Source organism: Hymenobacter elongatus, assembly GCF_004745955.1.
Lineage (GTDB): Bacteria > Bacteroidota > Bacteroidia > Cytophagales > Hymenobacteraceae > Hymenobacter > Hymenobacter elongatus.
The window spans coordinates 57,672-100,841 of the sequence record NZ_SRLD01000018.1; the positions used below are offsets into that span (position 1 = coordinate 57,672).

Genomic DNA, 43,170 nt, shown 5'->3' on the forward strand with positions numbered 1-43,170 from the left:
CCGACTTTTCGCAGTGGCCCAGCGAGTTTCGGACCCCGCAGCGCCTCGATGAGCTGACGGCCGAAACCCAGGCTGACTTCGATGAGTTTGGCCTGCACTTCTTCACGCAGTTTCACCTCGATAAGCAGCTGCGCGATGCCGTGGACTACGCCCGCCAAAGCGGAGTGGTCATGAAGGGCGACCTGCCCATCGGCATCTACCGCCACTCGGCCGATGCCTGGACCCAGCCCGAGCTCTACCACATGGACCAGCAGGCCGGTGCTCCCCCGGACGACTTCTCGACCACGGGCCAGAACTGGCGCTTCCCGACTTACAACTGGGAGCGGATGGCCGAGGACGGCTACACGTGGTGGAAGCAGCGCATGAGCCACCTGGCGCGCTATTTCGACGCCCTGCGCATCGACCATATTCTGGGCTTTTTCCGAATCTGGGAAATGCCCGGCCATTCGGTAGAGGGCTTGCTGGGGCATTTCTCCCCGGCGTTGCCGCTTCACCGCCACGAAATCGAGCAGCGCATCGGCTGGTTCGACCACGGCCGCTTGTGCGAGCCCTACATCCGCTGGCACATCCTGAACGATATTTTCAAGGAGCAGGCCGAGGCTGTGCGCCAGGAGTTTCTGGATGAAACCACCCCTGGTATTTTCCGTCTGAAGGAGCACTTGCGCACGCAGCGGCAGATTGAGGAAGTGTTCGGGAAGAAAATTGCCGCTGAGCCCAGCAATGCCGAGCATTACAGCTGGCTGCGCACGGGTTTGTATCAGTTGGTCAACGAAGTACTTTTTGTGCCTGCCGCCGAGGCTGACTTTTACCACCCGCGCATCACGCTGCCCAAGACGTATGCTTTCCGCGAGCTGGATGACCATACCCGCCACCGCCTCCACGACCTCTACAACGACTTTTTCTACCGTCGCCACGAGGATTTCTGGCGCGACCAAGGCATGGTGAAGCTGCCGGCCGTGCGCTACGCCACCAACATGCTCATCTGTGGTGAAGACCTGGGCATGGTGCCCGAATCGGTGCCCGGCGTTATGAAGGCGCTGGGTATTCTGGGCCTCAACATCCAGCGCATGCCCGCCGACCCCAAGGTGGAGTTTGGCCACCCTGGCGTGGCCCCTTACTTATCAGTCGTCAGCCCGGGCTCCCACGACATGAGCACCGTACGCGGCTGGTGGGAAGAAGACCCGGCCCGTACCCAGCGTTTCTTCGAGAATACGCTGGGCCACTGGGGCGAGGGCGCGCCCTACCACTGTGAGCCCTGGGTGGCCCGCGAAGTGACGGTGCAGCACTTGCACTCTCCCGCCATGTGGGCCGTGTTCCCGCTGCAGGATTTGCTGGCTATGAGCCCAGCCCTACGCCGGGCCAACCCGCTGGACGAACAAATAAACGTGCCCAGCAACCCCACCCACTTCTGGAAATACCGCCTGCATCTGAATCTGGAGGACCTAGTGCAGGAAATAGGCTTCAACCACGACGTGCAGCAGCTGCTCATCAGTAGTGGCCGCCAGCGGGTATACTAATTCAGCAAACAACGATACCGGAATTTGAAGGCTGGAGTACACTTGCTGTACTTCAGCCTTATTCGTTTCATCACCCCTCGCAATCCACACTTTAGTACAAATCGTATCGATACATAACAAGATCATAACCAACCAGGCGATGGTCATGCGGTGCGGTTCTGATACTTTAGCCCAGCCAAAGGCTGGTAGTTCTGAGTCAGCACCACTGTTTGGTCAAACAAGGCGCGGAAGCCAGATTATTCGAAGAGAATGTGTCCGTTAGGCGCAATCAAATTCTGCGAGCGTTCAGACAAAATTAGCTGTCGTTCAGCGAGAACCGGTAAATGTTCAGCGAAAAAATAACGCATAATTAAGTTATGCGGAGTAAGTTTGCATATTGATTAGTATGCGCAAGCCGCACTTCACCCCCTTTTAGAATTTTTTCTGCTCTTTTCATAACATTTCCTATGTCAACAGTTCTACGCCTGACAGCTCTGCTGTTACTCTGGCTGACCTTCCTCCCCAACAGGGCTCAAGCCCAAGCGGAAGGACCGGCTTTCTCCTGTGACGGCACTTTCTACCAGATTCGCCAGATCGGAACTGGTCCCACGGCTTTCTCGGCGCTGTACGTAGTAAACCGCAGCACTGCGGTGTACACTACTAATGTTTTCACGTTTGGGGGCACCAATACCACCGGCAACTTGGGTGTAGTGCTGAACGCCTTGGCCTACAACCCCCAGGATAGTTACCTCTACGCCCTGTCGTATCCTGCTGATAACGGTACTCCTGACCCAGCTGGTATACGGCTGTACCGTATTGGCAGAAGCGGCATTCGGGAGTTGGGTATCACCAACTTACCTGTAGCGCAGTACAACTCGGGTACTATCGACAGGCAAGGAAACTTTTACCTGACCACTCGCCAGAGTGCCGGCCAGTTTCTGAACACCTTCTTCCGGTTGAAGCTGTCCAACTTCGCCACCGTACTTACTTCGCACGACGAGCTGCCAGTGGTTGATACCAACGGCGCTACTGTAGGCGTAGATTTCACGGACATTGCCTACAGCCCCATCAACGACACTTTCTACGGATCCAGCTTCTTGGAAGATCTGTTCAAGATTAATGTTGTCACCAATGCTCAGGGGGTTGAGCGAGCCGTATTCTCCACTGTAAAATCGGGTGCAAACACTACCGTAGTAGGCTCCAACTTCTTCGATGTCGCGGGCAACCTGTATACTTATTCCAATGCGGGCGGTATCTACTCCATTGATATCGCTACGGGCGACGCTACGCTGATCAGCACCGTTGACGCCGCTCCTAACAGCGACGGTGCCAGTTGCATTAACCCCAGCGAGCGAATTGATGTGGTGAAAGATCTAACCAGTGTAACAGCAACTGGGACGGCCCGGCAGTTTGACGTACGGTTTGCCATCCGGGTAAAAAATACGGGCACTTCCACTGCCACCAACGTGCAGGTATCTGACTTCCTGCGCGGCAACGCCGTCAATACTACCTTCCCAACCTCTTCGACCGTTACACTGGTGTCGGGCGTTGTTACCAACTTCGCTGCCAATGTCGGAGTTCCACCAACGCTGGCCTTCAGCAACGCCTTCACCGGCCAGGGCGTCAATGCTGATTTGCTAACCACTAACCAGTCGTTGACGGCGGGCCAGAGTGCCCTGATCGACCTCACGGTGCGGGTAACATTCCCTAATAACCCAGGTACTCCAACTGCGGCGAGCCTTAACAACGCGTATGCCTCTACTACCAGCGGCACTAGCAACCAGGGCCACATTCAGCTTACCAACGGTGATGTTATTCCTCCCGGCAACCTGTTAGCCGCTGACCAATCGACCAACTCTGCGGCGCTGCCGCTTTCGCCCAATGCCGACACGCCTTCCGGTACACCAATACGCTTCAGCGTTGCTATTCAGGGGACTGTGTTTGAAGACATGAACTACGGCGGTGACCTTGGCCGCAGCCAGGCTACCAGCAACGGCCAAGGCTTACCCAGTGCGCGCGTAGAGCTCTACGGTGGTGGTGGTGGTTTTCTAAACTCTACTACTACTGATGCCAGTGGCAACTATGAGTTCACCACTGGTGCAGGTGGTGCAGCTTTAGGAACGGGAACCACTTATCAGGTGCGGGTAGTCAATAGCCTTGTTTTCAGTGCTCGTCCCAACCCATTCGCGGGTGGCGTATTAGGCGTTCAAACCTTCATCAACGGTAACACCAACCAAGTTGGAGGTGCCAACCCTAACCAAGTCGATATAGGACCAAACAACAGCAATGCATCAGTTGCCACGTTGCAGGCGCAGTCAACAACCACTATCCTTCAGTCCTTGACTACAGTTACCACCCCTGCCTCGGGGGCGCTGATAAACGTTGATTTTGGCTATAACTTTGACTTGGTTACCAATACCAACGCGACCGGCCAAGGCTCCTTGAGGCAATTTATTCTAAACAGCAGTTCCCTGGCAAATACCAACCTCGCGCAGGAAGGATTAACGGCTGGCAAGGAACACGCCATCTTCATGATGAATGATGGTGTAACGGCTACCAATGGGTTGCGGGGCATTGGTTTTGCCGCCACCGGCTACAGCGCCATAACGGGTGTGTTTACTATCACTCTCAATGCTCCCTTCACTCCAATATTTGACGATAATACCGTCATCGACGGCAAGCTGCAATCAAACCGTACAGGCGAAGATGCCCTCGTATCGGCCACGAGCACAGGCGCCGAGGTTGCCATTGACTTCAACCGCTACGCTGGCTTAATTTCTTTCGGTGCCAACACACGTATTGCTTCGGTTGCGCTCAGCAACGCGTTGGGTAACAGCCTCAACACGCCTGCTAACGCCGCTGGCCCGGCAGTGGCCGCCGATGGGGCCGCAGTTACGTTCAGCGGTGCCAATATTACTGGCTCTGTTGTAACGGACATCACTGCTACGGCTAACTTCGCCGCTGGCGTACGTCTGCAGGATAACGCCACAGGGGTTACGGTGAGCAACAACATTCTGCGCACGGCCCTGACCAACGGGGCTAACTTCAACTTCATCAACTCGGACGGGGCTGGCGTTATTTTGGCCGATGCGTCTACGAATACCATCACGGGCAACACTATTGGCAGCAATGCCGGCTACGGCATCGTGCTGCTTTCGGGTGCCAACAGCACCAATACCATCAGCGGTAACACCATTATGGACAACGGTGCGGGTACCGTCACTACCAACGATGCGGGCATTGCCATCATCACGGGTAATAATAACCTGATCAGCGACAACACCGTCACCGGCAACTCCGGCGACGGCATCGTGGCCATGTCGGGTACTTCGGGCAACCGCCTGACCCAGAACAATACCGGCAGCAACAACGGCAGCGGTGTAACCGGCAACCTGGGCATCGACCTTTCGTCGAACGGCACGGCTACCGGCGACGGGGTTTCGCTGAACGCCGATGGCAAGACGGCTGCTTCCGGCGCCAACAGCATGCTCAACTTCCCCGTCTTCACGCAGGCCACCATCACGGCCGGCGGCAACCTGGTGGTGTCGGGCTTTGCTAAGGCCGGGGTACTCATCGAGTTCTTCGTCGCCAGCGCCGACCCAACCAGCTTCGGCGAAGGAGCTACCTACCTCTTCAATGCTACCGAAGGCTCGGCGGGTGACACCGACACGCGCTTGTCTAGCTATACCGGGGGCCGCACCGATCTGAACCATGGCTCGGAAACCGGGGTCAACCGCTTCGTTTTCTCTATCCCAGTCAACGCTACACAGCGTGCGGCACTCGTAGCCAACCGCCTAACGGCCACGGCTACCGTGCCCGCTACCGTCAATGGCCTGGCAGTAGGAAATACTTCGGAGTTCTCGGGTATTATTGCCGTCATCAACAACCAGCCGCTACCCGTGGAGCTGGTGACGTTTGAAGCCCGCGCCGTGGGCCAGAACGGTCAGCTCACCTGGGCTACTGCTTCGGAGAAAAACAACGACCGCTTCGTATTGGAGCGCTCTACCGGCGAACAGGCTTTCACCCAGATTGCCACCATAAAAGGTGCGGGCACGAGTGCCCAGGGTCGTACCTACGGTTTCACCGATGCTGGTATCGGCGCGAAGCACACCGGCACCGTGTACTACCGGTTGAAGCAGATTGACACCGACGGCACCGTAAACGAAGCCGGCCCAGTGCGGACGCTGCTCTTCACGGGTGAGAAAGTAGCTGACGCTACGCTTTATCCGAACCCAACCGTAGCCGATACCGACACTAAGCTCGACCTGACGACGTTGCCAGTTGGCAGCTACCAGGTATCGATTGTGGATATGATGGGCCGCACCTTGCGCACGGACACGTACGCTGGCGGTGTGCCGCACTCTCTTAACGTGCAGACGCTGGCTTCAGGCTCTTACTTGGTAGTAGTTCGCGGTAGCAACGTGAAAATCACGAAGCGCCTGGTGAAAAACTAAGGAGCTCCTACTTCCTGCAAAAAAGCCTCTCCTGAACGGGAGAGGCTTTTTTTATTACCCGATAGTCAGTGAAGATGTTCAAAAAGTCAAAAGAGCGTCAGGCTGCGCAAGGTCGAAGCATCGCTACCGCCTCGTAGAACAGCGCTGACGGAGCAGTAGCGATGCTTCGACCTTACGCAGCCTGACCGTCTGGTAGGTTCTGAACGACTTCCTGGGGCAGCTTCAGTAGAAGGAATGCTAAAGGGCTAACCGTAGCGCTCATTTTGAGGTATAGATGTTCCTACCCTGCTTCCGTTATGCCACACGCATCTATCCCCCGCCACCGGGCCTGCACTCAGCCCACCACCGAGTATGACGTCGTCATCATTGGCGCCGGAAGCGCGGGCCTCAGTGCCGCTTTGACGCTGGGGCGGTGTTTGCGCCGGGTGCTGGTGTGCGCCGGTGGCCCGCCGCGCAATGCCCCTTCGCCCGCCGTGCAGAGCTTTTTCACCCGCGACGGCGTGAAGCCAGCCGAACTACTCCGACTCGGGCATGAGCAGCTCCGGCCCTACGACACGGTAGAAGTGCGCGTAGCCCAAGTAACCCAGATAGTGGCTGAGGGCAACTTTTTCGAGCTGGAGGCGGAAGGAGAATCGGGGCGCACGTTCACTACCACGGCCCGCAAAGTGCTGCTGGCCACGGGTGTGGAAGATGAGCTGCCACCGGTGCCCGGCATGCGCGACTTATGGGGCCGAGGCGTATTACACTGCCCCTACTGCCATGGCTGGGAAGTCCGGAACCAGGCCCTGGCCGTGTATGGGCGCGGCAAGATTGTGACGGGTCTGGCGCTACTGATCAGCCGCTGGACCACCGATGTGGTGGTCTGTACCGACGGTCCCGGCAACCTCAGCGCTAACGCTCGGCGGCGCCTGCGCCAGCAAAAAGTACGCATCTATGAAGAGCCCGTGAGCCACCTGGAGGGCAAGCCCAATGGGGAGTTGCGTCATATCGTGTTTGAGAACGGAGAAAAGCTGGCGCGTCACGCGCTATTCGTTCACCCGCACCAGCACCAGCGCTCCTCGCTGGCCGAACAACTCGGCTGTCGCCTCACCAGCAAAGGTGCAGTCTGGATAAACAAGCAAGCCCAGACCAGCGTCGGCGGTGTATATGCGGCCGGCGACACTACCCCGGGCCCCCAGAAAGCCCTGTTGGCCGCCGCCGAGGGAACCCAGGCCGCTATTGCCATTCACGAAACGCTCACGCGGGAGGAGTGCCCTAAGTAGAAACCCTGGTGCGCTTCAGGAGCTCCCATGCCTTGCGTACAGGCTACCCTACCAGGCGGGTGTAGCCACTGGCGCGGTACCAGCAAGTTTCCGTGTCATGGAACTGTCTGCTGGCTTGTCCGGTCTTACTTAAAGTAGCGCCACTCACCAATTTGGTCTGGACGTAAGCTGCGGAATCCTTATCTTAAGCACAGGTTTTGACAAAGACTCGCTTTCAGATTTCGTGAGCCAGCAGTTTGTCGCTAACTAGTACTACTGGGCGTTTTCTGGGCTGCACTGTATCGTGCCGACTCTCCGGGTGCTCCAAACATCTTATTTCTTACGGCCGCAGAGTACCCTATGAAGAACACTTACGCGCTGCTAATCTTGTTGTTAGCCGTAGTCTTGCCGTCTCAGGCGCAGCGTATGGTGTTTACGGGCCGGATTACCGAAGCCGGTACGGGCCAGCCGGTGCCTTTTGCCTCGTTGTTCGTGCCGGGCACCACCATCGGCATCACCGCCGACGCCGAGGGCCGTTACCAGCTTTCCCTTGCCCAACCCATCGATACGCTGGCCGCTTCGGCGTTGGGATTTAGCGCGCTCAAGAAAGTGGTTGGCAAGCAGCCGGCGCAGGTTGTGAACTTCGCGCTGCGCTCCGGGGCCGTGTCGCTGGGCGAAGTGGTGGTCAGGCCCGTCGAGAATCCGGCCTACGTTATTCTGCGGCGGGTACAAACCCACAAACCCCAGAACGACAAACGGACGCTGAAGGCTTTCGAATTTGACAGCTATAACCGCATCCAGACGACGCTCACCGATTTACCGGAGCGCCTGGCTAAACGCAAAATGGTGCGCGACATGCTGGCCCTGGCCGACACGATGAGCAAGGGTACTTCGGCCAGCAGCGCCAAAGCCTTGCCCATTTTTGCCTCCGAAATACTTTCCCGGTTCTACGTACAAAACCAGCCGGTGCGGCGGCGCGAAGAAATCAGCCGCCGCCAGATGCGGGGCCTGGGACCGCGCGAAGGCTCCGTGCTTTCCCAGATTCTAGGCTCTTCGTTTCAGGATTACAACTTCTACACCAACTGGCAGAATATTCTGGGCAAAGACTTCGTTTCGCCCATTGCCGATGGCTGGCGGCTGGCCTACGACTACGAGCTACAGGATTCCCTGTATATCGGCACAGACTGGTGCTACCAACTGGCCGTGACGCCGCGCCGCGCCCAGGATCTGGCCTTCGTGGGCACCATCTGGATTACGGCTGATACCTATGCGTTGCGCAAGCTGGACCTCACCAAGAGTCCGGAGGCCAATATCAACTTTGTCAGCGAGCTGCACATATTTCAGGAAATGACGCCCCCGGAGCAGGGGCCGGGGCTGCCAACCCGCGTGCGGGTAGCTATTGGGGTGAAGCCCGCCGACAAGCAGGCCGGAATGGTGGTACGCTTCAACACCGTCAACTCCAACTTTGAGCGCAACCACCTGCGGGACCCGGCTTTTTATGACCGCCCGGTGGAAACGGCCCTCAATGCCAATCAGATTCCGAAAGACTTTTTCGATAAAAACCGGCCTGACTCGCTCAGCGCGGCCGACCAGGTTACGCTGGCCGTGCTCGACTCGGTGCGGGAGCTGCCCAGCGTGCGGTCGGTGCTCGATCTGGCCGAGATTCTCATCAACGGCTACAAGCGGGTCGGCCCCGTCGATCTGGGGCCTATTCTGGCTACGTATGGCTTCAATGATATTGAGGGACACCGCCTGCGTTTCGGCTTTCGGACTACGCCGGAATTGAGCCGCGATTGGCTCATCAGAACGTATGTGGCCTATGGCTTCCGCGACGGACGCTTTAAGTACGGGGCGCGGGTAAACCGCATTCTGGAGCGGCAGCACTGGACGGTAGCGAGCATGGAGTATCGCCACGACCTGGACCAGGTAGCCTTGCTCGACAACGATTTTGGGCAGGAAAATCCGTTGTTCGACGCGGCGGCCCGGATTGGCCGCATCCGCCGCAGCCGGCCCCTGATGCGGGACGTTTCGGGCTTGTCGTTGCAGACCGACATCGTGCGCGGATTCACCCAAAAGATTACGCTGCGGCACCAGCGCTTTACGCCGCTCTATAACTTCGCGTATTACAACACTGAGCGTCAGTCGCCCGGCGCGCCTACGGCCGCCAACTTCACGCTTTCCGAGCTGATTCTGGAGTCGCGCTACGCCCACGATGAAGTGCTGGTAGAAGCCGAAAACCGGCGACGCGCTATCGGACTAATGCGGTGGCCGGTGTTCGTATTTCGCTACACGCTGGGTGCCAACCATCTGTTTGGCAGTGATTTTAAGTATCACAAGTTTGCCTTCATCTCTACTCAGAGTGTGCAGATGGGCATCTTCGGGCGCACCGACTACCGCTTCGAAGCCGGCTATATTCCAAGCACGGTGCCCTACCCCATCCTGAAGACCCACATGGGCAATCAGTCGCCATTTTATAATGGCTCGGCTTTTAACTTAATGCGCTACTTTGAATTTGTCAGCGACCGGTATGTGTCGTTGCGGCTGGAAGACCATTTTGAAGGCTTGCTGTTGAACAGCGTGCCGCTGCTGCGCAAGCTCAACTGGCGTTTGCTGGCTACCGGCAATATTCTGTATGGCGGCGTGAGCAGCGCCAACCGCCACCTGACGCCGCCCACCGACCCCACTACCGGCGAGCCACTCCCCTCCTTCCAGGCCCTGGATCATGGTCCGTACACGGAGGTTGGGTACGGAGTAGAAAACATCTTTAAAGTGGCTCGGGTAGATTTTCTGCACCGGCTCACCTACCGCGACGCTCCTGAGGCCCGTAACTTCGGCGTAAAGCTTAGCCTGCAATTCAAACTCTAACTCCCCCATCAAGCAGAATCCCCGGCAACATTTCGCTGCCGGGGATTCTGCTTCATGGGGGAGTATTATAATGGTTACTGCTACCGCTTATTGCGCAACGAAAAGTGATTGAAGGCTACTGTATACGCCGAATTGCCTTGCGCAAGCAGAGCCACCCGAATGCCCCGGTCCCAGGGCGGCAGGTAAGTGCCGTTGATGGCAAAGGTTTCGGTGGGCATTGGTAGCCAGCTGCTGCCATTGGTGCTGTAGCAGAAGCGGTAGCGCTGACCACCCCATACCTCCAGGCGCAGCCAAAGCTGTGGGCTGTCGGGCAGTGCTACCTTGGTGAGGCACTGCTGCACCCCGCCTTTCACGTGCCAGAGTTGCAGGCTTTGGGTACCGGCTAGTAGTGCCAGGGCATTCGCCTGGTCGCCGATAGCGCCGATGCCGGCTAGCGTACCGGGTGGAAGACGGGCAAAATCCAGAACCGTAGTGGCGGTGTAGGTCGCCGCGAAGGTGCGTTGGGCCACCATGGCTCCTAGCCCTGCCGCCGCCGCCGTAAGCAGCAGTTGGCCGTCGCTCACCCCCACTTCGGGCTGCTCGCCCACCGGCCACTGCCAGGTAGCAGCCAACTGACTACCCGTGAAATTATCGGTTACATTCAGCACGCTCAGATTGGGCAGCGGGGCTGCCTGGGGGCTTTTACCCGGAAATTCGGGCCAGCCTTCCGCATTCCAGGTGAACTCGCTCAGGATGCCCTGGCGGCCCACGAACTCGTGGCTGTCAGTATAGTAGGCGTGGTGCAGCAAAAACCACCGGCCCTCATATTCGGCTACGGTGCCGTGGCCGGGGCATTTCCAGGTTTTGTTTTTGTCCAAAACCGGGTTTTGTGGGCACTTCTCCCACGTACCAAGCAAGCTGCTGGCCCGAGCGACGCCAGTAGCATAGTTGCAGCATTTGCCACAGCAGCCATTGCCCGCGTAGAACATGTAGAAATAGCCGTTGTGCCGGACGATGGCCGAGCCTTCGACCAGGCAGCCTTCCCACTTCTCAGTGTTGCGGAACAGCTCTACCGGCGCATCCACCAAAGCGAGACGCTCTTCATCGATGCGCTGGGCCCAGATGGGCGTGGGCAGGTTGCGGCTGTTGCCATCCTCTTTCCAGACCAAATACAAGTCGCCGTGCTCATCGCGCACCGGAAAGCCGTCGATGGAGCCTAGCGGCTGGCCTACCAGCGGCCCGTGGTCGAGGTAAGGGCCGGCGGGGTCGTCGGCGCTGGCCACGGCTACGCACAGTGGGCCGCCCTTTTGGCGGGCCGTGTAATAGATGAAGGTTTTTCCGTTCTCATGGAAGATTTCCGGAGCCCAGAAATTGGCGTCGGCCCAACCGGGGAGCTGCGCGGGAAACACGTGGCTCACCAGTTCCCAGTCCACTAGGTTGTCGGACTTGAATAGCGGAAACACCGGTCCCCACTCCGCCGAGGTGGCACTGGCCCAGTACGTGTCGCCTATTTTGGCAATGGTAGGGTCGGGGAAGTCGCCGGGCAACACAATATTAGCGTAGTGGCGCGCTGGCGCAGTTTCTACCAGCGGGGCCACGGTCGGCAGAGCCGTGACCGGCGTGGCGCTACTGCCAGCAGACGAGGAATCGGGCGTGGGGACCAACGCGTGCGAAAGTCCGCTTTCGAAGTCGAACGACACAATAGGAGGAAAAATGGTGGGAAGCGTACGGAGGTTTTCAGCGGCTGAAAGCAGGACCACTACTAAAATTTGGCGCGAGCTATTAGGCGTATGGAGACCTATTCCAGAAAAGTGAGCAAAGGCAGAATTGTAAAGAACCCTCTATGTCAACAGATGGAAGATACTATTTTTCTGGCTCAAGCAAGTGTATTTTTTTTACTGCGGCTCAAAAGCAATTACTGTTGTGCTTAGGACTGAACTGCCACCTTTTTCTACAAGTTGACTATGCCTAATAAACTACTGTGACACACGCTAAAAGCAGTATTAGCGAGCAATAAAAATTACCGCCCCTTGTCAAAGTTCAACCGCAAATTCGACTACAATGACAGTAAAATTATATAATAATTATGAATTTAACAAGAAAGCCCCACTGTCTTTGACAATTCCTGATATAGAACAATAACTGGTAATTATGAACAGGATGGCGGCAAGCCCCTGACCAGCGTGAGCCTATGCTGCTCGCAGCACGTACCACTCGTTGGCTACAGTATGGTTGCCTTCGCAAAAGATGTAGCCGATCTGCGCCAATTCGCTTTGGGTATCTTGTTCTACGCACCTTCTACCTCCCCCTTATGCTAGCCCACGACATTGCTACTGCCTTCCGTCAGCGCTTCAGCACCGAGCCGTTGCTGGTGCGGGCTCCGGGGCGCATTAACCTGATTGGAGAGCACACCGACTACAATGGCGGCTACGTGTTGCCAGCGGCCATCGATAAGGAAATGTATTTCGCGGTGGCCTTGAATCAGGACAACACTATTCGTCTCGTAGCCTACGACCTGAACGAGTCGTTTCAGGTGGCCGCAGATGCCGTGCAGCCCAGCGACACGCAGTGGGCCAACTATCCGCTGGGCGTGGTGGCCCAGCTACAGCGGCGGGGCCTCGTCGTGCCGGGCTTCGACTGCGTGTTTGGCGGCACCGTGCCGGCCGGAGCCGGACTCTCGTCGTCGGCAGCGGTGGAGTGCGGAATGCTCTTTGCCCTCAACACGCTGCTACAAGCTCACCTGCAGCCCCTGGAAATTGCCCAGATGGGCCAGGCCGCCGAGCACGAGTATGCCAAGGTGCTCTGCGGGCTCATGGATCAGTTTGCCAGCGTCTTTGGGCGGGCCGGCCAGGTAGTACGGCTCGATTGCCGTTCCCTGGACTACGAGTATTTTCCCTTCGACACCAGCGTGTGCCGCATTGTGCTCTGCAACTCGGGGGTGAAGCATGCCTTGGCCAGCTCGGAGTACAACACCCGCCGCCAGGAGTGCGAGCAGGGCGTGGCTATTCTGCGCCAGCACTACCCGGCAATCAATACCTTGCGTGATGTGACGCTTCCGCAGCTGCTGGCCCACCAAACCGAGCTGGGGCCGCTCCTATACAAGCGCTGCCGCTACGTGCTGGAGGAAAACCAGCGAGTCGAGGAAACCTGCCGCCACCTGGCGCAGGGCGACCTGGCGGCGGTAGGCCGCCTGCTCTACGCCTCCCACGCCGGCCTGCGCGACGACTACGAAGTGAGCTGCCTGGAGCTGGACGAGCTGGTAAAAATTGCCCAGACAACGCCAGGCGTATACGGGGCCCGCATGATGGGCGGTGGTTTCGGCGGCTGTACCATCAATCTGGTGGCGGCCGAGCATGTAGCGCATTTCGTGCAGCATATGCAAGCCTCGTATCGGGAGCGACTGGGCCTGCCGCTAGCAACCTACGAAGCCATTATAGTAGATGGCGTGGGCCTGATACCCTAAAAAAAGTCGCGCCGCCTGCCGAGTATGAGTCAGCGGGCGGCGCGGAAGTGGTGGTAGCTACGACCGTTAGGCGGCGACGCGCCGGCTACCGCGCAGGCCGTACCAGACGATGTAGACGTAACACAGCACGGGCAGGATGAAGGCCAGCCGCAACGCATGCACGCCGCCGCCGCCGCTCTGGCTGTCGGCGATGAGGCCAAACAGGGGCGGGATGATGGCGCCACCCACGATGGCAGCCGACAGCAACCCCGAAGCATCTTCGGTGTGGCGACCCAGCCCATCGACGGCCAGCGTGAAAATAACCGGGAACATGATTGAGTTCATCAAGCCAACGGCCAGCAGGCTCCACATGGCCACCGAGCCGGAGGTATTGACGGAAATAAGCACCAGCACAATGGCTCCAATGGCATTGAAGGCCAGCACCAGTCCGGGCTTGAGCTTCCGCAGAACTCCGATACCCAGAAAGCGGCCTACCATAGCGCCGCCCCAGTAAAAGGCGACCTGTACGCCCGCGTCCTGCGTGGGCATGTTCATTACTTCCGGCTGGTTGAGGTAGCTCACGATGTGCGAGCCAATGGCCACCTCGGCTCCTACGTAGGTGAAAATACCGACCAGGCCCAACAACAAGTGTCGATAGTGCCAGGCCCGTTGCGTATCGCCGGCCGGGGCGGGCTCGTGGGCAATGTGGGGCAATTTCAGGAAGCTGAGGACGATGCTAATAAACACCAGCACCGCAGCAATAGCCAAATACAGGTACTGTACCGACGTAACGTCGAGGCTGGCGGCCTGGGCCGGCGAAAGGGTCTTCAGGTCGGGCAGGTGCGACAGGATCAGCACCGAGCCCAGAAACGGCGCGATGGTAGTAGCCAGGGAGTTGAAAGCCTGAGTGAGCGTGAGGCGGGACGAGGCGGTGTGGGCCGGCCCCAGAATAGACACGTACGGATTGCCGGCTACCTGCAGTGTCACGATGCCGGTGGCCAGCACGAACAGCGCCCCCAAAAACAAGCCGAACGTGCGGCTTTCGGCGGCCGGGTAGAACAGCAGGCAGCCCAGCGCGGCAATGAGAAAGCCGACCAGCATGCCCCGCTTATAGCCCAGGCGCTTCACGAGCTGCCCAGCCGGCACGCCCATCACCAGGTAAGCCCCAAAAAAGCAGAAGTTCACCAGGTTCACCTTGGCATAGCTCAGCGTGAAAAGGCCCTTCAGGTAGGGTATCAGGATGTCATTCAGACAGGTGATAAAACCCATCATGAAGAACAGCACCGTCAGCGACGCCAGGGCCGAGGTGTAGGCAGGCGACAGGCCACCTTCGGCCGGGGCCGAGTCAGAATTGCTGCGGGGTTGGGAGGAAATAAGAGCCATAAGGACAAGAAGGGCGAAAGAGAAAAGCTGTTTGGGAGCACTATAATACAAAAAGAGGCTGGCCCGCGCTCCTAACCTTCGCGAAACCAGCCTCTACACGGTGCTTGCTACGTGAGCAAGCAGGCCGTAGTATTCGCCAAAAGAGCTTAATGCGTGATGCTGAAGGCGCGGCTCACGGCGCGGCCGGCCACTTCCAGGCGGTAGTGGTAGAGGCCAGCGGCTAGGTTGGCCGTGGGCAGGGCCACGGTATGCTCGCCGGTGAGGCGGACCTGGGTATCGAGCAGCACGGCTACGCGGCGGCCCTGGGCATCGTACACGGCCAGCGAAACGGTGGTAGGCTTCGCCAGCGCGAAGCTGATGTTGGTGTAGTCGGTAGCCGGGTTGGGCCAGCTGGCGGCCAGCTCGACCCCGGCAGGCCGCGCTGCGGTGGTCGGCGTGGTGGTCAGCAGCGTGGGGCCGTACCACTCATCAATGTAAAAGCGGCGGGGCGTGGTGGTGTTGGGCGCGATGAGCAGCACCAGCTCGTTTACCGAAGTCGAGGAAATCGTGGCATCGGGGCGGCCTACGTTGTTGAACACCAGCGTTTCCCAGGCATTGGTAGCGGTGGTGGTGGCGACGTATTCCGAGTGGCGGCCGGCGGGGTAGTTGGTAGCCCCGGCGCGGGTCGAGTCCTGCATCGTAATCTGGAACGGGATGCCGGGGCCCGGGCTGAACACCTTCATGGTCATCTGCTTGGCGTTGGTCAGGTAGGCCGATACGTCGGCGGGGCGCCGCTTGGGGCGCACCACCAGCACGTCGAACTGCTGGTTGCTGCGGGTGTAGCGGCCCACGCGGGCGCTGTTATTGGCCGCCGAAACCGAGTTGTTCAGCGTGTCGCTGTTGAGGCCGCCACTGCTTTTCTTGAGCACGTAGTTCAGCAGGCGCACGTTTTCGAAGTTCTCGTACAGCTGATCGACCACCGGGGCATTAGCGGCCAGCTCGGGGCCCATGATATCGTCGAGGAAGTAGGTTGCGCCGCTGTTGGTGGCCGGCTCGATGAGCAGCACCAATTGGTCGGCTTCGGTGGGCAATACGGTGGGGTCGAAAGCGCCGGGGCCGCCGGCCGTGTAGGTAAAGGTGAGCGTTTCCCAGGCGTTGGCCACGGTGGTGGTGGCATTGAAAGTGCCGCCCAGGTTGCCGTTGGGGTAGCCCGTGGCCGATTTGGCTTTGTTCTGCACCACAATCTGCATGGCGCGGCCGGCCGCGGGGCTGTACACCTTCAGGCTGATTTTCTTGGTGCCGGCCAGGTAGGGCGAGGCATCAGCCAGGCGTGGCGCCTGCGGATTGATGACGATAACATCGAACTGCTCGGCGGTATTGCGCACGTAGCGGCCCACCGTGGAGCTGCTGTTCACGGTGTTGGTGGCCGGGTTGGCCGCGTTCTGGGTAAACACGCCGCTGGTAAACGAGTACGACACGCGCCGGGTATTCTCGAAATTTTCGTAGAGCACTTGGGCTACGGCCGCGTGGCCCAGCGTGAGCAGCGCGCCTGCCAGTAAAAGGGATTTTGTAAAAGATGGCAGCATATAAAAGGGAGTAAAAGGTGGGAATGAAGAAGAAGATACTGGCCGGCGCGGGGCCGGTTGGCGGTCAGGGTAGCGGTACTGCGAGCCCGCCGGCCCCAGGGGTGGTGCCGGCGGGCCACAGGCCTATTTGTAGTTCCAGAATTTCACATACTCCACCTCCATGCGCTGCGGGAAAAGGGTGCTGGCATCGGGGTTGCCGTCGAAGTCGCCGCCCACGGCCACGTTCAGAATCACGTAGAATGGGTTGTTGAATGGATAGGGCGATACCTGCGCGGGCGTCAGCTTGAAGTATTCTACGCCGTCGAGGTACCAGCGCATCATGTCCTTGCTCCGGATGAAGGTGAAAGTGTGGTACGCCTGCGAAAAGTCGCCGCTGTCCAGGGCCTTGGTCGTCCCGATCTGCTTGCGGTCGGCGGGCACGGTGCCAAAGTGCACGGTGCTGATGTTCACGTTGGGCGTGCTGCCGCGCAGCTCCATAATGTCGATTTCGCCGCAGGCCGGCCACGGCACGGTCTGGTCGTTGGAGCCCAGCATCCAGATGGCGGGCCAGATGCCCTTGCCTTTGGGCAGCCTGGCGCGCACATCGAGGCGACCGAAGCCGAAGTCCTTCTTGCCCCTGGTAATGATGCGGGCCGAGGTGTAGTTCTTGCCGTTGTACACTTCCTTCTGGGCCTGGATGTTGAGCACACCGCCGGCCAGAAACAGGTTTTTGGGCGAGTTGGTGGTGGCTTGCAGCTCGTTGTTGAACCAGGTATCCTGCACCTCATAGGTCCACTTGGTGTCATCGAGCTGGCCGCCCGTAAACTCGTCGCTCCAGGCTAGCTCGGTGTACTGGGAGTAGTCACGGGCTTCCTCGTTCACAACAGGCTCGGCCGATTTGGGCGCGGGCAATACTTTGTCGGGTTCCTGGGTGCAGGAGAGCAGGCCCGTTACGGCCGCCATTGCCACGGCCATGAGCAGGCGCGGGCGAATAAAGAGGGAGGTACGAATCATGGCTGGGTGGAAATTAATGGAGGAAGCGCGCAGGCCGTGCAGGCTACTTCACGCGCAGTTTCATGGTGTGCACCACGCCGCCGCTGGGTGGCCCCACGCGCAGCAGCATGGTTTGATCGGTGATGGCCAGAATGCGGTAGATACGGTTGTTAGCATCGGTTACGCCGATAAAAGACGTGGGCCGCGCCAGCTCGAACTGGGCAATGCCGGCCCCCGTAGCGGCCCCGAAAGTGAAGGCCGAGGTACCCGACAGCGGGGCGCCGCAGCCCGAGCCGGCCACCAGCGTTTCACCCTTGGCATTATAGGTATACACGTTGGCCTCGGTGAAGGTAAACTCGTCGTCGGCCTGGCAGGCGGGCAGGCTGCCCAGGGCACCGCCGCCGAAGTAGCTGGTCGGGTCGGCGTCGCTCGGGCCTACCACAATGGCTTTTTCCTGGCCGTTATCGAGCATCCAGGTGCGCGACGAGCCGCCGGTCAGCAGCCGCTTGGCGCGGTCGAGGGCCGAGAGCTGGGGCGAATACGTCACGATGGTTTTGGTGCCGTCGGGGTTGGTGCCCTGCAGGCGCAGGCGCGTGGCCGAGGCTTCTACGATGTCGTAGGTTTTGTTGACCACCGAATCGGGCAGACCAATGAATGAGCGTTTATTCTGCAGCACAATCTGACCCAGCGAGCCATTGAGCTTGTAGACGAAGTCGGCGTTCAGGCTGCGGGCCTCGCCGCAGGTGTTGTTGGCAAACGTGGCCGCGCCGGCATCGTAGCTGAAGGTATACACGCTCGTGAACGAGAACTGGTCGTCGAGCTGGCAGGCGGGCAGCACGCCCGAGGCCGACAGCTCGGTGCCGTTGGCCGCCAGCTTCACAATGGCGCGGGGCTGGTCCGAAATCGTCCAGGTGGTCGCGCCCGAGGTGGCGCAGGCCGTCAGCACGGCAAAGCCGTTGTTGCCGCAGGCTGTCGGAATGTCAAACTCCTTGCTGGCCACATTGCCCGTGCCGCCGGGGCCGGCGGTGGTCAGGGTGGCCGTTACGGGGCCAGGGCGCTTGTAGGTGTGGGTTACCACCGGGCCGGAGCCGCGCACCGGCGTATCGCCGAAGTTCCACTGGTAGAGGAAGGCATCCTGGCTGGTGCTGGTGAAGGTGGCTACAATCGGAAACTGCGACGTGTTGAGCGACACCGTGAAATCGGACACGGGCACCGGGCCTTCCAGCGCGTTGTCATCATCCTCCTTCTGGCACGAAGCCAGAGCTAATGGACTGGCCAGCAGTATCCAGGCGGCTTTACGAAAAAAACTAGTCATATACGGGCGGGTTAAAAATCGGCGGAACAAGACAGGCCACGGCTTAGTAGCCCGGGTTCTGTGTCAGGTTGGGGTTAGCATCGCGCTCCGACTGCGGAATGGGCAGCAGCACATTAAAATCCTTCACGCCTTTGGCCTGCAACGCCGGCAGCCGGAGCAGCTCGCCGGTGCGCTTCAGGTCAAACCACCGGTCGCACTCGAAGGCCAGCTCGTAGCGCCGCTCCTTGAGCACGGCCGCCTTGAAGGCCTCGGCACTCATGCCGGCGGGCATATCGTGGGTGGCATCGCCGAAAGCACGGCGGCGCACCATGTTGAGCGACTCGCGGCCCTCCACGGGGCCGGCCGCTTCAGCATGAATCAGGTAGATTTCGGCCAGGCGCAGCACCGGCACGTTCAGGGGCGAATCCCAGACGAGGGTGTTGGTTTTGCCCACAAACCACTTCCGCACGTTGTAGCCGTTTGGCGAGCCCTGCGTGGAAGCGGGCTGCACGCGGCCGTCGGGGTATTTGTCGCCGGGCTTCCAGATGGTCACGTCACGGCGCTTGTCGCCCTGCTCGTAGCCGGCCACAAACTCCTGCTCCGGAACGTTGAAGCCGTAGCCGTTCTGGGGCACTAGGTTCTGGCCGCGCGGGGCAAAAAACTCGTTGCCCACGAAGCCCAGGCCATCGAAGGTGTATTCGTTTTTGCCGTTCACGTACTGCACCTCAAACAAGGATTCGCGACCATTCTCATTTTCCACCCGGAAGTTGTCGCCGTAGTTGGTCCACAGGCTGTGCTTGCCCGAGGCAATTACGTCGCGGGCCAGCCTGGCGGCTTCCGTCATGTTCCCCCGCGTGAGCTGCACCTTGGCCAGCAGGCCGGCGGCGGCCCACTTGGTAGCGCGGCCCAGGTCGGCACCCGAGTAGCTCTCGTCGAGCTCACCGATGGCGGAGGTCAGGTCGGAGATAATGGTGGCGTAGATCTGGTCGGCGGCGGTGCGGGGCAGGCGGGCTTCCTCCGGGCTTTTGGCCGGCACCGTAATCAGGGGCACATCGCCGAAGGCCCGCACGAGGTCGAAGTAGTATTTGGCCCGCAGGAAGCGCGCCTCGCCCAGGCAGCGCCGCCGGATCTTATCGCTCATGCTGGTGATGCCGGGCACTTTTTCCAGCACCAGGTTGGCACGGCCGATGCCCACGTAGCTGCCATTCCACAGGCGCGTGGTCATGGGGTTGCTGGCCGGAATGTTGAAGTTGTCGAGCTGCTGCTCCTCCAGGCCGTCGCCGCCGCCGCCGCCGCCGGTGGTCGAGTTATCCGACATAATATCGCCGATACCCCAGAGGGCGTAGTTATACTGCCCGCCCCGGCTCAGCTCGGCATACACCGCGTTGGTGGCCTGAATGGCATCGGTTTCGTTCTGGTAGAAGTTCTCGTTGGTCACGGAGCTGTTGGGTCTCACGTCCAGAAACTTTTCGCCGCAGCCCGTGAGCAGGCTCAGCAGCAGCAGGGCACCGGCGGCTTTGGTAGTGGTCGTTTTCATGGGGGGGAATGAAAGGCAGAAGGTAGAAGAAGGGCGCGGCCGGCTTAGAAGCCGATGTTCAGGCCGGCCAGAAACACGCGCGACTGTGGGTACACGCCCCGATCGACGCCGCCCTGCCCCAACTCGGGGTCGAAACCGCTGTAGCGGGTGAGCGTGAGCAGGTTCTGGGCGCTTACGTACACGCGCAGGCTCTGGGCGGCGATGCGACTCACGATGGTTTTGGGTACGGCGTAGCCCAGGGTCATCATCTTAACGCGCATATAGGAGCCGTCTTCCACGAAATAGCTGGAGATACGCAGGTTCAGGTTGGGGTCGCCGGCAATGGCGCGGGGCACGTCGTTGCTGGTGCCTTCGCCGGTCCAGCGCTTCAGCACGCGGGTGCTGGAGTTGCCGTTGGTGGTCAGGCCGCCTTCGGTGTACACGCGGTTCAGGTTATACACGTCGTTGCCCTGCGAGCCTTGCAGAAACACGTTGAAATCGAAGCCCTTAAACGTCAGCGTATTGGTAACGCCATACGTGAAATCCGGGTTTGGGTCGCCGATAAACGTGCGGTCTTTGTCGGTGATGACGCCGTCGCCGTCCAGGTCTTTGAAGCGGATGTCGCCGGGCGCGGTGCTGGTGCCGGGGTTGGTGCCGGCGCTCTGGCGGGCGTGGCTGCGCACCTCTTCCATATTCTGAAACAGGCCATCGGCCACATAGCCGTAGAACGAGCCGAAAGGCTGGCCCTGGTCGTAACGCACAATGGCGTTCAGGTTGCGGTCGACCAGGCCATTGAAGGGCACGGCCACGCCCAGGTTATCAATCTGGCTGGAATAAGTAGAGAAGACCAGCGTAGTCGTCCAAGCCAGGCCATCATTGACCGGCATCAGGTTGCGCGTAGTCAGCGAGAGGTCGAGGCCGCGGTTATAGGAGTCGATGGCGTTGGTGTTCACCGACTCGTAGGTACCCGTCACGTAGGGCGGCGGCACCAGGCTGATCAGGTTGGGTGAGCGGCGGTTGTAGAGGTCCAGCGTCGCTTCCACCCGGTTCTGGAACAGGCCCAGGTCGATACCTACGTTGGTTTGCTCGTTGATTTCCCACTTCAGCAGTGCATTTTGCTGCTTGGTCGGCGCGGCCCCAATGTTGATGTCGCCAGCGGAACCGAACGGATAGGTGATGCCGGAATTGATATTAGCCAGGTAGGCGAAGCGGCCCGCGTTGAGCGGGTTGCCCACGCGGCCCCAGCCCACGCGCACTTTCAGGTTGCTGATGCTGCGCACGTCCTTGATAAAGGCTTCCTCCGAAATGCGCCAGCCGGCCGATACGCCGGGGAAAAAGCCAAACTTCTCGCCCAGGGCAAAGGCCGAGCTGCCATCGTAGCGGGCCGTAGCGGCTAAAAGGTATTTGCCGCCAAACTCGTAGTTGACACGACCGAAGTAGCTGGCCAGGCGGTCGGGCGGGCTTACCGCGCCGCCGTTGCTCAGGTTCAGGTTGATCGGGCCATTATTGATCTGACGCAGGGCGTTGCTGCTGTAGCCCGAGCGCCCCGCCGACAGCGTGCTGTAGTTAAACTCCTGCGCCGACTGGCCCGCCAGCAGCGTCACCTGGTGCCGGTCGCCAAACAGGTGGTCGTAGCTCAGCGTGTTCTCAATTAGGTAGCTGGGGTTGTAGTTGTTGTAGGCCCCGGCACTGGCCGTGGAGTTGCGCGGCGAGTTTGGCCCCAGCGACGGCGTGAAGGCGTTGAAGTTGTCAAATACCAGGTCGGCTCCCACGTTGGTGCGGAAGCGCAGGCCTTTCAGCGGCTCCAGTTCGGCAAAGAAGGTGGTCAGCACCCGGTTGCGGGTAAATTTGGAGTCCGTAATCTGGGCTTGCAGCACCGGGTTGGGCTCCACGAAGCCGTCGGTGCTGGTGGGCTCGTACCAGGTGCCGTCGGCGTTGTAGACCGGCAGCGTAGACGGAATCTGGAGCACGTTGCTGAGCACGCCAAACTCGCTGCCGCCGGTGTCGACCTGGCGGTCGTTGAGATTGGTGAGGGCCAGGCTGTTGCCGATCTTGAGAATCTTGTTGAGCTGAATGTCGCCGTTGGCCCGCAGCGTAAACCGCTCGAAGCGCGACCCGACAATGGTGCCATCCTGCTGGAAATACCCGCCCGACACCGCGTAGCGGGCCTTTTCGCTGCCGCCCGCAGCCGACAGGTTATAGCTCTGAATCACGGCCGATGGCCGGAAAATCTGATCCTGCCAGTTGGTACCCTCGCCCAACGATTTCGGGTCGCTCAACTTGGGCAGGATCGGCTCGCCCTTGGCCAGCCGCGACTCGTTGTTGATAACGGCGTATTCCTCGGCGTTCAGCAGGCTCAGCTTGCGCCACACCTGCTGCACACCCCGGTAAGCATCCAGGTTGATGGTGGCCGTGCCCGCCTTGCCGCGCTTGGTCGTGATAATGACTACGCCGTTGGCGGCCCGCAGGCCGTAGATAGCCGTAGCGGAGGCATCTTTCAGCACGTCAATGCTTTCGATGTCGTTGGGGTTGATGGCGTTGAGCTGGTTTTCTATCGAACCGCCATTCGAGTCACTCGAAGGCAGTGGGAAGCCATCCACCACGTACAGCGGCGAGTTGTTGCCGGCTGACGTAATACCGCGCACCCGCACGGCCGTGCCGCCGGCCCCGCCCGGAGCACCCGAGTTCTGGGTTACGGTAACGCCCGCCGCGCGGCCCTGCAAGCCCTGCACCGGGTCGGCTACGGGCTGGGAGGCAATATCCTTGCCCGACACCGACGACACGGCCCCGGTTACGCTGGTGCGCTCCTGGGTGCCGTAGCCTACCACCACTACTTCGCTCAGCGCTTTCAGGTCTTCATCCAACGTCACGGCCAGGCTGCCACTGTTGGCCCCGGTCACGGCTACTTCCCGCCGGATATAGCCTACATAGCTGAATATCAACGTGCTGTTTTCGGGCACATTCAGCAAAAACGTCCCGTCGGAGTTGGTAGAAGTACCCAGCGAGGTACCTTTCACCAGCACCGTAACGCCGGGCAGCGGCTCGCCGTTGCTTTGTGTCACGCGGCCCGATACCGGAACATCGGCCAGCGTGGGCCGCCCGGCAACGGGCAGCGGCAAGGCCGCCGAGCCAGCCAGGGCGGGCACGCTCAGCGCCGGTAGCCCCAGCGTAGCCAGCAGCAGCGCCCGCCGCAGAAACTGCGGGTAGTGGTTTAAATTCATAGGGTTAGGAATTTGGAAGTGTGGAGCGAGAAAGGAAATACGCCCCGCCGAACACACATCGGCCGGGGCCGATGATTCTAGGGTTGGGAGCCGGAGTCTTTCTGGCCAACGGCGGGCGTAGTGGCCGCAGCCGGCGTGGCGTAGCGGAAGCGCCGGGTCTGGTCGCCCACGCGCAGGGTGAAGTAGCCGTCTTCCAGCTGCGTCTGGCCCTGGGCATTGGGGTAGCTCAGGTGCGGGCGGGGCTCAATCTCGAAGGTGAATTCGCGGCTGGCCCCGGCGGCCAGCTCCTGCTTCTCGAAGTGCTTGAGCAGGCGCACGGGCCGGGCAATGCGGCCCACTTCATCGGTCAGAAACCAGAGCACGGCTTCCTTGCCGGCGCGGCGGCCGGTGTTGGTTACCTGCACCGTGGCCCGCACCCGGCCGTTGCCGCTCAGCACCGAGTCACTGAGCTGCAGGTTGCTGTAGCGGAAGGTGGTGTAGCTCAGGCCTTCGCCATACTCGGTGAGCATGGCGGCTTTGAACTTGACGCCCCGATCCTCGAAACCACTCCCGAAGTCACTCAGATCCAGCGAGTTTTCGTTGTTGTCGTGGTGATAGGGCGAGATATGGCCGGCAAACTGCGGATAGGTAAAGGAGAGCTTGGCGCTGGGATTCACCTTGCCGCTGATGATTTCGGCAATGGCCTGGCCGCCGCCGAAGCCCGGCAGCCCGCCCCAGATAACCGCCGACGCCTGCGCGGCCACCGCGCGGATAATGTTAGGCCGCCCCCCGATAACGACCAGTACCGTGGGCTTGCCACTGGCCTGGGCCGCGCGCACCAGCTGCTGCTGGTCGTCGGGCAGCGTCAGGTCGCTGGTATTGCCCAGGCCTTCGGTGTACGGCCGCTCGCCGAGGGCCAGAATCACCGCGTCGGCCTTACGGGCGGCAGCGCTGATGCTGCCCAAAGCCAGCTTGCCGGCGGCGGTATACGGCAGAGTTTCGACCACCGCGCCGGGATATTCCTTTTTCAGGGCGGCGTAAATCGTTAGCACTTCTTTCGGGTATTCGCTTTCGGGGCGGCCCTGCCAGGCCAGCGTCCAGCCACCAGCCAGGTTGGCGCGCGAGTCGGCCGAGGGGCCAACGACGAGCAGGCGCTTCACGCGGGCCGGCGCCAGGGGCAGCGTATTCTGCTCATTTTTAAGCAGTACGATGGACTCGCGGGCGGCCTCCACGGTGAGCTGCTTCAGGGCCGGGTCGCCGATGCGACTGAGGCGGTCGGTGCGCGGCATCGGGTTTTCGAACAAACCCAGATCCACCTTGAGCTGCAGCACACGGCCGGCCGAGAGGTTGATGCGCTCCTCGGTGAGGCGGCCTTCCTGCACCAGCTCTTTCACCAAGCGGCAGAAAGTGGTGGTGTAGGGCGTCATGGCCATATCCACGCCAGCATCGATGGCCATAAAAGTGGCTTCCTTCTCGTTGGCAGCAATTTTCTGCACCCGCACCAGCCGGATAATGTCTTCCCAGTCGGTGACGGCCACGCCCTTGAAACCCATCTGGCGGCGCAGCAAATCGGTGAGAATAGCCTTGGAAGCGTGTACCGGCTCACCGTTGATTTCGCCCGAGTTGATCATCACCGTTTGCAGGCCGGCATCCATAGCGGCCTGAAACGAAGGCCGGAAAAACTCCTGGAGGCGCTGATCCGAAATCATGGCGTTGGTCCGGTCCCAGCCGTTGCGCGGGTCGGAGTAGCCGATGAAGTGCTTGCCGCAGGCGGCCACTTTATACGGCGCAATTTCCTTGTTTTCCTGCAGCTCGCGCACGAAAGCCGTGCCCATGACGGAAGCTACCAGCGGGTCTTCACCATAGGTTTCGTAGATGCGCGGCCAATAGGTATTCACGCCTAAATCGAGCACCGGGGCAAATACCCAGTGGTGGCCCAGGTCGGCTGATTCCAACACCGTGGCGCGGGCCGTCTGGCGGGCGAATTCGGGGTTGAAGGAAGCCCCCAGGTTCAGGTTGTGCGGAAAAATGGCCGTACCCGCCACGTAGCTGGCCCCGTGGATATGGTCGATGCCATAGATAATAGGAATGTGCAGTCGCGACTCGCGCATGGCAATGCGCTGCAAAGCGGCCGAGTACTTCACCCACTGCGTGGCCGGCACAGCTTCGCCATTCAGGAACGAGCCGATGTGGAACTGCCGGATGAGGGGCACCAGCTTGGCCGAATCCAGCGTCACATCCTTCTGCACACCGGTCGTATTAATCACCGTGTTCGTGAGCTGGGTCATCTGCCCGATTTTTTCTTCCAGCGTCATCTGGGCCAGCAGCGCCGCTACCCGCGCACTTACGGCGGCGGCGGGCAGCGCACTACCAGCCGCCGTCCCAGCGGTGGCGATGCTGGTAGAAGCAGTCGGGGCAGCGGCGGCCGTTGGCACGGCCGGGCGCTGACAGCTTCCCAGCAGGCCAAGTGCGGCCCCGAGCAGGAGCGCACGGGTAGCACGGGCCGGCACGGCCGATAAATGGAATGCAGAGCGCTGTACCGTTCCGAACGGGACTGCCAGAAGGGGGCGGGGAGTAGTCATTATAGCGGGGGAATTATCCAAAGATATCCTTCATTGTCTGGGAAATGCAAGAGCAAAATCCCTTCATACTGAGCCTGTTCGTCGTTTTTTCACCTACTTCACATCGTGCTTATACACTTACCACACACGCACAACCCGACCATTTCAGGCGAATTGCCGGGTTAGCCTGGTTTTGCTGAAGACGTAGCCGCACAGCTAAAAAACAATGAAAAAGGAGGCCGTAGGGCCTCCTTTTTGCGAAAAAAACTTTGTCATTTAGGGCTTTCCCAGCCGCAAACGTTTGCAGATGATCAGGAGCGCTCGGTTTCAGCCAGCGCCGGGGCATCCTCAGCGGTTGCCGTAGCATCGAGCAGTACGTGAGTCCAGCCTTCGTTTTCGTCGTAGTCGGCGGCGTGGCGGCGGCGGCGCATGGCTTCCGTCACCTTCTGGCTGAAGCTCCAGCAGGTGCCCTGGCGTAGCTCCAGCACCCGCGAGAGTTCCTGCGACGAGTAGTTGCCTTTGTGCGTGTATATCAGAAACACCGCATACAGAGCCTTAACAATGGAGAACTTACATTTTTGCAGCATGGTGTAAGCCGTGGCCGATTCTACGTAGCGGCACTTGGTGCAGCGGCGGGCGTGAGCTTCGCGGGCGTCGCAATATTTTTCGTGGCCGCACTTGCGGCAGCGGTAGCCATTGGCCCACTTCAGGTCGGCCAGGTAGCTCAGGCAGGCATCCTTATCGGGGTAAATCTGACTGAATTCACCGAAATCCACTTCTTTGGACAGCACCCGGGCCGCCTGGGCTTGTTGCAAGTCGCGCTGCAGGTCGGTATTGAGCTTTTCGATAGCCACCGACTGCAACGCCAGCAAGCCGTTGGCCTGTAGCAGCTCGCGGTTTTGGGCCACAATGGTCTCGCTTTGGCGGCGCAGCTCCTCGGTACGCCGCGCCACCTGGGCTTCCAGGTCCGAGTTGAGCTGGTCTTTCAACTCCTGGTTCTGGTGCAGCTGCTCCATTAATCTATCCTGGGCTAAATGCTTCTTATGCAGCTGCTTCACCAGCTTTTCCTGCGCCCGAATGGTGGCATCTTTGATGCTTTTTATCTTGTCGCCCAGTGCATACGACAGCACGGCCACCTCGAAAACGAAAGCCACATTCATGCTGTACACCGTGAAGGGGTTGTTGAAAAAATCAACACCTAACTTTCTGGTAATCAAGAACAATAAGCTAACTGCCACGCCCGCCTGCGCCAGCAGAAAGATACGCGCTGGCCTGAAGCCCTGCCGGTATACCTTAACCGCCGCGTAGTACAGCATGCCGTAGGGCAGCAGATACAGCCAGAAGCTGAAGCCCGACTGAATGAACACGGTATCGAGCAGCAGCAGCCCGGCACTGAGCAGCAGCACCAGCCGCACCCACGGGTCGAAGCGGGGCAGGCGCTGGGGCGCATCCAGAAAGTGGCGCGCGTAGTAGCCAAAGGTGAGCAGGAGCAGAATAGGCGCACCGGCGTTTACAATCTGGTTGAGCCAGGGCAGCCTGGGCCAGATGTACTCGAACCCCAGCCCATCCTCGGAAAGAAATAAAAGACTACAGCTCAATACATAAGCTACGTAACGCAGGTACGTCTGCTCGCCGATAAACAGGAAAATGAACAGGTTGTAGACTACCATGATTAGCAGCACGCCGTAGAAGCCGCCCAGCATTCCGTACTCGCTCTGGAAGTGTGAGGAAAGCATGGCCTCGTTGCGCAGGCGACCCAGAAAGCTGGTTTTGGAGCTGGATTTCAGCCGCAGGTAGTAGGTATGGGTCTGGCCGGACTGGAGGCGCAGGCTGAAGAGAAAGTTTTTGTAGGAATACGGCCGGGTGGTAAAGGGAAAATCGGCCCCGGTGCGCACGGCGCTGTACTGGCCAGCCGCGTTGGCCCCGTAAAAGGTGAGGTCGTTGATGTGGGAATCGAACATCTCCAGGTACCAGTGGTGCTCGTCGGAGTCGTCGGTGCGCACACTGATGCGCAGCCAGTAAGCCGATTCGGTGTTTTCGATGTTGCCGGCCTGCTTGCCGCCCGACGTCACGTCGCCGGACTGGAAACGGCCACTCCAGCGGGGGCTCAGCACATCCGGCAGCGTAAGCCGGCCCGATGGGTCTTCGAGCACGGCATAGCGCGACGGGTCGACGTACAGCTCGTTGATACCGCCGTGGATTCGCAGCGTGTCTTCGCGCGGGGCCGCCCGGCCGGGCACCTGGAAAGCCAGCAACAGCAGGCACAGGCAGCCTAATATGCGCCAGCAGGGGGAGCCGACAGCCTGAAAACGGGGGACTTTGCGGGTGGAGGACATCATGTAGCTCCCAATTTAAGGAAACGAATGCAGGGCTGCCAACAGCGCCCCGCCGCAGAATGCGGCTGGCGGCTCCTGGCCTACCAAGGCGACGAACACCGCTGCATTCTGCGGCGGGGCCTTGCGGGCGGTCATTGGCCGCCCTGGGTCGTTGGGGTGGTGGCAGAATTGAATTGGAGCCAGCTCAGGCTCGCGCCCGGCTGCTCGACGTAGAGCGTAAGGGTGTGGCGGCCGGCTGGCAAGGGGGTAGTAGGCACCGCCATGGTAACCCAGGGCGCGGCGGCCGGCGTCTGGTTCACGGTGAAGCTGCCGATGGGCACATCATCGAGCTTTACCAGGAGCCGTGCCGGGACAGCCGAGTCGTTTTTCACGCGGGCCCGCAGAGTGTAAGCACCGGCTCTGGCGACCGTGACGGTGTAATGCATCCACTCACCGGCGGCCATATCACTGACGGCGAATCCGTTGGAATCCTTATCAGCAGTAGCCTGAATGTCGATACCATCGTTGCGGCAGATGCTGCCGTTATTGGTCGGGGCCTCCTGGCGGTAGTCGATTCGCTCGGCGTAGGTATCGTGGTAGGCAATGCCGTTGCGGCCCAAGTCGTAGTCAGTGGCGTGAATAGTGCCGGGAATGCTGAGCGCGACGAAAGGCATGCGGGCCATGGCCGGGCCGGTGAGGGCGGCTATAACGTCGCGATTGGGCACGCACTGTTTGAACTCGACATTGCGTAGCAGAGCGGCCCGGCCTTCGGGCGTCAGGATGCTGCCGTAGTGGCGTACGCGCAGCAGACTGGTCACGCCTTCCACCCGCTTCAGATTCCAGTGACACCAGCCAATACTCTGGCTGCTAAGGCTCTGCACTGCCCCGGAAAACCATTCGTTAGAATTTTCGCCGGTTTCGCCCACCCACACCGGCACCTGCCACGTAGCCCGGAAGGCCACCAGATTCGCCAGCAGATTAAGCTGGTTGGGGTTAGGGTCGGTAGCCTTGGGGTCGTTGGGGCACCAGTAGCGGTGGGCGTTATACACCAGGTTGCGCCGGTCTTTTATCCGGAGCTTGTCGGGCGTCAGGTTAGTGTACTCGTTGCCGTAGCCGTTGCCTTCCAGCAGCAGCAAGTGCTGGTCGCCCTGGCGGCGCACTGCGGCAATGAGGCCGCTGTACAGAGCGTTGATTTCGGCGTTTTCGTTGGATAAGCCACTGCTGGCGTTGACGTTATGCGGCTCGTTAACAAAGTCATACATGGCCACGCGCGGGTCGTGCCGGTAGCGGGCAGCCAGCTTTTCCCAGAGCCGCACGGTGATGTCCTGGTAAATCAGGCGGCCCTGGGCATCTTTGCGTTTCCAGAGGTCCAGGGGAACAAAGTTGTCGTTGATGTTGCGGTCGGAGCCTTGGCCGCCGGGGGCTGCGTGCAGATCCAGAATGACGTACATATTATTGGCCGCGCACCAGCGCAGCACCTCGTCGATGAGGCGGAAACCGTCGAGGTTTTCGGTGTTGGTAAACAGCTGTCCCTGGTCGTACCACCGCGTCAGGGCTTGCACGTAGGCGTCCACGTTGCGGGGGCTGCGGCTGGCGTTGTTGCGCGCCCGGCGCTGCTGCCGGGTCAGAAATAAGTCGTAGTGAAACGGCAGCCGCACGCAATTGAAGCCCTGGGCGGCCACGAAGTCAATATCTGCCTTGTTTACGAATCGGGCCCGGTACTGCTCGTAAAAATCTTCCATGGCAGCCTCCGGCATTGCGCGCAGCAGCTCCCCCGAATGCGGGCCTGGGAGTCTAGGGTATCGGTTTTGAGAATGTAGCTTTCCCGCAACAGCCAGCCGCCCGCGTTGAAACCCCGCAACACGACTTCCCGACCCTTGTCGTCTACTATTTTGCTACCCTTGGCTTGGAGCAAGCTCATGTTTTGCGCCCTGCTTAGCACTGGCAGCCAGAGCAGCAGCACGCCCCAAATCAGCGTAAGCCACCCGTTTCGCTTACCACTATCTGACCTTTTAGCACCAGCGTTTCTCATAGAATTCGGGCAGTAAGTAATTGGCCCACAAGAAGAAACGGGACGGAAATATCCCGTCCCGTTTCGATGAAGTCCCACCCAGAGTCTTCACCTCTCCCATTGTTGTACTCCAGCGTCTGTGGTTAATTCTTGCTGATTCGCTGCACCCTTACCCTCGTCTCGCTTTGCCCCATGAGAAAATAGACGCCACCCGGCAGCTCCTGAAAGAAGTGAGGAACAAGCGAGGAAAACTAAGGGGAGTTGGTAGAAAAGCCCGGCCGGGAAGACAAAGTCCGGCGTCAGGGGTGGCCACTGCAACCGATGAGCCAGCAGCAGGCCCGCCGGGCTGGCAACTGCCCCGCGCAGGCGTCCCAAACGATTGCAACGACCGGATAGCGGGCCAAATATTCAGACGTTGTTTGGCAGATACAAGCTCAAAAAGCTTGCTATTCGATTATAGACAAGGTTTTGACTGTTGTATCACAACTTGACTATGCACGTATAGCACACGCAAAGTCGCCTTATTCTTTACCCAGCAGGCTTCTGTATTTTACTGGCTGAACGGATAAAAAACAACGAATAATCGGGGGCTCAGCCCCCACTTTTGTATCATTATTTTTCCTTGCCTCCCTGCCTCACCGCCATATGCCTGCTCTTCATGGCCAGGGCAAAGCACTAGAGGCTGTTGTGGCCTAGATACCTGTCACCGGCAGCAGGCCAACGAAGATGATAAACTGGAGTTGTTACATAGTCGTGCCAGGCGCTCGTAGTCGCGTGCTAGGTGGCCGAAGCGGGCGACCGGCCAGCGAGCGGGCCAACTCGTGTAAATAGGCCAGCAGGTAAAGGAAACAGCGGTTGTCGTGCCAGCGTGCCCACTGCTGATACACCGCCAGTCAGGGCAGTAGATCATGCGGCAGGTAGCGCCAGTCGCCGCCGGTTTTGACCAGGTAACGCACCGCATCGAGGACGGCGCGCGACGCGTACTGCTGCTGTGGTGCGTCTTCGCGTACCAAGGCCAGCTACGATGTCACAAACGTCCATCGCTCCGCTGTTACGTCACTGGGGTGACCGGTTGCTCATGCGACACCCTCAATTTGACGCACCGTAACAGGCTCCGGAAGGGATACGCCGTAACCTTTGGATAAAAGCGTGGGTCAAAATCCCCATTTGCTGCCTGCCAGGGGCGAAAAGCTAAGTACAGTTAGCAGCGCATTGGAAGTATAATCGGGTGAGCGAACAGATGCTAGTCAGTGCTTTTCTCGGCAACGACGATTTTATGCACCCAGTACCATATGTGACAATCCTTACCCGCACAGTATATTCTTATTCTATATTTTATACAATTTACAGAGCATTCGTCTTTGCTCATGCAGATATAACTATTTATTCACTCTTTACCCAGCGAATTCTTTCACTTAACGAGTTAAGAACACTTTTCAGCGAACTTTTTTAGCTCTTGGGGTAATTTTGTTTAAGTTTGCAATGTCAAAAATTAAACAAAGCAATGCGGTTTCGCTCTGGCTTATTTTTCTACATACTGGGTATTATCCTAGCTGTTGGCCTCAGTAGCTGTACCACTCCTACTCTAAACTCTGGCAAGCCTACCAACCACATACGCATCCGGGAGTTGGGGAAAGTGTTATTCTTTGAGCCTGCGCTTTCCATTAATGGTAAGCGCAGTTGTGCTTCCTGCCACCGACCTGATAAGGCCTTCACGGACCACCGTATTACTTCCCGGGCGCTACGCTTCACAGCTAACCTCACCCGCAACGCGCCAACGCTCCTCAATGCAGCCGGCCAGCGTCACTACTTCCACGATGGACGGGCAACCACGATGGGGGAAGTTATAAAGCAGGTCATCACCAGTCCGTTGGAGATGGGCAGCAGCTATGCCTTGATTACGGATCGGCTGGAGCAGAGTGCCTGGTACTGCTACTGGTTTGACCAAGCGCTACAGGCTCCCATTGGCGAGGCCACGATCAACGCGGCCCTCACGGCATATGTTGAGAGCCTGCGCAGCCGCAATGCGCCCTACGATGTGGCCCAGCGGGGCGCGGGCCAGCTGCCCGGCCTGGCACTGGCCGGCCAACGGCTGTTTTCACGGGCTCAACTGGGCTGCGCAGGCTGTCATAGCGGCCCCGTCTTCCGCGATGGGCAACGCCATGAAATACGGCCTGGGGAGTGGGTAAAAACGCCTACCCTACGCAATGTAGCTATTACCCCTCCTTATGGGCATGATGGTCAGGCGGCAACGCTGGCGCAGATCCTGAACACGCCATTTCACCAGCAGCAGCTTGCCCATCCGTTGGAGCGGCAGCAGGAAGAGCGCCTGATTGCCTTCCTGCAGACCCTCACCGATACGACTTCCTACGAGCATCGACCACCAGCCACGTTGCCGGACCTATCCTGTTTCCCCGACCGCCGGGTGGGAGGATTGTACTGATTATTCGCCCTTCACTACCACACCCCTTTTGCCACTTACCTATGCGCACCTGCCTTTACCCTTCCCTGCTACGCACTGCCTTGGGCGTAGCACTTCTCTGCAGCTCTGGTGCCCACGCCCAGACCGCCGCACCGGCTCCTGCTACCAGCTCTTGGCTACAAGTCGACATCAAGACGAAAGCAGCCTTGCTGGGCGTTGACTACAGCCCCGATGGCAAGCACCTGGTGACCTGTGGTTTGGGCCGCGACATCATCATCTATGATGTGGCTACCCGCCAGCCCGCCTTGACGCTGAAAGGCCATACGGATGATGTGGTAAGCGTAAAATTTAGCCCCAACGGGCGCTATATTGCTTCTGGGGGAGTCGACCATGCCCTTATCCTATGGGATGCTATTACGGGGGAACTCATCCGTAAAAACATGGACCACACAGATTATGTCCGTGACGTGGCCTTTAGTCCCGATAGTAAGCGGCTGGCCAGCGCCGGCTGGGATGGACAAGCACTGGTTTTCGATACGTTTAGCGGCCAGCGCCTAGCCTCCCTCAAACCCCCTGCGGCGGCTGATGCGCCATCAGTACCAGCGGCGTACGACCGGGCCAAAACGGCGAAGGGTCGTACAGGCAACGTCACGTCGGTAGCGTTCAGCCCCGATGGTTCGGAGGTTCTTACGGCCAGTGGCGACCATGCGCTTCGCATCTGGGATACGGCCACCTGGGAACCGAAAATGGTCTTGGCTGGCCATACTGATGAGGTATGGGATGCCCGCTTTTCCCCCAATGGGAAGTACATAGTGAGCGGTGCCTGGGATAATACGGCCCGGGTTTGGGACCTAAAAACCCAGCGGACCGTGCGCGTGTTGCCCGCGCACATATCCGACGTATGGGCGACCTCCTTCAGCCCCGACGGGCAGCTAATTGCTACGGGAGGCGGAGACCGAAAAGTGCGGATTTGGGACATGGTTACGGGAATGCTGGTGCAGGACTTGTCGGGGGATTTACACACCGCCGAAGTGGAGAACCTGGCTTTTAGCCCCGACGGCGGCAGTCTGGCGAGTGTAAGCCGCGATGGAACGCTGAAGATCTGGCAGGTACCGAGCACTGCCGTTCGGATTGGGGCATATGCCCAATACAACTTTGACAAATGGAGCCGCAAAGGCTAATTCGAGAAGACCGCTGATTTTGACGCCCGCATGGCCCGTAAAGCGGACCAACTCAAGGCATTCCAACAAGAGGGATTAGGCTTGCTCCTCAAGGGATACAGCAACGCTGCCGACTGGTCGAGCTTCACGCTGAAGGCCTACAATGCAGATACGGAATATTACACGCTGGGCTCGGCCTTATTTCCGACCGTCAGCTACCGTGTCAAGGTAGCGCCGCGTGAGGCCGAACAGTTCCGCAGCAGCTTTTCGCGGGTAACGTACGGGGTACCGGCCTTTGTTTATACGGGTGCAACTATTCAACTCGACAACGTCAGCGCTACGGTGGCTGGCAGCAGCGGGCCAGCCCGTCAGTATACCATCACGCAGTAAGGTCGCGCTGATTTTTCATCGGCTGACCTGCTTTCCCTGGTACGTTTGACGGAAGCCGCGCAGTACCAGGATTGCCCCCACTGCTTGAGCTAAAGCATGCGCAGAGTAGCCCGAAGGGCTGTTTTGCGCATGCTTTAGCTCTTTTTCTGCAAGGGCCACGCAGCATTAGACAACGGCATAAGCGGCCCGCTAGGTGCATAGTCCCAACGTGAGGTGGGTCAGCTCAGGAGCTGAGCGCTACGGAATACTGACGCCATTTGCCTGTAATACCTTCTGAAAAAATAGCATATGGTAGGGCAAGGCATTCTGCCAGTACTCCCAGGTGTGCGAGCCTGGCCGCTCGGTATAGTCGTGCGGAGTGAGGTTATACACCAGCCGCCGGTGCACTTCCCGGTTAATTTCGAGCAGAAAGTCGTCGACTCCACAGTCGATGATGAGCGGCAGGCCATTAGCACCAAGCTTGTCGGCCATGTGCACCACCGAGTTGGCGGTGTAGGCATCAGGCTTGGCTCCTTCCGGCCCCAGAATCGGGTCGAACAGTGACTGTCAGCCCTTAAGCTCCTCCGGGGACATGCGGCGGTTGAGAGCCGACAGGTCCAGGGCACCACTCATACTACCGGCGGCGGCAAACAGCTCGGGGTGGCGGGCCGAAAGGTAGAGCGCGCCGTGCCCGCCCATCGAAAGCCCCGTGATAACCCGGCCTTTGCTGCTGCGCACCGTCCGGTAGGCGTTATCAATCTGCCCGATTACCTCCTTGGTAATGTAGGTTTCAAACTGACTATCCTTGTTCACCGGGCTGTCCAGGTAGAAGCTGAACGTTTCCCCTTCGGGCATCACGATGATGATATTATACTGATCGGCCAGCCGGTGTACGAGCCGCTTATCGGGCGTTTTGGCCAGCCAGTCGCCAAAGTGGCCGTAGGCACCGTGCAGCAGGTAGAGCACCGGGTACGCGGCCTTCTTATTTTTGGCGTAGGAGGCTGGCAGCGCTACCGCCGCACGGTAGGTTTTCTGCATGGCCGCACTCATTATGGTCACCGTATCAATTCGGGCCCCGAAGCCCGCAGCAGCGTGGCCCAGAAACAGCAGTAGCAGAAAAAAGCGCAACGTAGACATACGGCAGGTCGAAGGATATAGGGTGAGAGTGAGCGTGTAGATGGACGTTTTGTTAGGCTTATGGCGGTAAAGCGTGCTGTATTGCTCGTTTACGGCTCACCTCACCACCGGTAGCAGCGCCAGGCCTGGTTCCCGTAGCCGCTGCCACGGCGGCCAGGCCAGCCGCCACCGATACCGCGCAGGAGATGCCGCTAGCGTTCCAGCGTAGCGCCGGGGTCAACGACGACGCGCTCCGCCGTATTCGACACGGCCCAGCCGGTGGCGTACATCCAGCGCGTCATACGGGCCAGCTTCCCGATATCGATACGCGAGGCTTCGTCGCGGGGCGTGTGGTAGTCGGAGTGCAGCAGGGTAGTGAAGAACAGCGCCGGAATGCCCGCCCGTACATACGGCACATGGTCGCTGCGGAAATACCAGCCCTCGGGGTGCTTGGGGTCGTCCCAGGAAGTGTCGATACTGAATTTGGTGAACTGCTCATTGGCCTTGACGGCCATGGCTACCAGAGCCGTGGAGTTGCGATGCGGTACCGTAGAACCCAGCAGCGCCGCCGAATCGGGGGCATTGCGCCCAATCATGTCGGCATTCAGCACGGCCACGATAGATGACTTCGGCACCGTGGGATGCTCGGCGTACCAGCGCGAGCCCAGCAGGCCCCGCTCCTCGGCACCATGCCACACAAACAGCGCGGAGCGGCGGCCAGGGCTTTTTTTCCAGGCCCGCCCTATAGCCAGCAGCGCCACGCTTACCGTAGCGTTGTCGTCGGCCCCGTTCCAGATGGAGTCACCGGCCACCGGAGTCCCGATTCCATCGTGGTCGTGGTGGCCACTAAAGAGCACGTTTTCCTGCCGCTGGGCGGCCTCAGTGCCCGGGGCGCGGGCAATAACGTTGACGGAGGGATAGATAAAGCTGTCCAGGCCCAGATCGGCCGTCACCCTGGCTTTGCCCGATTTCAGGGCGGCCCCGGCGGCCTGCCGGAGCAGCACTACCGGCACGATAGGCGCGGCCGTAGCCATAGCGGGCAACTGGTACACGCCGTCCTGGTAGCGGTGCCCCACAAACCCCAGCTGCGGCTCGGCGATATTGTCGGCTACCAACAGAATGCCGGCCACGCCTTTTGCCCGCAGGGCCGCGCCCTGCTGATTGAGAGCGGCCAGAATGTAGCGGAAGCCCCACAAACTCATTTTTAGGGCCGGCAGCGGCACGGGCGGCAGCAGGTTCATGGCCACTACTTTGCCCCGCAGGTTGCGGCCGGTGGTGTCGGCCAGGGAAGCCAGCCAGATAACGGGCGCATCCAAGCGGGCCTCGATGGGGGCCGTGACCCAGGCATCCTGCCAGAGCCGGAGCGGCTGCCCGTTGATGTGCAGCCTGGTGGTGGCCGCCACCGTGAGGCGGCGCACTGGATAAAACTGAAAATACGTGCCGTCGTCGCCGGCAGGCTCCAGACCAATCTGGCGGGCCCGCTCGGCCACCCACACGGCGGCCCGCAGCTCATCGGCGGTGCCGGCCCGGCGTCCGCGCATACTGTCGCTGGCCAGCTCGAACAGGTCTTTGCGCAGCTCGGCTTCCTGAATAGCAGCCAACGCAGGCGGGGCAGTGGCGGCGGCATCGGCCAGGGAGGAAGATGCGGGCGGGCGGGTGCAGCTCAGCACCGTGACCCCGATCAGCACTAGCGACGACAAAACCGGCAGCAGGGGCCGGACAACAGACAGACGTTTTTTCACGATAAAGCCTTCTAAGGGTAGCGCTTCCGGCGCTGAATGGGCTGGAAAACTACTATACTTTGCGGCAACACGAAAGTTCAGGGCAGCTAGCAGGAACCAGGCCGCTGTGGTACACAGCTAACAGCGAGAATCAGCCCTGCCAGGCCGGGTTAAGAACATAGTTGGGATGTTGATTTCGTGTCCTGCTCATCTGGCGTCCGCCTGTTGAGCAGGACGCAAACGGGGTTTTCACCACTTTCCAAACACGCTCTTCGCAGAAAAATAAAGCCTCCGAAACCAAGGGGCACGATTAACGGACCGACATACCCGTAGGCTAGTCGTTGTTTCTTACTTTTACACATGAGGAAACTATTTCCTATCCTATTTTTTATTCTCTGCTGGCTTTCCGGTGCTTTCGTGCAGGCGCAAAGTCCGCAGACGCCGGCGTTGCGCAAGGCCCTGACGCTGGCGCGGCACGACACGAGCCGGGTGCTATTGCTGGCCGACCTGAGCGCCTCCTTCCGGTATTCCCGCTTCGACTCCGTGCTGTGGTATGCCCGCCAGGGCCTGCAGCTCGCCCGGCGCATCGGCTATGCCAAGGGCGAAGGGCGGTGCTTGTCGCGCCTCGCCATTCTGATGAGTGAGCGGGGCAACCTGCCCCAGGCCCTGCGCATCGACCTGCAGGCCTTGCAGCTCAACGAAAGCAGCCACGACCCCGAAGGCATGGCGCGCACCCTCAATCAGATGGGGCTGCTTTACCAAGCCCTCGAAGACTACCGCCCGGCGCTGTCGTTTTTCTTCCGGGCCAAAGCCATCTACGAGCAGCACGTCGGCGACGATTCGCAGCTTATCAGTGTGCTCACCAACCTGGGGGCGGGCTACGAAGGGCTGCGGCAGCTCGACTCGGCCGAGTTTTTCCTGAACCGCGCCTACGCCCTGACGCGCCAGTCGCGCACAGTGCACCACAGCAGCTGGGGCAACCCGTTGCCGTACGTGTTGCGCGAGTTGGGCTTGTTGCGGGCCTCCCGGGGCCAACACGAGCAGGCGCTGGCCTACTATAGAGCCAGTGCACGGGCCGCGTTTCCCGAAAATGACCTGCGCAGTGCCTGCCGGGCCTACCACTATATGGCCGATCTGTACCACCGCCGCCATGAAACCGACTCCAGCGTGTATTACGCCCGCAAGTCCCTGGCTTTTGGCCAGGCATTGCCGTTCGTGGTGGCAGTGGTGCACACCAGCAAGCTGCTTACCAACGCCTTCCAGAGCCGACAGCAAACCGACAGCACGCTAAAATATATGCGCATCATGCTGCAGGCACAGGACAGCCTCTACAACCCGCAGCGCATCAAGCAGCTCGACGCCATTGGCTTTGCCGAGCAGCAGCGTCTGCGCCAGCTCGAAGAGGAACACGCCCAGTTTGGGGCCCGCACCCGATTCTACGCGTTGTCCGCCCTGCTGGCAGGCTTGATTTTAACGGCCCTGCTGCTGTGGCGCAACAACTGGCAGCAGCAGCAGACCAACACGCAGCTCCACACCCTCAACGAGGAAATAACGCAGCAGAAACAGGAGCTCACCGACCAGCGCGACAGCCTGGGCCGGATGCTGCACGAGCTAAAAATTACGCAGAGCCAATTGGTGCTACGCGAAAAAATGGCCTCCCTGGGCGAGCTGATGGCCGGTGTGGCCCAGGAAATCCAGACGCCGGTCAACAATATGCGCAACATCGCCGGCATTAGCGCCGACCTGATAAACAGCCTGCGAACCGGGCTGAAAAAGCTGGGCCTGATGACCGAGGAGCCCGGCACCTTGTGGGACGACCTGCAGATGCTGAGCCAATACCAGAGCAAAATAGCTCGCTCCAGCCAGCGGGCCTCATCCATCGTGGGGGGCATGCTGGAATACTCACGCAGCAGTCCGGGCCCGCGCCAAAGCACCGACGTCAATGCCTTCGTGGAAGACTACCTGCGCCTGACCTACCACGATATCCGGGCCAAAAACCGCAACTTCTACGCCGCCCTACTGCCCCACCTCGATCCGGCCGTCGGCAACCTGTCCATTATTCGTCACGACCTGGGCCGGGTACTTATCAGCCTGTTTACCAACGCCTTCTACGCCGTGCAGCAGCGCCAGCACAGCAAGGAAGAAGGCTATGTGCCGCAGGTAGCTGTAAGCACCCGCGCCACTCCCGTCCATATCGAAATCAGGGTGCGCGACAACGGAGTGGCAATCCCAGCGGCAGCGCTGCCCACACTCTTCGAGCGGTTCTTCGCTACCAGGTCGCCCGAGGAAGGCCCCGGCTTGGGGCTGGCACTCAGCCACGACCTGATTACCAAAGGCCACGGTGGCACCTTGTCAGTTGAAGTCCGGGAAGGCGACTTCACGGAGTTTATTATTGCTCTGCCCCTCACCAGCCCCGCCGAAATGCCGACAGCAACGTATTTGCCCGGCCCGGCCAACTAAGAGCCTATCCGAATAGAAAAAAGAACGTCATGCTTGATCTGGCGTCCGCTTGTCGAAGCATGACCGCCTACTCGGATAGGCACTAAGCCTCTGCTAGTTGACTTCTGCCACGGCGAGAAGCCAGGAACCGCCCGATGCGGCTCTGTATCAGAGCGTGTTTGAGATTTTAATTTTTGTGTCATGCTGAGCTTGTCGAAGCATCTCTACCGGCGTGGTAGAGATGCTTCGACAAGCTCAGCATGACACAAACGAAGTTTTCACCAATTCCCAAACATACTCTCAGAGCATCTTTTCCATGACGAGCAGCGTGAGAGGCTGCTGCGGGATGCCGAACGCGGGGTTATCGGGAAAGGGCACGGTTTCGCCAGTCAGGCGGTAGCCCCGGCGCTCATACCAGGCCAGCAGCTCGTGCCGCACCGATATGACCGTTATTTTCAGCCGGCGACACTGCTGCTGCCGGGCATACGCATCGGCGGCCAGCAGCAGATACTTGCCAATTCCGCCGCTTTGCCGGGTGGGGTCCACGGAAAGCATCCCCAGATAGAGGGTGTCGGCCTGCTTTTGCAGGTACACCGATCCGGCCAGCGCGCCGGCTTCATCGTGGCCCATGAGCAATACTGCTTCCTCGGCTTGCAGCATCTCAGCCAGCGCGGCCGCATCGATCCGGGGGCCTTCGAGCAAATGGGCTTCCGTGGTCCAGCCCTGCCGGGAGCTTTCCCCGCGATACACGCCGTTGACGAAGGCCACCAGGGCGGGGATGTCGGCAGTAGCAGCGGGCGTAATGGTCAGATTCAGGCTCATAGCACAAAAGTATACCTTGGCGGTTATGGAGCGAGACCCTTTTGCCTCCCATACCCCGCTTGCATGCCCGATTCTCTGGTTCCGGCCATCCGTGCCGCTCATTTACACAAGCGCTATGGCTCGCACGCAGTAGTGCAGGACGTGTCGTTTGTGCTGCACCCCGGCGAAACCCTGGTGCTGCTGGGCCCCAGCGGCTGCGGCAAAACGACGCTGCTCAAGATGCTCAACCGCCTGGTCGAGCCCGACGCAGGCACCGTTGACATCAACGGCCGCGACGTGCGCCACCAGCGTCCCGAGCAGCTGCGGCGCGGCATCGGCTACGTCATTCAGCAGGTGGGGCTGCTCCCCCACTACACGGTGGCCGAAAATATTGCCGTAGTGCCGCGCCTGCTGGGGCTGGCCGCCAGCGCTATTCACCAGCGCACCACGGCGCTGCTCACCCGCCTGCACTTGCCGCCCGAGCGCTACGCCCACCAGTATCCGCACCAGCTTTCGGGGGGGCAGCAGCAACGCGTGGGCCTGGCCCGTGCCCTGGCCGCCGACCCTCCCATCGTGCTGCTGGACGAGCCTTTCGGCGCCCTCGACCCAATCACCCGGGCCAGCATCCGGCGCGAATTCCGGGAATTGGAAGAGCTACGCAACAAAACGGTGGTCTTGGTCACCCACGACGTGGCAGAGGCCTTCGAGCTGGCCGACCGGATTTTGCTGCTCGATGCCGGTCGGGTGCAGCAGCTGGGCACGCCCCGGGAGCTGCTGCTGCAGCCCGCCAACAGCTTCGTGCGGCAGTTCTTCGCCGCCGAGCGGCTGGCCTTGCAGCTGCGCATCTTCACGCTGGCCGACGTGCTGCCGTTTCTGCCGACTCCGTCACCAACCGAATCAGCCGGTTTCTTCACCCATGCCACCATTCAGGAAACGCTGGAAACCCTGACCGCCACAGCAGATGATAGCGCCACGCCGCCTTTCCCCTTCAACCTGGCCCAGCTCATGGCCGCTTTCGGACAAGCCTTACAACGAGAGGAAGCCGCATGGAAACGCTAAGTAATTTGCTCACCTTCTGGCACACCCAAGCTGGCAAGCTCGGCGAGCAAACCGTGCAGCACATCGGGCTCACGGCGGCATCCCTGTTGTTGGCGGTGCTGCTGGGCGTACCGCTGGGGCTGGGGCTGGCACGGCGGCCCCGCTGGGCCCCGGCCGTGCTGGGCGTAGCGGGAGCATTGCAAACGGTGCCCAGTATTGCCCTACTCGGCTTTCTGATTCCACTGCTGGGCATTGGGCCCAAGCCCGCCATTTTCGCCCTGTTCCTCTACTCCCTGCTGCCTATCATCCGAAATACACTGACTGGCATTCAAAGTGTGAGCCCCGCCGTGGTGGAAGCTGCCCGTGGCCTGGGCCTGACGACCGGGCAAATTCTGCGCCGGGTAGAGCTGCCACTGGCCTTGCCGGTGCTGTTTGCCGGTATCCGCACCGCCACGGTTATCAACGTGGGCGTGGCCACGCTGGCGGCCTACGTGGCGGCGGGCGGCTTGGGCGAATTTATCTTCGGGGGCATTGCTCTCAACAATCCGGCTATGATTCTGGCCGGAGCGCTGCCCGCCGCTGGCCTGGCCCTGGCCTTCGACGCCGCGCTGGCCGGCCTGCAGCGCTTAAGCACGCGTCGACTGGTACGCGTGGGGGCGAGCCTGCTCGTGCTCCTGCCGTTGCTGGGCGGGTTGTATCTGGTGCCACGAGCCACGGGCAAGCTGCTGGCGGGCTTCAGCCCGGAGTTTGTGGGCCGCGCCGATGGCCTGCCGGGGCTCAAAAGCACGTACCGCCTCCGGCGCCTGCCCAGCGTGGTGCTGGCCCCGGCGCTGGTGTATGAAGCCGCCCGCCACCGGGATGTAGACGTCATCGACGGCTACTCCACCGACGGCCGCATCCGGGCCTACGACCTGCGGGTGCTACGCGACGACCGTCACGCGTTTCCGCCCTACTATGCCGCTCCGGTGGTGCGCCCCGCGCTGCTAGCCGCGCATCCCGAGCTGTCGGCAGTGCTGGGCCAGCTGGCCGGACAGATTTCCGACTCGGTTATGACCAATCTGAACTACCGCGTCGATTATCTGCACCAGGAGCCCCAGGCTGTAGCGCACGCTTTTTTGCGGCGACGCGGCTTGTGGCGGCAGCCCCGGCCCCTCGCGCCGGGTGCCCCGGTAGTACGGCTGGGCTCCAAGATTTTTGCCGAGCAATACATCCTCTTGGAAATGTACGCGGCGCTCATTCGGGGCAATACGCCGCTGGCCGTAGAAACCAAAACCGGGCTGGGCGGCACCACCATTTGTTTCGAAGCCCTGCGCACCGGCGCCATCGATATGTACCCCGAGTACACCGGCACGGGCTTACTGGTGCTGCTGCAGCCGTCCCCAGCCGTCGTCGACTCACTGGGGGGCAGCCCACCGGCGGTTTTTCACTACGTGCAAACCGAGTTCCGCCGCCGCTATAGGCTGGAGTGGCTGGCTCCGCTAGGCTTCAACAATACGTATGCGTTACTTATGCGCAACCAGCAGGCGCACCGGCTGGGCATCACGTCCATTTCTCACTTGGCGGCTTATCTGTACCCGTGAGCCGAAACCAGGCACGGGCGCTGTCGGGGAGAGCGAACCGAGAGCTGTGCGGCGGTTTTCCGAAACCAGGCGTAGCGCCGCCGCGCACTCCACACGTACTTACCTCTACTTTGGCAGGTTGTGCGGTAGGGAGCAAGGGCATAAATTCAGGGAATGGACTTGCCGATTACTGAAAAAAAGTGGAGGCCTACGTGGCCAGTTACGCCACCTGCTTTCGCCCGCGCCTACAC

General features: G+C 60.1%; 25 protein-coding genes (1 of these 25 cut by a window edge). 11 read left to right on the plus strand and 14 right to left on the minus strand.

The window, feature by feature from the left end; translation table 11 throughout:
- The 4 genes from E5J99_RS10685 to E5J99_RS10700 form a co-directional block, all read left to right on the plus strand.
- Window positions 1-1,517 carry the 3' portion of a 4-alpha-glucanotransferase gene (locus E5J99_RS10685; protein ID WP_135497723.1) on the plus strand. Its footprint begins 1,222 nt before the window's first position, so the window shows 1,517 of its 2,739 coding nt (coding positions 1,223-2,739); the start codon falls outside the window, past its left edge; its stop codon occupies window positions 1,515-1,517.
- Between the two features lie 446 nt (window positions 1,518-1,963).
- The gene (locus E5J99_RS10690; protein ID WP_135497725.1) at window positions 1,964-5,950 is read left to right on the plus strand and encodes a beta strand repeat-containing protein; all 3,987 of its coding nucleotides are present in this window, start codon (window positions 1,964-1,966) and stop codon (window positions 5,948-5,950) included.
- A gap of 296 nt (window positions 5,951-6,246) precedes the next feature.
- Window positions 6,247-7,212, plus strand: coding sequence for an NAD(P)/FAD-dependent oxidoreductase (locus tag E5J99_RS10695; RefSeq protein ID WP_135497726.1), 966 nt, complete (start codon window positions 6,247-6,249; stop codon window positions 7,210-7,212).
- A 339-nt stretch (window positions 7,213-7,551) separates the two neighbouring features.
- Complete coding sequence (locus tag E5J99_RS10700) at window positions 7,552-10,056, plus strand: DUF5686 and carboxypeptidase-like regulatory domain-containing protein (RefSeq protein WP_135497728.1); 2,505 nt, start codon at window positions 7,552-7,554, stop codon at window positions 10,054-10,056.
- An 80-nt stretch (window positions 10,057-10,136) separates the two neighbouring features.
- Here E5J99_RS10700 and E5J99_RS10705 read toward each other — a convergent pair whose 3' ends face one another.
- Window positions 10,137-11,735 (minus strand): family 43 glycosylhydrolase, encoded by a 1,599-nt coding sequence (locus tag E5J99_RS10705; RefSeq protein ID WP_167852074.1) that lies wholly within the window; start codon window positions 11,733-11,735, stop codon window positions 10,137-10,139.
- A gap of 611 nt (window positions 11,736-12,346) precedes the next feature.
- On the opposite strand from E5J99_RS10705, the gene galK reads away from it, so the two are divergent.
- The gene (galK, locus tag E5J99_RS10710; protein WP_135497732.1) at window positions 12,347-13,498 is read left to right on the plus strand and encodes a galactokinase; all 1,152 of its coding nucleotides are present in this window, start codon (window positions 12,347-12,349) and stop codon (window positions 13,496-13,498) included.
- 66 nt (window positions 13,499-13,564) lie between these two features.
- On the opposite strand, the gene E5J99_RS10715 is transcribed toward galK, so the two are convergent.
- The 9 genes from E5J99_RS10715 to E5J99_RS10755 form a co-directional block, all read right to left on the minus strand.
- Window positions 13,565-14,860, minus strand: coding sequence for a sugar MFS transporter (locus E5J99_RS10715; protein ID WP_135497734.1), 1,296 nt, complete (start codon window positions 14,858-14,860; stop codon window positions 13,565-13,567).
- Between the two features lie 146 nt (window positions 14,861-15,006).
- The gene (locus E5J99_RS10720; RefSeq protein WP_135497736.1) at window positions 15,007-16,425 is read right to left on the minus strand and encodes a T9SS type A sorting domain-containing protein; all 1,419 of its coding nucleotides are present in this window, start codon (window positions 16,423-16,425) and stop codon (window positions 15,007-15,009) included.
- 123 nt (window positions 16,426-16,548) lie between these two features.
- Complete coding sequence (locus E5J99_RS10725; RefSeq protein WP_135497738.1) at window positions 16,549-17,418, minus strand: glycoside hydrolase family 16 protein; 870 nt, start codon at window positions 17,416-17,418, stop codon at window positions 16,549-16,551.
- A 43-nt stretch (window positions 17,419-17,461) separates the two neighbouring features.
- A complete protein-coding gene (locus tag E5J99_RS10730) occupies window positions 17,462-18,712 on the minus strand; it encodes a PKD domain-containing protein (protein WP_135497739.1) in 1,251 nt (416 codons plus the stop codon).
- A 43-nt stretch (window positions 18,713-18,755) separates the two neighbouring features.
- Complete coding sequence (locus E5J99_RS10735) at window positions 18,756-20,228, minus strand: RagB/SusD family nutrient uptake outer membrane protein (RefSeq protein ID WP_135497741.1); 1,473 nt, start codon at window positions 20,226-20,228, stop codon at window positions 18,756-18,758.
- A gap of 44 nt (window positions 20,229-20,272) precedes the next feature.
- On the minus strand, window positions 20,273-23,428 hold the full coding sequence (locus E5J99_RS10740) for a SusC/RagA family TonB-linked outer membrane protein (protein WP_135497743.1): 3,156 nt from the start codon (window positions 23,426-23,428) through the stop codon (window positions 20,273-20,275).
- 77 nt (window positions 23,429-23,505) lie between these two features.
- Window positions 23,506-25,989: a beta-glucosidase gene (locus E5J99_RS10745; protein WP_135497745.1), complete on the minus strand. Its 2,484-nt coding sequence runs from the start codon at window positions 25,987-25,989 to the stop codon at window positions 23,506-23,508.
- 290 nt (window positions 25,990-26,279) lie between these two features.
- Window positions 26,280-28,307 (minus strand): 7TM diverse intracellular signaling domain-containing protein, encoded by a 2,028-nt coding sequence (locus E5J99_RS10750; RefSeq protein WP_135497747.1) that lies wholly within the window; start codon window positions 28,305-28,307, stop codon window positions 26,280-26,282.
- A gap of 128 nt (window positions 28,308-28,435) precedes the next feature.
- Window positions 28,436-30,025 (minus strand): cellulase family glycosylhydrolase, encoded by a 1,590-nt coding sequence (locus E5J99_RS10755; protein ID WP_167852076.1) that lies wholly within the window; start codon window positions 30,023-30,025, stop codon window positions 28,436-28,438.
- A gap of 1,905 nt (window positions 30,026-31,930) precedes the next feature.
- Between E5J99_RS10755 and E5J99_RS10765 the strand changes: the two genes are divergently transcribed.
- From E5J99_RS10765 to E5J99_RS10775, 3 genes are read left to right on the plus strand one after another with little or no spacing between them, the layout of a single operon-like run.
- Window positions 31,931-32,737 carry a cytochrome-c peroxidase gene (locus E5J99_RS10765; protein ID WP_245318885.1) on the plus strand — a complete coding sequence of 269 codons (807 nt, stop codon included), beginning with the start codon at window positions 31,931-31,933 and terminating at the stop codon, window positions 32,735-32,737.
- Window positions 32,738-32,778: 41 nt separating this feature from the next.
- Window positions 32,779-33,897 (plus strand): WD40 repeat domain-containing protein, encoded by a 1,119-nt coding sequence (locus E5J99_RS10770; protein WP_135497751.1) that lies wholly within the window; start codon window positions 32,779-32,781, stop codon window positions 33,895-33,897.
- A gap of 30 nt (window positions 33,898-33,927) precedes the next feature.
- The gene (locus E5J99_RS10775) at window positions 33,928-34,266 is read left to right on the plus strand and encodes a hypothetical protein (RefSeq protein ID WP_135497752.1); all 339 of its coding nucleotides are present in this window, start codon (window positions 33,928-33,930) and stop codon (window positions 34,264-34,266) included.
- Window positions 34,267-34,503: 237 nt separating this feature from the next.
- On the opposite strand, the gene E5J99_RS22155 is transcribed toward E5J99_RS10775, so the two are convergent.
- The 3 genes from E5J99_RS22155 to E5J99_RS10785 all read right to left on the minus strand — a co-directional run bounded on the left by E5J99_RS22155 (window position 34,504) and on the right by E5J99_RS10785 (window position 37,103).
- Window positions 34,504-34,737, minus strand: a complete 234-nt coding sequence (locus E5J99_RS22155; protein ID WP_317128828.1) for an alpha/beta hydrolase-fold protein — start codon at window positions 34,735-34,737, stop codon at window positions 34,504-34,506.
- A 75-nt stretch (window positions 34,738-34,812) separates the two neighbouring features.
- The gene (locus E5J99_RS22160; RefSeq protein WP_317128829.1) at window positions 34,813-35,382 is read right to left on the minus strand and encodes an alpha/beta hydrolase; all 570 of its coding nucleotides are present in this window, start codon (window positions 35,380-35,382) and stop codon (window positions 34,813-34,815) included.
- 191 nt (window positions 35,383-35,573) lie between these two features.
- Window positions 35,574-37,103 (minus strand): M28 family metallopeptidase, encoded by a 1,530-nt coding sequence (locus tag E5J99_RS10785; RefSeq protein ID WP_245318881.1) that lies wholly within the window; start codon window positions 37,101-37,103, stop codon window positions 35,574-35,576.
- Window positions 37,104-37,442: 339 nt separating this feature from the next.
- Here E5J99_RS10785 and E5J99_RS10790 point away from each other — a divergent pair, with 339 nt between their 5' ends.
- Window positions 37,443-39,542: a tetratricopeptide repeat-containing sensor histidine kinase gene (locus E5J99_RS10790; protein WP_135497753.1), complete on the plus strand. Its 2,100-nt coding sequence runs from the start codon at window positions 37,443-37,445 to the stop codon at window positions 39,540-39,542.
- Window positions 39,543-39,821: 279 nt separating this feature from the next.
- Here E5J99_RS10790 and E5J99_RS10795 read toward each other — a convergent pair whose 3' ends face one another.
- Window positions 39,822-40,343 (minus strand): GNAT family N-acetyltransferase, encoded by a 522-nt coding sequence (locus tag E5J99_RS10795; RefSeq protein WP_135497755.1) that lies wholly within the window; start codon window positions 40,341-40,343, stop codon window positions 39,822-39,824.
- Window positions 40,344-40,406: 63 nt separating this feature from the next.
- Between E5J99_RS10795 and E5J99_RS10800 the strand changes: the two genes are divergently transcribed.
- Entirely contained in the window at window positions 40,407-41,381 is a 975-nt protein-coding gene (locus E5J99_RS10800; RefSeq protein WP_135497757.1) for an ABC transporter ATP-binding protein, read from the plus strand.
- Window positions 41,369-42,940 carry an ABC transporter permease/substrate-binding protein gene (locus E5J99_RS10805; protein WP_135497759.1) on the plus strand — a complete coding sequence of 524 codons (1,572 nt, stop codon included), beginning with the start codon at window positions 41,369-41,371 and terminating at the stop codon, window positions 42,938-42,940. The genes E5J99_RS10800 and E5J99_RS10805 overlap by 13 nt, the downstream gene beginning before the upstream one ends.
- Window positions 42,941-43,170 lie beyond the last annotated feature (230 nt).

Coding starts and splice junctions, on each gene's coding strand:
- E5J99_RS10690 (WP_135497725.1), top strand. CDS start 1,964: ATGTCAACAGTTCTACGCCTGACAGCTCTGCTGTTACTCTGGCTGACC.
- E5J99_RS10695 (WP_135497726.1), top strand. CDS start 6,247: ATGCCACACGCATCTATCCCCCGCCACCGGGCCTGCACTCAGCCCACC.
- E5J99_RS10700 (WP_135497728.1), top strand. CDS start 7,552: ATGAAGAACACTTACGCGCTGCTAATCTTGTTGTTAGCCGTAGTCTTG.
- galK (WP_135497732.1), top strand. CDS start 12,347: ATGCTAGCCCACGACATTGCTACTGCCTTCCGTCAGCGCTTCAGCACC.
- E5J99_RS10715 (WP_135497734.1), bottom strand. CDS start 14,860: ATGGCTCTTATTTCCTCCCAACCCCGCAGCAATTCTGACTCGGCCCCG.
- E5J99_RS10720 (WP_135497736.1), bottom strand. CDS start 16,425: ATGCTGCCATCTTTTACAAAATCCCTTTTACTGGCAGGCGCGCTGCTC.
- E5J99_RS10725 (WP_135497738.1), bottom strand. CDS start 17,418: ATGATTCGTACCTCCCTCTTTATTCGCCCGCGCCTGCTCATGGCCGTG.
- E5J99_RS10730 (WP_135497739.1), bottom strand. CDS start 18,712: ATGACTAGTTTTTTTCGTAAAGCCGCCTGGATACTGCTGGCCAGTCCA.
- E5J99_RS10735 (WP_135497741.1), bottom strand. CDS start 20,228: ATGAAAACGACCACTACCAAAGCCGCCGGTGCCCTGCTGCTGCTGAGC.
- E5J99_RS10740 (WP_135497743.1), bottom strand. CDS start 23,428: ATGAATTTAAACCACTACCCGCAGTTTCTGCGGCGGGCGCTGCTGCTG.
- E5J99_RS10745 (WP_135497745.1), bottom strand. CDS start 25,989: ATGACTACTCCCCGCCCCCTTCTGGCAGTCCCGTTCGGAACGGTACAG.
- E5J99_RS10750 (WP_135497747.1), bottom strand. CDS start 28,307: ATGATGTCCTCCACCCGCAAAGTCCCCCGTTTTCAGGCTGTCGGCTCC.
- E5J99_RS10755 (WP_167852076.1), bottom strand. CDS start 30,025: ATGGAAGATTTTTACGAGCAGTACCGGGCCCGATTCGTAAACAAGGCA.
- E5J99_RS10770 (WP_135497751.1), top strand. CDS start 32,779: ATGCGCACCTGCCTTTACCCTTCCCTGCTACGCACTGCCTTGGGCGTA.
- E5J99_RS10775 (WP_135497752.1), top strand. CDS start 33,928: ATGGCCCGTAAAGCGGACCAACTCAAGGCATTCCAACAAGAGGGATTA.
- E5J99_RS22155 (WP_317128828.1), bottom strand. CDS start 34,737: ATGGCCGACAAGCTTGGTGCTAATGGCCTGCCGCTCATCATCGACTGT.
- E5J99_RS22160 (WP_317128829.1), bottom strand. CDS start 35,382: ATGTCTACGTTGCGCTTTTTTCTGCTACTGCTGTTTCTGGGCCACGCT.
- E5J99_RS10790 (WP_135497753.1), top strand. CDS start 37,443: ATGAGGAAACTATTTCCTATCCTATTTTTTATTCTCTGCTGGCTTTCC.
- E5J99_RS10795 (WP_135497755.1), bottom strand. CDS start 40,343: ATGAGCCTGAATCTGACCATTACGCCCGCTGCTACTGCCGACATCCCC.
- E5J99_RS10800 (WP_135497757.1), top strand. CDS start 40,407: ATGCCCGATTCTCTGGTTCCGGCCATCCGTGCCGCTCATTTACACAAG.
- E5J99_RS10805 (WP_135497759.1), top strand. CDS start 41,369: ATGGAAACGCTAAGTAATTTGCTCACCTTCTGGCACACCCAAGCTGGC.